The 45,437-nt window shown below is 48.4% G+C and carries 40 protein-coding genes; 18 read left to right on the forward strand and 22 right to left on the reverse strand.

Annotation, left to right across the window (positions count from 1 at the left end):
* The first annotated feature begins 192 nt into the window (after positions 1–192).
* The 6 genes from Y696_RS00485 to Y696_RS00510 all read left to right on the forward strand — a co-directional run bounded on the left by Y696_RS00485 (position 193) and on the right by Y696_RS00510 (position 5,815).
* Positions 193–594 carry a hypothetical protein gene (locus Y696_RS00485; RefSeq protein ID WP_180274872.1) on the forward strand — a complete coding sequence of 134 codons (402 nt, stop codon included), beginning with the start codon at positions 193–195 and terminating at the stop codon, positions 592–594.
* Between the two features lie 234 nt (positions 595–828).
* Positions 829–1,953, forward strand: coding sequence for an ROK family transcriptional regulator (locus Y696_RS00490; RefSeq protein WP_099772548.1), 1,125 nt, complete (start codon positions 829–831; stop codon positions 1,951–1,953).
* A gap of 27 nt (positions 1,954–1,980) precedes the next feature.
* Positions 1,981–3,237: an ABC transporter substrate-binding protein gene (locus tag Y696_RS00495; RefSeq protein WP_099772547.1), complete on the forward strand. Its 1,257-nt coding sequence runs from the start codon at positions 1,981–1,983 to the stop codon at positions 3,235–3,237.
* 76 nt (positions 3,238–3,313) lie between these two features.
* Positions 3,314–4,186: a carbohydrate ABC transporter permease gene (locus Y696_RS00500; RefSeq protein ID WP_180274871.1), complete on the forward strand. Its 873-nt coding sequence runs from the start codon at positions 3,314–3,316 to the stop codon at positions 4,184–4,186.
* Positions 4,179–5,030, forward strand: a complete 852-nt coding sequence (locus Y696_RS00505) for a carbohydrate ABC transporter permease (protein ID WP_099772545.1) — start codon at positions 4,179–4,181, stop codon at positions 5,028–5,030. Before Y696_RS00500 ends, Y696_RS00505 begins: the two co-directional genes overlap by 8 nt.
* A 38-nt stretch (positions 5,031–5,068) precedes the next feature.
* On the forward strand, positions 5,069–5,815 hold the full coding sequence (locus Y696_RS00510; RefSeq protein ID WP_180274870.1) for a glutamine amidotransferase: 747 nt from the start codon (positions 5,069–5,071) through the stop codon (positions 5,813–5,815).
* Positions 5,816–6,025: 210 nt separating this feature from the next.
* On the opposite strand, the gene Y696_RS00515 is transcribed toward Y696_RS00510, so the two are convergent.
* The 3 genes from Y696_RS00515 to Y696_RS00525 form a co-directional block, all read right to left on the reverse strand.
* A complete protein-coding gene (locus Y696_RS00515; RefSeq protein WP_099772543.1) occupies positions 6,026–7,462 on the reverse strand; it encodes a cell wall metabolism sensor histidine kinase WalK in 1,437 nt (478 codons plus the stop codon).
* Positions 7,459–8,133, reverse strand: coding sequence for a response regulator transcription factor (locus tag Y696_RS00520; protein WP_006490142.1), 675 nt, complete (start codon positions 8,131–8,133; stop codon positions 7,459–7,461). The genes Y696_RS00515 and Y696_RS00520 overlap by 4 nt, the downstream gene beginning before the upstream one ends.
* Positions 8,134–8,449: 316 nt before the next feature.
* The gene (locus Y696_RS00525) at positions 8,450–8,833 is read right to left on the reverse strand and encodes a hypothetical protein (RefSeq protein WP_099772542.1); all 384 of its coding nucleotides are present in this window, start codon (positions 8,831–8,833) and stop codon (positions 8,450–8,452) included.
* A gap of 186 nt (positions 8,834–9,019) precedes the next feature.
* On the opposite strand from Y696_RS00525, the gene Y696_RS00530 reads away from it, so the two are divergent.
* On the forward strand, positions 9,020–10,069 hold the full coding sequence (locus Y696_RS00530) for a BMP family ABC transporter substrate-binding protein (RefSeq protein ID WP_121509533.1): 1,050 nt from the start codon (positions 9,020–9,022) through the stop codon (positions 10,067–10,069).
* 802 nt (positions 10,070–10,871) lie between these two features.
* Here Y696_RS00530 and Y696_RS00535 read toward each other — a convergent pair.
* Positions 10,872–12,158, reverse strand: a complete 1,287-nt coding sequence (locus tag Y696_RS00535; protein WP_121509534.1) for a HAMP domain-containing sensor histidine kinase — start codon at positions 12,156–12,158, stop codon at positions 10,872–10,874.
* Positions 12,139–12,816, reverse strand: a complete 678-nt coding sequence (locus Y696_RS00540; RefSeq protein ID WP_006490156.1) for a response regulator transcription factor — start codon at positions 12,814–12,816, stop codon at positions 12,139–12,141. The genes Y696_RS00535 and Y696_RS00540 overlap by 20 nt, the downstream gene beginning before the upstream one ends.
* 1,030 nt (positions 12,817–13,846) lie before the next feature.
* Between Y696_RS00540 and Y696_RS00550 the strand changes: the two genes are divergently transcribed.
* Positions 13,847–14,035, forward strand: coding sequence for a hypothetical protein (locus tag Y696_RS00550; protein ID WP_121509536.1), 189 nt, complete (start codon positions 13,847–13,849; stop codon positions 14,033–14,035).
* Positions 14,036–14,049: 14 nt separating this feature from the next.
* Here the strand turns inward: Y696_RS00550 and Y696_RS00555 are convergent, their stop codons facing one another.
* Both Y696_RS00555 and Y696_RS00560 read right to left on the reverse strand, forming a co-directional pair.
* Positions 14,050–14,799, reverse strand: a complete 750-nt coding sequence (locus tag Y696_RS00555) for a nitrilase-related carbon-nitrogen hydrolase (RefSeq protein WP_121509537.1) — start codon at positions 14,797–14,799, stop codon at positions 14,050–14,052.
* Complete coding sequence (locus Y696_RS00560) at positions 14,796–15,398, reverse strand: pyroglutamyl-peptidase I (protein WP_121509538.1); 603 nt, start codon at positions 15,396–15,398, stop codon at positions 14,796–14,798. Before Y696_RS00560 ends, Y696_RS00555 begins: the two co-directional genes overlap by 4 nt.
* Before the next feature lie 98 nt (positions 15,399–15,496).
* Here Y696_RS00560 and Y696_RS00565 point away from each other — a divergent pair, with 98 nt between their 5' ends.
* Together Y696_RS00565 and Y696_RS00570 are read left to right on the forward strand one after the other, a co-directional pair.
* Complete coding sequence (locus Y696_RS00565; RefSeq protein WP_121509539.1) at positions 15,497–17,446, forward strand: S9 family peptidase; 1,950 nt, start codon at positions 15,497–15,499, stop codon at positions 17,444–17,446.
* 7 nt (positions 17,447–17,453) lie between these two features.
* Positions 17,454–18,485 (forward strand): GNAT family N-acetyltransferase, encoded by a 1,032-nt coding sequence (locus tag Y696_RS00570; RefSeq protein WP_121509561.1) that lies wholly within the window; start codon positions 17,454–17,456, stop codon positions 18,483–18,485.
* 82 nt (positions 18,486–18,567) lie between these two features.
* Here the strand turns inward: Y696_RS00570 and Y696_RS00575 are convergent, their stop codons facing one another.
* The gene (locus Y696_RS00575; RefSeq protein WP_099772535.1) at positions 18,568–18,891 is read right to left on the reverse strand and encodes a cupin domain-containing protein; all 324 of its coding nucleotides are present in this window, start codon (positions 18,889–18,891) and stop codon (positions 18,568–18,570) included.
* A gap of 70 nt (positions 18,892–18,961) precedes the next feature.
* A complete protein-coding gene (locus tag Y696_RS00580; protein WP_121509540.1) occupies positions 18,962–19,981 on the reverse strand; it encodes a TIGR00341 family protein in 1,020 nt (339 codons plus the stop codon).
* A 104-nt stretch (positions 19,982–20,085) separates the two neighbouring features.
* On the opposite strand from Y696_RS00580, the gene Y696_RS00585 reads away from it, so the two are divergent.
* The 3 genes from Y696_RS00585 (at position 20,086) to Y696_RS00595 (ending at position 22,869) form a co-directional block, all read left to right on the forward strand.
* Complete coding sequence (locus Y696_RS00585; protein WP_099772533.1) at positions 20,086–20,979, forward strand: DMT family transporter; 894 nt, start codon at positions 20,086–20,088, stop codon at positions 20,977–20,979.
* A 67-nt stretch (positions 20,980–21,046) separates the two neighbouring features.
* The gene (locus Y696_RS00590) at positions 21,047–21,922 is read left to right on the forward strand and encodes an acetamidase/formamidase family protein (RefSeq protein ID WP_121509541.1); all 876 of its coding nucleotides are present in this window, start codon (positions 21,047–21,049) and stop codon (positions 21,920–21,922) included.
* Entirely contained in the window at positions 21,922–22,869 is a 948-nt protein-coding gene (locus Y696_RS00595; protein ID WP_121509542.1) for a lysylphosphatidylglycerol synthase domain-containing protein, read from the forward strand. Before Y696_RS00590 ends, Y696_RS00595 begins: the two co-directional genes overlap by 1 nt.
* A 22-nt stretch (positions 22,870–22,891) precedes the next feature.
* Here the strand turns inward: Y696_RS00595 and Y696_RS00600 are convergent, their stop codons facing one another.
* A complete protein-coding gene (locus Y696_RS00600; protein WP_099772530.1) occupies positions 22,892–23,563 on the reverse strand; it encodes a DJ-1/PfpI family protein in 672 nt (223 codons plus the stop codon).
* A gap of 194 nt (positions 23,564–23,757) precedes the next feature.
* Between Y696_RS00600 and mggS the strand changes: the two genes are divergently transcribed.
* Entirely contained in the window at positions 23,758–25,062 is a 1,305-nt protein-coding gene (gene mggS, locus Y696_RS00605; RefSeq protein ID WP_099772529.1) for a mannosylglucosylglycerate synthase, read from the forward strand.
* 33 nt (positions 25,063–25,095) lie between these two features.
* Here the strand turns inward: mggS and Y696_RS00610 are convergent, their stop codons facing one another.
* The 9 genes from Y696_RS00610 to Y696_RS00655 all read right to left on the reverse strand — a co-directional run bounded on the left by Y696_RS00610 (position 25,096) and on the right by Y696_RS00655 (position 37,462).
* Positions 25,096–26,166 (reverse strand): DUF362 domain-containing protein, encoded by a 1,071-nt coding sequence (locus Y696_RS00610; protein WP_121509543.1) that lies wholly within the window; start codon positions 26,164–26,166, stop codon positions 25,096–25,098.
* A 318-nt stretch (positions 26,167–26,484) separates the two neighbouring features.
* Positions 26,485–29,292, reverse strand: coding sequence for a response regulator (locus Y696_RS00615; RefSeq protein WP_121509544.1), 2,808 nt, complete (start codon positions 29,290–29,292; stop codon positions 26,485–26,487).
* 47 nt (positions 29,293–29,339) lie between these two features.
* Positions 29,340–29,822: a hypothetical protein gene (locus Y696_RS00620; RefSeq protein WP_259459816.1), complete on the reverse strand. Its 483-nt coding sequence runs from the start codon at positions 29,820–29,822 to the stop codon at positions 29,340–29,342.
* 173 nt (positions 29,823–29,995) lie between these two features.
* Positions 29,996–30,637, reverse strand: coding sequence for a lipid-binding SYLF domain-containing protein (locus tag Y696_RS00625; RefSeq protein ID WP_257212046.1), 642 nt, complete (start codon positions 30,635–30,637; stop codon positions 29,996–29,998).
* A 51-nt stretch (positions 30,638–30,688) separates the two neighbouring features.
* Positions 30,689–31,213: a hypothetical protein gene (locus Y696_RS00630; protein WP_121509546.1), complete on the reverse strand. Its 525-nt coding sequence runs from the start codon at positions 31,211–31,213 to the stop codon at positions 30,689–30,691.
* Entirely contained in the window at positions 31,210–31,920 is a 711-nt protein-coding gene (locus tag Y696_RS00635; protein WP_121509547.1) for a glycerophosphodiester phosphodiesterase family protein, read from the reverse strand. Before Y696_RS00635 ends, Y696_RS00630 begins: the two co-directional genes overlap by 4 nt.
* 1,130 nt (positions 31,921–33,050) lie before the next feature.
* Positions 33,051–34,148 (reverse strand): ABC transporter ATP-binding protein, encoded by a 1,098-nt coding sequence (locus Y696_RS00645; protein WP_121509549.1) that lies wholly within the window; start codon positions 34,146–34,148, stop codon positions 33,051–33,053.
* Between the two features lie 23 nt (positions 34,149–34,171).
* Positions 34,172–36,385 (reverse strand): iron ABC transporter permease, encoded by a 2,214-nt coding sequence (locus tag Y696_RS00650; RefSeq protein ID WP_121509550.1) that lies wholly within the window; start codon positions 36,383–36,385, stop codon positions 34,172–34,174.
* A 75-nt stretch (positions 36,386–36,460) separates the two neighbouring features.
* Positions 36,461–37,462, reverse strand: coding sequence for an ABC transporter substrate-binding protein (locus tag Y696_RS00655; protein WP_121509551.1), 1,002 nt, complete (start codon positions 37,460–37,462; stop codon positions 36,461–36,463).
* 1,450 nt (positions 37,463–38,912) lie between these two features.
* On the opposite strand from Y696_RS00655, the gene Y696_RS00665 reads away from it, so the two are divergent.
* Both Y696_RS00665 and Y696_RS00670 read left to right on the forward strand, forming a co-directional pair.
* Positions 38,913–39,533 carry a GGDEF domain-containing protein gene (locus tag Y696_RS00665; protein WP_257212045.1) on the forward strand — a complete coding sequence of 207 codons (621 nt, stop codon included), beginning with the start codon at positions 38,913–38,915 and terminating at the stop codon, positions 39,531–39,533.
* Positions 39,534–39,597: 64 nt separating this feature from the next.
* Positions 39,598–40,815 (forward strand): MFS transporter, encoded by a 1,218-nt coding sequence (locus Y696_RS00670; RefSeq protein WP_121509553.1) that lies wholly within the window; start codon positions 39,598–39,600, stop codon positions 40,813–40,815.
* 89 nt (positions 40,816–40,904) lie between these two features.
* Here Y696_RS00670 and Y696_RS00675 read toward each other — a convergent pair whose 3' ends face one another.
* From Y696_RS00675 to Y696_RS00685, 3 genes are all read right to left on the reverse strand, one after another.
* Entirely contained in the window at positions 40,905–42,410 is a 1,506-nt protein-coding gene (locus tag Y696_RS00675; protein WP_121509554.1) for a bifunctional UDP-sugar hydrolase/5'-nucleotidase, read from the reverse strand.
* Positions 42,411–42,922: 512 nt separating this feature from the next.
* Positions 42,923–43,537 (reverse strand): carboxymuconolactone decarboxylase family protein, encoded by a 615-nt coding sequence (locus Y696_RS00680; RefSeq protein ID WP_121509555.1) that lies wholly within the window; start codon positions 43,535–43,537, stop codon positions 42,923–42,925.
* A 136-nt stretch (positions 43,538–43,673) separates the two neighbouring features.
* Positions 43,674–43,871 carry a DUF6485 family protein gene (locus Y696_RS00685; RefSeq protein ID WP_121509556.1) on the reverse strand — a complete coding sequence of 66 codons (198 nt, stop codon included), beginning with the start codon at positions 43,869–43,871 and terminating at the stop codon, positions 43,674–43,676.
* 158 nt (positions 43,872–44,029) lie between these two features.
* On the opposite strand from Y696_RS00685, the gene Y696_RS00690 reads away from it, so the two are divergent.
* Positions 44,030–44,356, forward strand: coding sequence for a hypothetical protein (locus tag Y696_RS00690; protein ID WP_121509557.1), 327 nt, complete (start codon positions 44,030–44,032; stop codon positions 44,354–44,356).
* 298 nt (positions 44,357–44,654) lie between these two features.
* Entirely contained in the window at positions 44,655–44,867 is a 213-nt protein-coding gene (locus Y696_RS00695) for a hypothetical protein (protein ID WP_099772512.1), read from the forward strand.
* Positions 44,868–45,437 lie beyond the last annotated feature (570 nt).

Below are 45,437 nucleotides of genomic sequence, written 5' to 3' on the forward strand. Positions count from 1 at the left end.
AATCTAGAGTATTTCCTAATACGAAAAGTCGATGGCCCTCCTGGGTTTGTCGCAAATAATTGCTCTTCATTCTTCTGAGAAAGTCTCGCCTGCTTAGAGGTGACTTGCTTTTTTCTGGACAGATCGAATGGCAATCTCTCCAAGAAAATCGCCGTTTCATTAGTTGAGAGGGCATTCAGGACGCTAAAGGGAGTGGATCTGAAGATACGACCAATACACCACTGGCTTGAGAAGAGAGTAAGGGCCCACATATTTCTCTGCATGCTAGCGTATTATGTTGAATGGCATTTGAGAGAGTCATGGAAGAGCATGATCTTCACTGACGAATATACCGATAGAGAACATGTACTACAGGCTACAAGATCCGAAAGCGCTCTTGAGAAGACGAGAAAGAAGAAGCTGAGTGACGGAACACCGGTACACAGCTTTCAGACTCTTCTATCTGAAATGAGTACGATTGTCTGTAACGATGCGAGGGTACCTGCTGTACCGGAGATACCTTCATTCACGATAATCACAACTCCCAACGAGGTACAGAGGAAAGCTCTTGAACTTGTCGGATTGAAACAACTCAGCAAACGTAGACAGAAATAACCGCTTCATTTCTCTGAAATCCTTTCAGATAGTGCTTTCTCCTTTATCTAGTTCGGGAACTTCAGTTTATAGTTTCTTATCCCTCAACAGACTTCCTGAGATGCGATCTCGCCCGATGAACTTCCCTTATTTCCCGATGTTTAATCCGTTCTATCCAAAAGAGTGTTTTCGAAAAGACCGTGGAATTTGCTAGAATAATTTAGGTTCAGAAACTAACTAATATGGAGGCATTCATTGTCATTTACTGAGAGAAGATCAGCGGGAGTTCCTTCCGAACTCAGAGAAAGAAATTTGAAGACAATTATAGACGTAGTGTTTAGATACCAGCCAGTATCGAGAACAAGCATTTCGCGATTGACCGGGATAAGCAAGCCGACCGTGAGCAAGCTTGTGGGATTACTCATGAGCGAAAACTACATTGTGAAGACGGGTAAGACCTCTTCGGGGCTGGGCAAGAGGCAGGAGCTTCTTTCATTCAATCCCGAGAAGGCCTTCGTCATTTCCGTAGATGTTGGACTGGCGACAACGATCGTAGCAAAGGTAGATCTTTCGATGAAGATGACTGACAAGTGTGAGATAACGACATCAAAGAGTCCCGAGAGATTCGCCTCTGAACTGGTGGACTGTCTTTCGGATTTCTGCGGAACGGGGAAAGAATCGCCTGTCTCGGTGGTAATCTCCGTTCCCGGACTCGTTAGAAGTGATCTCAGAACTGCTATAAACGTCCCGTTGCTCCACTGGACCGATCTCCCTCTCGCGGAACTCGTAGAGGAACGGCTCAGGCTGAACGGTATTGTTTGCGGAGTTTCGATAAACAACGATGCGAAGCTGGGGGTTCTTGCCGAAGTTGCGCTGAATCAGGACATTCCCGATAGTTTCTCCAACATCGTTTATGTTCTAGTAAAGGAGGGGGTTGGTGTTGGTCTCTACATAAATGGAAGTCTGTACGTGGGAAGCAATCATATTGCGGGCGAGTTCGGCCACATGTCAATAGATCCCAATGGTCCGGAATGTTCCTGCGGAAGAAAAGGCTGCTGGCTGACGATGGTCGGCTCGAGAGAACTGGACGGCTTCGTCCGCGAAAATCGCCTGGAGGATTACATTGAGCTTTTCTCGGTCGGCCTCATGAACATAGTCAACGGTCTCGATCCCAATCTAGTGGTAATCAGTGGTGCCCTCGAAGAATACTGGGATAGAGTGCTGCCGTCTTTGAGAGCGAAGCTGAAAAGCATTGCTCTCTTTGATCAATCCTCTATGGAGATTATGAAATCCGCTCTTGATGACAGAGAGGGGCCCATTTTCGGGGGAGCGTTGATGGCTTTGAGAAAGTATCTAGATATAGAAACGGGCGTCTTATAGCCCGAATTTGAAGAGAGGTGATGACAGTTGAAACGTGGAGTAGTGCTTTTGACGGTACTTTGCTTGCTCTTTGCCGGGGCAACGGCTTTCGGCAGCTCTGCAAACGAGCTGGTTGTTTACCACTGGTGGACTGCCGGTGGAGAGAAAGAGGCAATCGATGCACTCTTCGAAGCATTCATCGATGAGCACCCTGAGTATTCTATTGTTCAGAACCCGGTAGCGGGAGGCGGCGGTGGTATTCTCCGCGCGCAGATCAAGACGATGATCATGGCCGGAAATCCACCAGACACTTTCCAGATTACTTACGGACACGGTATGATAAGCTCCTTCGTCAGTGTTCTCCAACCGATCGATGATCTGATCAAGGGTTACAACATCCCCGAGGACGTTTACGAATGGGGAAGAGTCGATGGAGTCATGTACGGGGTGCCTCTGAATCTGATGCAGAACAACTGCCTCTGGTACAATGTCGACCTCGTCGAGGAGCTCGGGATCGAGATGCCTATCAAGAGTCTTGACGAATTCCTCGGAGTCTGTGCGAGAATAAAGGCCGAAGGCTACATTCCTCTTGCAGTTGGAGCTGGCATGGGACAGCAATTCTGGCTTGGAACCCTTTTCGAAGCAGTAAACAGCGCCCTTCCCGGCGGAGGTGCGGATTTCTTAGTCGATTACTATGCCGGCAAGACGATGCCTTCCGAATCCGAAGTCTTCATTGAAACTCTCAAAGTTCTCAGAACCCTTATCGTTAACGGATTCGTAAACAATGACTGGTCGGCTCTAACATGGGACCAGGCTTCCGATCTTATGGCTACTGGAAAGGCCGTCTTCTACGTCATGGGAGACTGGGCAAAGGGCCATTTCACTTCAATGAACATGGTTCCCAACGTAGATTTTGGTTATCAGCCCTTCCCGGGAACGGACGACGTTTTCATCGGGCACGCAGACTGTTTTGTTCTTCCGATTGGTGTCGACAGAAAGATCGCCAAGGACTGGATCCAGTTCCTAACGACAGTCAAAGCAGCAAATACGTTCTGCCCTATCAAAGGTGCGGCACCATTTGTTCTCGATGCTCCTCTCGATGTCTATGATGACATTACAAAGGAGATCCTTGGCTACTTCCGTGATGACGGAGTTGCAAAAGTGCTCTCCCAGTTTGGAGCACCGCCCGAATCGTATCTCGACATTTTTGGAACGGCCTTTAGTGAGTTTTTCAATGCACCCGAGATCAACGAGAACACACTCGGCAATTTTGATTACGCTTACGAAGAGGTTTTCCTGTTCTAAAACAGACCGGCAGGTGTGAGGGCACCTGCCGGCCGTTCGCGCTCAAATGTTTTTCGAAACTAAGGAGTTGGATTATTTGAGCAAGAGAGTACAAATACTACTTTTCATTTTACCAGGTTTGATCCTTGTCGGTCTGTTCGTCTATGGTTTTACGGCATGGACATTTCAGGTATCATTGACAAACTGGCGAGACGTAGGATCTGCGGGAGACTTTGTAGGGCTGGACAACTATATAAGGCTGTTTTCAAGGGACCGGGTTTTCAAAGCCTCGCTTGTGAACACTCTCAAGCTTACACTGGTTTTCATCGGCGTAACTATCCCGCTCGGTCTCTTCCTTGCGGTGCTTCTGGACCTCAATTTGAAGGGAAAACAGTTGTTTAGACTGATATTTCTGCTCCCGCTATCCTTTTCCTTTGTTGCCTCGGCATCAATGTGGACTTGGATGTTCTCTCCGGAGATAGGCTCGGTCAATGCCTTGCTTCGGGCAATCGGACTGGATTCTCTTACTCAGCCGTGGATCACATCTGACAGACAGGCATTGATCTGCATTGCAATAGCCTATGTATGGCAGTTTTCAGGCTTTTCAACGCTGGTATACTACGCGGGGATAAGCGGAGTTGCGCCCGAGATAAGCGAAGCTGCGAAGATCGATGGAGCTTCAACCTTTCAGAGGTACATGAAGGTCATAATTCCGATGCAGAGGCCTGCAACCTTGACCGTTCTTATGATTCTTCTCATGTATTCACTGAGAGTATTCGATCTAGTCTGGCTAATGACCGGCGGAGGACCGGGCAGTTCTACTGAGATACTTTCGACCTTCATGTTCAGAACTGCCTTCAACAGAAATAGATTCGGATATGGGGCGGCCGTCGGGATCGTGATGTTTGCCATATCGATCTTGATTGTCATTCCCTTCTTCACGAGACTGAGGAGAAGCGAGTATGAGTAGGGCGAGATCGAAATCGATTTCAGGAGTCAAAGATATAACAAAGAAGGGTATCATCTATCTGTTGCTCCTAGCTGCTGCCTTTTTCTATCTCTTCCCGATATACACTGCGGTTAACACTTCGCTGAAGAGCAATGAAGAGCTGGCCTACGGTCCCGTCAGTATAGTCAGAAATCCCGAATTTGCGAATTATCTCAAGGCCTTTTCCGAGATAGACAAACCGATGTGGAATAGCTTTGTGATAACTATGGTTGCAACGGCAATATCCTCCGCGCTTGGAGCCTGGGGAGGCTTCGGATACTCCAAACTTAAATTCAAGGGAAGTTCCGTTCTCTTTCTGATTCTCGTTCTAGGATTCTATATAGCTCCCCAATCGATCCTCATACCGTTGTTGCGATTCATTGGAAGTATCGGTTTGTACAACTCTTACTGGGGGTTGATACTTACACATACTGCTTATGGGGTTCCAATTACGACATTGCTTTTCAGGAACTATTTCGAATCTCTACCCACCGAGGTTGTTGACAGTGCGCGAATAGATGGATGCAGCTACATAGGCACCTTCTTCAGGATTGCGCTTCCGCTGTCACTGCCAGGTTTTGCGGTTGTTGCAATTTTTCAGTTCACAAATATCTGGAATGAATTCCTTTTCGGGCTGATCCTCACTAGAGGGGCCGACTCGCAGCCGCTTACGGTTGCGATAAGCAATCTGAAAGGGACGACTGTCGCATCGTGGAATATTCAGATGGCCGGGATGTTGATCTCTGTTCTACCCGTGATGATCGTGTACATATTCTTCTTGAAGTTAATTGTGAAAGGGCTACTTATGGGTTCGGTAAAAGGCTAGAAGACTGATTATAAACGATTGAAAATGGAGGTGTTAGCGTGAAGAAAAAGGTACTGCTTCTTGGAGAAACATGGACAGTAACAAAGATTCACACAAAAGGGTTTGATGTTGTGGAGCTCGGAGGTTTCGATGATTACTCTGTGTATTTCAAAGAGCCTATGAAGGCCTTTGAGGACATAGAAGTGACACACATCCCCAATCATCAGGTGCTCAGCATGTTTCCGTCGACCGCAGAAGAGCTGGCAAAGTTCAACGTAGTAATCATAAGCGACTGCGGAAGAAACACCCTTACAATGTACCCCGATATGTTCAAAGTACCTATGGGCCCGAACAAGGTCGAGATGTTGTCGGACTACGTTGTCAAAGGCGGATCGCTCATAATGACGGGCGGATACGTTGACTTCCAAGGCTTCCAGGGCAAGGGGAACTACCACGGCAGCTCGATCGAGAAAGTAATGCCTGTCAACATGATGGAGACTGACGACAGGGTAGAAGCAACTCAGGGAGCCTCGGTTAAAGTATTGAACCCGAATCATCAGATTCTGAAGGGCATAGATACCAAGTGGCCGAGATTCCTGGGCTATCAGAAGGTCTTTCCAAAGGAAGGTTCCGAAGTTCTCGCCGAAATCGACGGCGATCCGTTCATAATAGTTGGTGACTCTGGAAAGGGCAGATCGATGGCCTTCACGTCAGATCTTGCACCCCACTGGGGAACAGACTTCGTGAAGTGGGAGTACTACGGAAAATTCTGGCATCAGGCTATTAGTTGGCTCAGCAAGGAGTAGAAAAGAAAAGAGTGAGCTGAATGAAGTTGTCTGCCTAACTGGAGTTCGATCCCTTTCTCGGTTTTGCACGAGAGATTCCGGAAAATGGAAGGCTGGCCTTAACTGGCCGGAAATACAAGAGGGCACGATTTGCGCCCTCTTGTTTTGTCTCGATCATTTTGAATTCAGAAAGTGGTTAACTGTTGGTTTTTCCGGAAACAACAAAGAATTCTAAATAGGTAGCGTGACGATCGTTGCTACGAACTCACCTTCATTAACTATTGAAATAGCCCCACCGTGCAATTCGATAATCCTTCTCGTTATGCTCAGGCCAAGTCCGTTTTCTCCTCCGACCCCCTTGTTGAAGGGTTTGAAGAGCTCTTCCAGTTTGGTTTCGGCAACTTTCTCTCCATCGTTTGCGAATCGTATCAAAAGACTCTCTTCTCTCTCGTTTACTTCCATAGTTACCTCTATCCTGCTCTTCGCATACCGGATCTGGTTTGAAAGTATGTTTTCAATGGCTATCGCCAGTTGTTCTTCATTGACCTCGGTCTTGAAGTCTTTAAGATTCAGATTCCAGTCTATGTCGTCTCTCTGGAAAGAAAATCGCCCGACTGTGTCTTCAAGGAGCTCTGAGAGATTGACTTCCTCTTTTTCGAGGTCGTGACGCGACAGGTATTCGAGTCTGGTTATGAAGAGGAGATCCTTTACCCTCAGATCCATTCTCTGAATCTCTTTATCTATGACGTCTATAGCGCTATCCAGGTCACCCGCCGGATATATGCCGTCCTTGATTGCCTGTGCGTAACTTCGGATAACCATGACAGGTGTCTTTAGTTCATGGGAGATAAACTGGAGCATCGACTGCTGTTCTCTGTCCTGCTCGCTGAGGCTCTTTCTCATGTTCTCGATTGAATCGGCTAGCTCTCCGATCTCGTCGCTTCTATTCAAAGAAATCGGCCTGTCCCAGTTTCTCTTTGAGATCATTCTCACGTCCTCTGAAAGCTTTTTGAGAGGTTTAGTCAGGTATCTAGAAAAGACTATTATGAAAACTAGACTGACCACTGTCATTATAGCCATTACGAGCAGCAGTCTGGAGAACAAAGTCGATGAAAGAGTGTTCATGTACGTATCCCACATATAGGAAATCATCGTGACGTCTCTTCCCGAAATCTCTTCATTGCGAATCACATAGAAAAGACTCCGGCCGGAAAGCAGTGTTTCGTACCTCTCAGAAGATGACGTTTGCTTTTCTGCGTTTTCTCTAATGGATTGAATAGCAGGAAGTATTTCGGGGATAATCGTTCCGCTAATTAGGATGTCCCTGGAAGTGGAATCCGGAGACGGGGAAATCTTGTCTGAGCTATCCTGGGTTCCAAATCTGTTCAGGTAATAATCTATTAGGTCAAACTCCCTGTCAAAGACGATTATGTGTCCAACGTCTCTGACATTTCTAAGACTGTTGAGGTCGATATCCTCGAAGGGGATGAACCCTCCCTGCAATTCGATTACCCTTACTTCCTGAGCGTACTCTATCGTTCTGTAAGCTTCGGTTGTGAAGAAGTCTCTTATAGACCATCTGAAGACTATACCGAGAAGAAGGAAGAGGATTGAAAGAACGGCTGCGAATAGTAACCAGAGCTTGTCGGACAGGCTCCATGATCTCATATGTTCACGCTCTTATAGCCGAAACCGTAGACGGTCTCAATCTTGAAATGTGGCATCTTCTTTCTAAGTCTCCGTACAAGATCGTCAACTGCCCTGTCGCTTCCGTAGTGGTCGTAACCCCAGACTCTATCGAGTATCTGGTCTCTTGAAAAAGGTTTGCCTTTGCCACTGATAAATAGCAGGAGAAGATCGAACTCCATAGAAGTGAGCTCAATCAGTTTTGACTGATTCTCGTCGATTTCTTCGGTAACCGTTCTTCGCGCTTCGTCGATCTTGTATGGTGGAACGGATATGATTCCACCGGAATGGTGGACGCGTTCAAGAATCTTCTTGACCCGAATGACGAGTTCCCTTGGAAGAAAGGGTTTTGGCAAGTAGTCGTCGCTTCCCATCTCCAGTCCGATCACTCTATCGATGTCCTTGTCCCTTGCTGAAATAAAGATCACCGGTATCATCGAATCCCTCTTTCTTATTTCTCTGAGGAGCTCGAAGCCATCGATTCCCGGCAGCATTATGTCTAGAATCCAGATATCGGGAGAGTCATCGATTTCATCGAATGCATCGCTGCCGTTCTTGAACGACTTTACTTCCCATCCTTCCTTTTCAAGATAGGAAGTCAGCACGCTGTTCAGATTTTTCTCGTCTTCAACAAGATTTATCCTTGTTCCCATGAATCACACCTCTGTGACTTCCGCCTCATTCAATAATAATAGATTACTCTGTGAATTACTAACCAATAAACCGGACTGCAAGGATATGTCTCATTTTCAATATTGCAGTCCGGCCTTTCCAAAGAACTACCTTTTCTGAGTAACCAACAAAACACTATCACATGCTGCACAGTCTTCGCCACTATCTATTGCCGTTCTCAGATTATCACGCTCCTTTACACGTACCGAATGGGGCGGTTCCAGTAATCTATGTCAGACTGTCATCGTAGCTCTGCTATTGTTCACGCTGTTCTTTGTTTAAGAGCTTTATAGAAACTTAACCGGGATCAACGCTCTTAACTGCCACAACTATTGTCTCAACTCCATTGCTCACCCTTGTAACCTGAATCGAGAACTCGGGGGGTTCGTAGATAACTTCCGCGGCAGACGGGAATGTGTTGTGATGCTTGTGAACCGGTGTCATATCGAGCAGCATTACTTCCGCAATCGATTCCTCTTCCCAGGAACGCAGTGTTTCCTCCAGATCGTCAGGGTCGATCACGCGGTTATCGGTTACGAGATGCGTTTCAGTTCCTTCGATTTCGCTTACCACAACTCTCTTCAGAGAATGCAGGCCCAGGTCCTTGAGCTTCTGGATAAGGTCGTCCAAAGTCATTTCCGTCTTATCTGAATATCGCTTCTCATGGCTTGTGACTAACATTTCTTCAACTCCTTAGAAGTCTCTGAGATCTAGTTTCAGTAATATTATAGAAAGTAATATGCGAGAGAATTCGGCAAAAGTGTGGGATATAATGGGATTCATAGGACCGGAATTCCATCGGTCTTGCAATTGGAAGGCCATTAAGATGCTCTTATTCAGCTATCGAGCTACCTACGGAGGTGTCTCATGAAAGGGATAATTACCGTTTTATTCATGCTGTGCGCAGTTATTCTGGCTTCAGAGCCTCTAAGCATAGGCTTTATCTATGTCGGTTCGGCCGATGATGGCGGCTGGACAGAGAAACACGATGAGGGCAGGCGGTATCTCGAAAAGACGTTTGGAAGTCAAATCGAGACTTCATTCATAGAAAACGTGACTGAAGGAGAACAGGACCTGGAGGTTCTTAGAAGTTATGCCGACCGTAACGTCAAACTCCTTTTCAGTACAAGCTTTGGCTTTATGGACGATGTGATGGAGATAGCGAAGAACTATCCCGATACGATCTTCATGCATTGTTCGGGATATAAGACTGCCGAAAATGTCGGGACCTACTTCGGAAGGATATATGAGCCAGCCTACTTGACCGGTCTCATCGCTGGGGAGATGACAAAGAGCAACATAATCGGCTATGTAGCGACATTCAAGATTCCGGAAGTTATCAGGGGGATAAATGCTTTTGCGATTGGAATCGCAAAGGTCAATCCCGATGCGCGCGTGCACGTCATTTGGACCGAGACCTGGTTCGATCCCTCTTCCGAAGAGGAGGCGGCCGACGCCCTCCTGGATCTTGGAGCCGATGTAATCGCTCAGAGCCAGGATTCGCCAGCTGCAGTTCAGGCGGCCGGACAACGGGGCGCTTACGCTATTGGTTACAACACCGATATGAGTGCCTTCAGTCCAGACACTTTTCTGACTTCTCCCGTGTGGAACTGGGGAGTCTTTTACGAGAGAGTCGTAAAAGAAGTAATGGAGGGAAAGTGGACCAGCTATCAATACTGGGGCGGAATAGAGGACGGTGTAGTCGACATAGTGATGAGTAATCTAGTTCCCGCCAATCTTCAGCAACTTGTCAGTGAAGAAAGAAGCCGGATAATTGAGGACGATTATCATCCCTTTGAAGGGCCTTTGCAAGATCAAGACGGAAAACTAAGATATTCAGAGGGCGAGAAACCTACCGATGAAGAGCTGTTGACCATGGACTGGTTTGTGAGTAACGTCATCGGCAGCCCGAAGTGACTCTTATCTGTTTAGTCTAATGGAGCAGACCAGTCAAAAGGCGAGAATCATCGCCGCCAGTAAAGGCTTCGCCTTCGCCAGTACCACTTCGTGGTGCCAGTCTCGCCTTCGGCGAGGCCAGTTCCGCTGCGCGGGCAAAGAGCCATCCTTCGTTAATTGTCCCAAATCATGGACGGCTCTTAATGCTCTTGATCTTAAATCCCCGCTTGAGCGGGGGGGACCGCTTGCGGTGGGGAGTGTGGTCTTTGAACAGCTTTTGGAATAGATTGGCCTGTTCGAAATTGAACGACAAATTCACTCTTCAAGTTGTTTGGTCTGTGATCCATAGGTATTCTCATAGAAGCAACAAGGAATGAACATCGAACAACCCTCTCAGGGGACTATGTCAGGGCAGTAACTTTTCCAAACGTTGGAGATTCACACCCTCCGCCACTACGTGGCCCTCCTCCCTCAAGGGAGGATTAAAATCCTTATTCAGAAGCTCAAACAGTTTCTAGAGGATCATCCCTTGATCCGGGGCATGGACTGTTTTTCACTGCGAGAAGCATCTTCAAACAAACAGCAGTCGTTTCGCCTGACATAGTGGGAGCTGGCGTGCGAAAGCAGACTGGTTTCTGAATTCCTCCCGCGGAAGCGGCATCACTTCCCCGGATGCTCTTCCGGGCATCACTTCCCGACGAAGGCGGCCTCGCCTCCTGCCGGAGGCAGCATCACTTCTACTCTTGCTCTTCCTACCCGCAACCACCTACCCCGAATCTCGTTTTCATAATCATCCAATCAAAGTCCGGATATAAGAAAGAGCCTATTTGTGCCTTCTTGATGGTATTCGTATTTCAAATATGCTTCCTCCGCCGGGGCGATTCTCGACAGTTATTTCGCCCCCTAGCGAGCCGATCATTTCCTTTGCTATTGAGAGACCCATGCCGCTTCCCGAACTATTGTGAGATTCGTCTATCTTGTAGAATCTGTCAAATATCCTTTCCTTCTCCGGGTCAGCTATTCCGGGGCCCGAATCACCTATCTGAATGAAGAGTGAACCTTCTCTCTCAAAAGCCCTAACAATGACATCGCTCTTCTCATCGGTGAACTTGATCGCATTTTCGAGCACGGCCGCAACCGCCACTTTAAGTTTGTCTAGATAAGTCTTGACGATGAGATTTTCATCGGTCTCAACGATTATTCGGACACCTTTCGACTCGGCGAAGGCTCTGTGATACTCTTTCATCTCTTCGAGAAACTCTAGCAGTTTCACATCCTGCGAAGACATTACAGCTTTGCTATCGTTGTGTGCCTTTGCCTGTAGCAGGAGCTGATTGACAACATTCTGCATATTTCGGGTTGCACCGTCAATCGCATCGATCTTATCTCTCGCTTCCCCTTCCAGTGGCCTGCTCTTGAGTAGATCTACGCTCAGCCTCATAACTGTAAGGGGCGTCTTTAACTCGTGAGAGGCGTCGGCGGTGAAGCGTTGAAGCCTATCGTAGCTTTCTCTCAGAGGTGTGAGAACGTATCCGGCAAGAGCCATACCGACTATCCAGGAGATGGCGGCAACGAGCACTATAAGTAGAATAAGCGAAAAGAGAAGACTAGTAGATTTTTCGCTCAGTCCTTCGGTTGATCTTCCAACGCGAAGAAAGAAGACCGGCTGTCCAGCCATGTTTCTAATCGCTCTGGTAAGAATGTTGTATTCGAGTTCCGAGTCGTTGTAATCAACGACCTTTGCCTTCGAAGTCCCCTCAACTAACGGCATACTGCTCTTTATTCTTCCTCCGAGCTGAAGAACGCTCTCTCCGTCAGGAGTGACGAACTCGAGGATCTCATTCTCCGCGGTGAAGAGGTCTAAATTTCCGGAATAGTTTCTGAGCATTCTCTCCAGGGCTATTAAGGGCGCCCTTCCGATTCTGGATTCGATCCTGTCTGCTACTCTGTTGAGGGCGGTTATCTCGGCCCCTCTTTCAAGCCTGAGGGAGAGGACGAAAATGAAGAGGCTCAAAACCGAGACGAGAGAGACGACTATGAGGGTGAAGAATAGCGTCCATCTCCTCTTTGCCTTTCTGAATGACAGCCCTTCACCTGTCACTGATTTCATAGCCCATTCCCCTGACCGTTTTTATTAACTTCTTTCTTCGCCCTCCGTCTACTTTCTTGCGGATGTTCTTTATATGGCTTCTGATTACGTCCGACCACAGTTCGTCGTCTTCATTCCAGAGATGTTCCTCGAGCTCGCTCTTCGGAACGACCCTGCCACTGTTTAGCATTAGATATTCAAGGATCTGGTACTCCTTCTTTCTAAGTTCTATCTTCTCGTTTCCCCTGCTGGCGGTCTTGAGCGACATATCAAGCTCCAGATCTCCTACTCTAAGAACCCTTGAAGGAGCTCCGCCGAACTGGGCCCTTCTTAAAAGAGACTGAATCCTGACGACAAGCTCCCGGATATCGAATGGCTTCGGAAGATAGTCGTCGGCTCCTAAGTCGAAGCCCCGGACTTTGTCTTCGATGCTGTCGAGAGCTGTAAGCATCAGTACGGGTATTCTGCTTCCCGAATCTCTGATCTTTTCAAGAACCTGCCAGCCGGTGAGTTTGGGGAGCAGAATGTCCAGGACAATAACGTCAAATGGACCGTTGAGAGCCATATAAAGTCCCTCTTCCCCGTCAACTGCGAGTTCGGCTACAAAGCCCTCTCTTTCGAGAGACTCCTTGAGCAATCTGCCCAGACTACGCTCGTCTTCAACAATCAGAATCTTCATCTCTTCTCCTCCACTATGAAATCATACCAGTAGAAGTGTGAAATCTTCGAGAAAGCTGCGGAAGATCATCTTCCAAAAAAACTTCTGCAACAGAGGCCCCAAACAGGAGCCCTGAACAAGAGCATTTCAGGGCAGGCTCGGTGGGGAAGGCTCAGTGGAACGACAACGAATGCTTATTCCGAAAACGTCTGAATCGGTCATGCTTAACTTGTTTCAGCATCTCGATCCAAAGATCCGCTGTGCGCTTAAGAGCAAGAACCCGCTGAACGCTGCAAAGAGCCGTCCTTGGTCCTTCGTCAAAGAGCATGGACCCGTCCTTCGAGAAGAACGGTTCTTCGACGCTACGCGTCCAGGTTCTTGGTTCTTCGGGACCAGATCCCGAAACAAATTTGGGATGACAATTAACGGTTATTGCGAAAGGCCAGATTCCGTCATTCCGACAAAGCTCCTGGTCGGAATCTGGATGCTCTTGCTTTATCGCTCTAACCAAGAACGAAGAACTTGGACGCGGAGCGTCGGAACGAAGAACTAATTTCTTATTCGGCGAACGGAGAACCGCTCAACGGTCAACCAGTTTCTTTTGCTCTTACCAACCCGCAACCACCTACCCCGAACCTCGTCATTTATTCTTACGCTTGCCTCTTGGAACTTGCAACCGTTCTTCTTTGAGAACGGAGAACCATTCAACGGACAACCGGTCTTTCTTGCTCTTCCTACAACGAACCTTCAATCCCCGATCACTGTATTTCAAAGCCCGGATCCCGGATCAAGTTCGGGGTGATCCTGACAGGTGAAGTGGATCATGATTAAGTCTACTCAAGAGAGTTAATGCATCAGAATAGAATTTACTTAGAGTCGAGATGAAGGAGATTAAGAATATGTACCTTTGAGTTAGATTTAGACTTCATCTTCTGTAAGCTTATAATTTGTTGTGGAAGGAGTCATAAATGGAGGTTTGCCCGTGATTATCGAAGTTTGCACTGGAAGCGTGTGCCTTATGTAATGCTCTTCAGAGGTCAGTAAGAGGCTTATGGATTTGGTTAGTGAACATAGTTCAGGCAATCTTACTACTGTAAAGTATCCCCATTGTATGGGACCCTGCTGCGGCGGAGTTGTAGCCGACGTAGACGAGAAGAGATTCACCGGAATTTCGACGAAAAACGTCGACGAATTCTTCATGAGAGAGGTATTGAAACTGGAATCAGATCAGACGCTCTAGTAGGGTTTAGAGCTTCATATATCCTTTAGGGCGGGGAATCTCTCCCGCCAGTCTCTTAGAATACTCATTCTCTCATAGTCCAGTTCCCACAGAAGCAATCCCTTCTCTGCTTCAAAGGGTACTTCGTTACCATCTTGATCGAAGAGTACTGAAAAGGCCTCGTCGTATTCTATGCCGTTACCGTCGACCCCAGTCCTGTTTAGACCCAGAACAAATGACTGGTTCTCGATCGCCCTCGCTTTGAGAAGAGCCTGCCAGTGATTGGCTCGCTTTTCCGGCCAGTTGGCAATCACTATCATGACCTCTGCAGGCAAGTTGGCCCTGAAGAGCTCGGGAAAACGAAGATCGTAACAGATGTTCAGAGAGAAGTGTATGTTTTTCATCTCGAAAGAGAGATTAGTGTCACCGGGGCTGTAAACGATATTCTCCCCTCCGTACGAAAACAGCTTTCTCTTCCTATATATCAAAGGCTCCGAACCCGGGGCAAGAAAAGCCGCGCAGTTGTAGAACTTCGAGTCTCTTCTGTCTATAAAGCCGTAAACTGCCGGAATACCCCAGTGATCTACCTGCTTTCTGAAGAAACCACACGCATCTTTCACGTAAGCTCTTTCGGCGTTATTAGTGAACCCGCTCAAGGTAGTTTCGGGAAAAACAATTAGCTCGACACCTGCTTCCGAGGCCCCGGCGAAAACTCTTTCGATTATCTTCATATTTATCTCTGGAGACTCCCAAACTATGTTGAGAGGAACGCCGCCTATTCTCATCTATTCTCCTCCACTGCAAGATCTATTACCCTCGAAAGGACCCTAGCCGAAACTTCCGCCTCTATTGCAGGTCTGTTTTCTCCCGGACCAATCTGTTCGGGAATGCACGGTATGTGTACGAACCCGGCAGGGATGTTTATGGCTCTCTTCGTGAGAAAGTCCATACATCTGTAAAAGAGGTAGTTACAGACAAACGCGCCGGCTGAAAAAGATTTCTCGATGGGAAGACCCTCGTCCTTAAGCTTCGAGACAATCCCGTCGACCGGAAGCCTCGAAAAGTATCCGTCGGGCGAGGCAGGAATTATCTTCTCACCGGTCGCAATAAATCCGTTGTTGTCTGGAGTTGGGGATTCCTTCCAGTTGATCGCAATCTTCTCTGGAGTAACGAGAGATCTCCCGGCCGCCTGGCCGACCATGATCAACGCCTCCGGGACGTTGTCTAGGAGCCGCAGCCCCAGTCGAGAAAAGCAGTCGTCGAAGACCGTTGGGAGGCTCATGAGCTCAATGTCTTCCCTGATATCCGCTAGAAGCTCCACGACTATCTGCGAAGCGTTTATTTCACTTCCCCCGAAGGGGTCGAAATGGGTCACGAGTATCATCTTTTACACCTCTCATTCCCTATAATTTTAGCATCATAAGGAAGTCGAGAATGAAAAGCCGTCATTCTGGTAGAATGATTCTGAAAGGGGTGATCTAGTTGAAGAAGCTGAAGCTTGAGGATCTCTACAAATACTCCGCTGTGGGCGATCTTCACATCTTTCCCGATGGGGAAAACTTTGTCTTTGTAAGAAAGACGATGAACAAGAAGGAGAACCAGTACGAAAGCAACATCTGGTTGGGCAACATGAAGAATGAAGAAGTCCGTCAGCTGACCCGGGGTGGGAAGGACGGTTCTCCCGTCGTCAGTCCAGACGGCAAAAGCATTCTCTTTGTCTCGAAGAGAGACAGGGAGGCTAAAGGAACCGGGCTTTATCTTCTGCCTCTTGAGGGCGGTGAAAGCAGACTGGTGAAGACTCTTAAAGGAGGATTCTCCTCTGTCTCGTGGATCGATTCGGAGACGGTTCTATTCATGACGAAGCATGCCCCCGGGGAAGATCCTGAGAAGATCGAAGAAGACGAGCCGCCAGAGAAGAAGGTTTACGAAATAGACAGAATACCATTTGTCTCTAACGGCGCTGGATTCACCGAGAACAGAGTGGGCCATCTATATAAGATGAAACTCGAAAATGGAAAGATGGAACCGATTACGGCCGTCGGAGGTGATATCGAAAGCATCGTTTTATCTCCCGAGAAAAAGAGCGTTGCGGTAATAACAACCGAAGACAGGGAGAAGAGGCCGATATGGAGCAGTCTATACCTCCTCGATTTGCAGAGTGAAACTGCGAAGAGAATCGGTGACGACAGTCTCTCTTTCTATCATTGCGAGTGGTCAGACGTTAGCGAACTCTTCGCCGTTGCGACAGACTTCAAAAAGGGCTTCCCAACCAATCCCTTCATAGTCCACGTTGATCTGGAATCCTTCACTCTTACTACTCTTGCCAGGGAAATGGACCTGTACTTCGGCAACAGCCTGAACAGCGATGTGAGGGGTGTCTCGCCAAACACTTCCATGAAGGTTGTAGAAGGAAAGCTCTATTCGCTGGTAACTGCCGGGTCGCAGATAAAGCTGATTTCTATGGATAAAGAAGGAAAGGTAGAGGAAATCGCTGTCTCTTCGGGGAGCATAGACTGCTTCGATGTTGCAGGCGAGGAACTTCTACTTTCAGAGATGACCACGACAGAGCCACTGGAGATCTACTCTCTCGTCAAAGGCAAGAGGAAGAAGCTCACAGACTTCAACTCCTGGATTAAGGGTATAAAGCTGTCGAAGCCGGAGAGCTTCGAAGTGGAGGCCTCTGACGGTCAAAAGATCGAAGGCTGGATAATGAGGCCGCTCAACTTCGAGGAAGGGAAGAAATACCCGGCCGTAGTGGAGATCCACGGAGGGCCGAAGACGGCATATGGCGGCGGATATATACATGAATTCCAGACTCTGGCCTCCGAAGGGTATGCAGTTATCTACTGCAACCCGAGGGGAAGCGCCGGTTACGGGACCGACTTCGCCGACATAAGAGGTCATTATGGAGAAAGGGATTTCGAAGACATAATGGAAATCGTCGAGTACGTGATAAATGAGTGCGATTTCGTCGACGAAGAGAGGCTCGGTGTCACCGGAGGCTCATACGGCGGCTTCATGACAAACTGGATTGTAGGACATACTGACGCCTTCAAGGCGGCCGTCTCCCAGAGGTCTATCTCGAGCTGGATTTCCTTCTTCGGCACTACGGATATAGGATATTTCTTTGCAAGCGATCAAACCGGAGGCGATTTCTTCGACAACCTCGAGGGTTATCTAAGGCAGTCACCTCTGATGTCGGCGCCCAACGTCGTCACTCCGATTCTTTTCATTCACTCCCTTGAAGATTACAGATGCTGGGTCCCCGAAGCGATGCAATTCTTCACAGCGCTAAGGCATCTCGGCAAAGAGGCCAAAATGGTGCTCTTCCCGAAGGAGAACCACGAGCTTTCCAGAGGCGGCCTTCCCATACATAGAGAAAAGCGTTTGAGGGCAATACTGGAATGGTTCGATTCCTATCTGAAGATATGAGCCGTTGATGGAAAACAAGAAGGCAGGAAACATCCATGTAAGATTCGCCTCAATCGATGACAACGAAAAGCTCCTCAAGATCGAGCGAGAGTCGGCTCAGGAGGGGAGTATCTGGCTGGTCGCCTTCAGAGAGGACTTCTTTGGAAGACTGAAGTACTTCGAAGAGGGTTTCATTATGATTGCCGAAGACGCATATGACATCATTGGATGTATCGGTGTTGGAATCGACAACCTGATCGTAAACGGAGAGATCAAAAAGGCCATCTATCTCTTTGGGCTTCGGACGAACCCGAAATACAGGCTGAAAGTAGCCCGCTGGCTGAAATCGATCATTCAGGAACTGCAGAATCTGCTCGGCCCCACGGATTTCGATTTCGGATATGCGTCGGTTAAGGCCGACAACATTGCCTCGAAGAAGATTCTCAAGCACATGGGTTTCTCCACTACGGCGATTCTGGACTTCTACGCCTGCCCGGTTAGGAAGACCTCTCAGGAGAAGTCGGTTTTTGTGGAAAGGGAGGTAGACCTCGAAACGATATTGGACCTGTACAAACCTCTCGAGAAGGATCATGACCTCCTCCTTCAAGGTACGAAGGCCTTCGAGGTGATGGTTACAGAGAGGAGATTGAGGTTATTCAAGACGGAAGGAGCATTCGCCCTGGTCCTCGATACGAGCGGCGAGCAGGACTTCGGAATCACACGCCTTCCGAAGGGATTGAGGGCATTTCAACTGCTCGCTCAGGGGACTCTTTCACCTCTGGTGAGGATCCCGAGAATGAATGAGCGATTGAGGTCCTGGGATGTCCTTCATTTCGGCTGGGACGATATCCGAAGTGCCAGAAGGATTGTAAGTAAGATCCATAGATGCGCGTGGGAAGAGGGCATAACGCTGATCAACTTCTCGAGGGACAGAAGCCTCGGGAGTATGAAGGGTACGGTGGGCCCTCTCAGTTTCAGGATCCCCTTTGAGATAATGATCTATGAGAAGAACAGCATAAATAGAGGAATCAGACCTATAATAAGAACTCCGACGATATAACTTGAAAATTCTTTTTTCGGATGAACTGAAGACTTAGTAAATGAGAGGCCGGGTCGGAAAGGCTAAGACCCGGCCTTAATTTCTATGGATGAGGCGCCTTCACTACAAGAACCCGCATCGTCTCCTCTCCGGTGTTGACTATTCCGTGCGGAATCATTTTTGGACTGTCTATAATGTCATCTTTCATAACTTCATGCTTATCTCCGCCGACTGTGATTATCCCTCTACCGGCGAGCACGAGTATGAAAACATCTACCGGTGTCTTGTGCTCGGCCAGTTCCATTCCTTCGCCTATGTCAATGACGACCGCCTGCGCATTCTCTCTGTCGTAGATTATCCGTCCCTTTAGTCCGGGTCTGTCAAGTGCAACCTTGCCCTTTTCGATTGAGCTCTTCACCAACTTCATCACCTCGCCTTTAATGCTAGTACTATGTTAGCAAACCGAAGAGCCCCGATCGGTAACATATGTTACCGTGCTAGAGAAGTTCGCTCAGGAATAGCGAGAGCGCAAGAAGTCCGAGAACGACTACCCAGCCAATTATCGTAACCCTCACTGCCTTGCCCGCCTTATTCGCTTCCCACCAGGAGCGCGGTTCTATCCCCTGAAGTCTGAACGTTATGATTGAAGCGAGGTTTATACAGACAATATTGACAAAGAACAGGAGTATAGCTCCGGAAAATCCCTCTATATTTCCGCTTCCAAGCAGCATTCCCGCCGCAGCGAGAGGGGGCATAAGCGAAACCGCTACCATAACCCCTATGAGCGAAGTGGAAACACCCGAAGTGATCGACAGGGCTGCCGCCGTTCCCGATGCGAACGCCAGTACAATGTCGCCCAGGTTGGCCACCGTTCGACTGGTTATCTCGTGAGTAGTGTAATCTAGTCTGAACAGCAGTCCGAAGACAAGAGCGAAGGCAAAGCCCAGTCCGATACGGATAAGATTCGTTCTCACTGACTTTGCGAGAAGCCCGAAATCTCCGAGCGTCGTCGCAAAGGACTGCGCGACGTTTGGTCCGAGCATCGGAGCGATCACCATCGCCCCGATGATTATTGCGGGGCTGTTTCTCACCAGGCCTATCGTGGCTACGATGGCCGACAATACTATCATCGCTATGTCTACCGCGTCGTTCGAGATCATCTCCGAGATGTCGTGATACAGCTCTTCTCTGCTTATTCGCTTGAAGATTCCCTTCTTGGGCTTCTTCTCCTCTTCTGTGGCCTGATTTTGTTCTTCTTTCTCCTCTTCTTGAGCTCTTGGAAGCGAGGCTTCCACTTGAAAGAGTATTGCCCTGAAGGATTCATCCTGGGTGAAGCGCTGCTCGAGAGAGTCGAGGACCTTTTCGCTGTTCTCGGCAAGCGCCAGTATCTTCGTCTGCCAAAGCTCTTCCGTTGTCTTAACCGTCCAGTAGCCGATCATCTGTTTCTCTTCCAGCATTTCCTTCAGGTCTTTTTCGGGGTCGGAACCTGAGAATACTTCTATCAGTCTTTCGGCCATCTAATCACCATCCCGTAGAGAGACTGTGGCATAATTGTCTTGGTCGCCAAGAATATATTACACCTGCAAATAAGAAGAGAAGGCATCGGATCAGGGAGGTCGGAGTGTTCTATCTTTTGCTGGCGATACTTTCCAGTTCCTCTATAGCAATGATTTTCAAGGTAACGGAGGGAAGAAGCTACAACAGGCTCGCGGTTACGACGTTCAATTACCTGAGCGCGTTTTTAGTAGCGCTCGTCATGATAGGGATTGAAAGACCGGCCGTAGGTCCAGGGGGAGGATCTCTGGCCGAAGTCATAGTGAAGGGAGAGCGTCTTTTCAGCCTCACCAGCAGCGTAGTCTGGGGCTTGTCTTTGGGACTCGTTTCCGGTCTCTTCTTCTTTCTGTCCTTTATCTTTTATCAGAAGAGCGTCAGGGAAAGCGGGGCAAGCCTTTCCGGAGCTTTCGGAAAGCTCGGGATTCTCATACCCATGATTCTTTCTTTGCTGGTCTGGAAGGAGTATCCGGAAGCGCTGCAGTGGGTCGGGATCGGCCTTGCCATCTTCTCGATCGTACTCGTAAACAACCCTTTCGGATCGGGGAGGCAGAATTTCAAAGCCGCTTTAATCATGTTGTTCATCACCGGCGGACTGGCCGAATTCATGAACAAGTTGTTCCAGAACTACACCGTAAGCGGATACAAGAATGTCTTTCTCTTCAGCGTCTTTGCAAGCGCTTTCGCGATAAGCGCGTTCTTTCTGAAGAGGTCCGGTAAATCTTTCCATAAGAGGGAAGCAATCGTAGGGCTGATCGTGGGACTGCCAAACCTCTTCTCATCCTTCTTTCTCATAATGGCCCTCGAAGAAATGAAGGGTTCCGTGGTCTTTCCCGTTTACAGTGCCGGAAGCGTTGTGATGATAAGTCTTGGAAGCCTGCTGTTCTTCGGTGAAAAGCTCAAGAAGCTCGAGATGATTTCCTTGGGCATGGTGCTGATTTCCCTTATTATAATAAACATATGATGTCTCTTTGGATTAAAACAACATCGCGGTAGTATTGAAACAATATCAGTCATTGGAGGTGCGTCCCGTGTTGCACAGAATTGGAAGAGACAGATTAGTTTACGATATGTCGCCTGAACACAAGCCCGTTCTGGAAGTGAGCCCGGGGGATACTGTAATAGTGGAGACGGAGGACTGCTTCTGCCACAGAATCGTTTCAGAGTCTCAGACCGTCGGAGGAGACTTCGACTTAACTCATGTGAATCCGGCCACCGGACCCATTGCAGTAAAAGGAGCGATGCCGGGTGACACGATAGTAGTCAGTATAGAGAGGATAGAGCTGGACAGTCAGGGCGTTGTCGAGACCTGCCCGTTCTGGGGCCCGGTCAGCAACGTTTCCAAGGAGTGCGTCACCGAGATCGTCAAGATTGACGGCAATTTCATGTCGTTTCTGGGAGAGCGCATCGAAATAAAGCCTATGATAGGTGTAATCGGAAACGCTCCGGCCGAAGGTTCCGTTTCCTGCACGACTCCGGGAAGTCATGGCGGAAACCTCGACACGAAAAATATAACGACCGGTTCAAGAGTATATCTTCCGGTCTTTGTGAAGGGAGGGAATCTCTCCCTCGGCGACGTTCATGCGAGGATGGGGGATGGTGAAGTCGGCGGTACAGGCGTTGAGATAAGAGCCCTGGTGAGACTCAGTGTAGATATTGATAAGATGCCCGTTGAAAGTCCCACCGTCGAAACCGAAGAGGATTTCTACCTCTTGTTCAGTGCGAAGACTCTGGAAGAGGCGAGCCGCGGGGCGGTGAAGAGGGCCATCGAATTCATCGCCGACTGGAAGTCTATCCCCGCTGAAAGAGCCTATATGCTGACAAGCATCACATGCGACCTAATGATAAGCCAGGTGGTGAATCCACTGGTGACTGTGCGAGTTAGAGTGCCGAAAGAGATTCTCTAGTGATCGGTATCAGAAAAGTACTCCTCTCTTTGAGAAGGCTGCTGCCCTTTCTTGGTATAATCCTGTTCAGCGTCTCGATCTACGTTCTCGTTCGAGAGCTGAGTCGCTACACTGTAAATGATATCATTGCAAAGGTCGGGGAGGTTCCAGCTTCGAGGCTTGTAATCGCAGTCTTTTTGACCTTTCTGACTTACCTCAATCTCAGTCTCTATGATCTGATCGCTTCCAGAAGGGCGGGAGTCAAACTGAAATTTACGTCGACCGCTCTTGTTTCTTTCGTTGGATACACTTTCAGCAAGAATATCGGTTTCACGTTTCTTTCGGGAACAAGCGTCCGCTTCAGGTTATACGGAAAGTGGGGTGTTGCAGGAGGTAAGATTCTCGCAATAATAATCCTCAACTATCTGACTTTCTGGCTTGGTTTCTTCGCCCTTTCAGGCATCCTTTTCACTCTCTGGCCGCCCGTTCTTCAGAGTGCCGTAACGGTACCCTTTGGATCACTGAAGGCTATCGGAATCGCCTCTGCCGGGATCTATGTTCTCTACGTGATAGTGGTTAGCTTCAGAAAACGGCCGTTCAGAATAAAGGGAAGGAGCTTCACTCTTCCTGGGAAGTCTTTCACGCTGGTCCAGACTGGTATATCCATTCTCGACTGGCTGCTTTCCGCAGGAGTTCTCTTCATGCTCCTTCCCCCGGAGATCGGTTATCTTGAGGTTCTGGGCGTCTTCCTTCTGTCGCAGTTTGCGGGTCTGTCGAGTCAGGTCCCCGGAGGCCTTGGAGTCTTTGAGGCGCTTACAGTAGTAATTTTCTCGCCCTCCTTAAAGCCAGATATTCTTGTGGCGGCGTTGATACTCTACAGAATAATCTTCTACCTAGTTCCCTTCATTATCGCAATAATTTCTTTTACGGCCAGTGAACTCCTTTACAGACGTTCTGAAAAGGCCTAGTGGAGAACCGTTATGGTAGGATTCAACCTGGCAGCAGGTCGAACAGCCTCTTGACGAAGGTTTCGACGCTCTCATTCTTTTTCATGAGGCCATCTTCTCGAACAAGAAGCGGAGCAGTTACAACTTTGTTTGTCTTATCGACGCACATTTCACCGACTTCACAGGGGACATGATCTATGGCCAGCTTCTCGACGACGGTCATCCTATCTTCGGGATTGCCCGAAGCGGTGACGGTAAGATTTGAGGCTACGTTCTCGAGAGCCCTTGCAAGTATTAAAACACCTTCTCCGATCGCTCCCAGAGGCTTCTTACCGAAGAAGCAGTTCACGATAAGCCTTTCAAGGCTCTTATTAACTCTGTAGTGATCCTCTTCGTCTTCAAAAGTAGATAGGCTCTTCAAGACTCCCTTCCCGCCGGGAATGACGAGCAGGTCCAGATCCTCCCCAGTGAAGGTATCGATGCTGTTTACCGGTCTACTGAGCAGTCTGGCAGATTCTACGAGCTGGTTTCGCTTCTGTTCAAGTTCAGCCGGTTTTCCTGTCTGGTGGTTAATAACCTCGTATTGATCCTTGTCCAGCGCCAGAGAAACAACTTCAACCCCTGCCTTATCCAGGGCGAGGAAGGTCATTATGGCCTCGTCAACGGCCGTTCCATCCTCAGAGCCACAACCCGTAAGCACTACTCCACACTTCAATTCGGTCCCTCCTTATAGAAGCATCATGAGTCGTTTTTCCTTAGGAAAATAGAAATATTAATGGATTTTATCATCTTTGCCCCCCGTTCCAAACGGCTCGTTACTGTATGGCTTATCTGAACTATTGACATGCCGGCAAGATTATTGGATATTAGTAGTGAGTTCCTGTGACGATTCGGCAAGGGGGTGTTCTTGTGAGAGTGGGTTTGATTCATTACAGGGCCGGACTGATGGACGGTGTCTCCCTTGAAATGGAAAAGTGGCGCAAGGTTCTCTCGAGAATGGGTCACTCGGTGGAGATCATTGCGGGAAACAACGCTCCCGGTGTCGACATTGTGATTCCGGAGATAGAATACAACGACGAGAAAAATGAAATCCTGAATTCGAAGCTCTACGGCAGGACGCCTTCATCGGAGAGCGAACTGCTCGATGAACTCTCCATCAGAACCGCCGAGATTCTAGGCAGCTTCAGATCTGTTCTCTCCGACTTCGATCTTCTTATACCGAACAACATCTGGTCGCTTGGATGGTCTATACCTGCGGGACTGGCCCTGCATGACTTCGCGGAGGAGTCGGGTAAGCCGTTTATCTCTCACAACCATGACTTCTGGTGGGACCGCCCCTATTACAGCAGTCCCTATCGAAGCGTCATGGAGCTCCTGGAAAACTACTTTCCTCCCGATCTCCCAAACGTCAAGAATCTCACGATCAACTCGATCTCCGCTTCCGATCTCTTCGAGAGGAGGGGTATCAGGGCTACCGTGGTGCCGAATGTGATGGACTTCAGCGGGCCCGTCTCTATCTCCGATGAGCGCATTCGAACGCTCAGAAGCGAGGCCGGGATAGAGAAGGGGGATATCGTCTTTCTCCAGGCAACCAGGATAACGGAGAGAAAGGCGGTCGAGATCTCTATAAGGCTAATCGCGGCTTTCAATGATATCGCGGGATCTTTGAAGGGGAAAAAGCTTTACAACGGGGAGCCGTTTACCGGGAGGGCCGTCCTCGTGTATTCCGGATTGACCGAAAGGCAGTCGATGGACTACAGGAAAAAGCTAGATGAACTTGCGAACCGGCTCGGAGTAAAAGCGATCGACATCTCCTCTTCATCCTCCTTGAGCCAGGCGGCCTTCTTCGAATCGTACGGCGTCGCAGACATCGTTATATATCCAACCGTATTCGAGGGCTGGGGCAACCAGCTTCTGGAGGCGCTTGTGTACAGGAAGCCACTCGCCCTCTTCAGATACAGCGTATTCAAGAGCGATATACAGAACAGCGGGATCTCTTTCGTAGATCTGGGGGATAGGTATATCTACAGCGACGGACTGGCAGAAATGCCGGAGCAGACTATCCGTAGCGCCGTTAAAGAGATCACGGAACTCCTCTTCGACAGAGAGAAATACGAAGAAACCGCGGAGAAAAACTTCCAGATAGGAAGAGAAAAGTTCAGCCTCGAGACGCTGGGCGACATAGTAAAGGGATTGATAACCGATCTGGTTTAGACTAAGTAATCAGGCTAACACGAATCCAAGTTTCTATCTGCCGAAGCAGGCTACTTTCTCGAGTTTGTAGCTCCTTTTGCCCAGGCCGATCTTTTCGGCGTGTTCAAGCTGGTGGTGCCAGCTAATTCCGGGATGGGCCCTTTCGAAGGGGTCGTATCCGAGCCTTCCAATTACCAGATCTATGCAAGCCTTGTCCACCGCTACGGGATCTCTGCCCGCCACTATGCCGATGTCTTCCACGACTGGAGGCCTGTTTATGTGCCAGCAGTCGCAGTCAGGCGATACGTTGTTTATGAAGGAGATATATAAAGCATTCTTTCCCTTTGAGGCCGCCAGGGCGTACTCGGCGATCTTCTTGCTTAGAGATTCCGGCGTTCCTCCGACACCTGCACTCATCGCGCCATAATTGCACATGGCTATACACTGGCCGCATCCGATACAGACCTCATAATCTATTCTTGCGACCCTATCGACAGTAATAGCACCCGTAGGGCAGTTCTTTTCACACATCCCGCAGGCTACACAGTTCTTCTCTCTTACTACGGGTTTCGATTCCGAGTGTTGCTCCATCTTTCCTGCCCTCGACGCCGAACCCATTCCGATGTTCTTCAGAGCGCCTCCAAAGCCCGTTTGTTCGTGCCCTTTGAAGTGGCTGACTACTACAAGCGAGTCGGCGAGAGCTATGGCCGATGCGATCTTCGCCTTCTTTATGTAATCTCCCTCAATTTCCACATCTATTTCATCGGAACCTCTCAAGCCGTCGGCGATCACCACGGGAACGCCCACCGACTCCATTGTGAACCCGTTCAGGGAGGCGGTTGTGATATGATCGACTGCGTTTGATCTGCTCCCTTTGTAAAGAGTGTTCGCATCAGTGAGGAAGGGAACGGCGCCCAGTTTCTTGATCTGATCGGCGATCACCCTCAGATAGTTTGGCCGGATGTATGCGAGATTTCCGTACTCCCCGAAGTGAAGCTTGATGGCGACAAGTTTATCCTTCTGGACCACATCTTCAAGTCCGGCTCTCTTAAGTAAGGCCTCGACTTTTTTCAGAAGTCCCATTTCGGGAGTCGTCTCCATGTTTGTAAAGAAGACCTTGCTCATACTATTCCCCTCTCTTTCCAAAGGATTTTCGCCTGGAACTGTTCCAATGCCTACGTTCTAGAACTTTCCAGTCAGGACAGATTTTTCGGCGTTAGAGACAATAATCTCAATGTTATCATATCGAAAATTCCAGTACTTCTCTAAACGGAGAATTTCTGCTGGCTGCGGTTCAGGGTTCTTCATAGACCGGATTCTAGCGAAGTGAATTGCATTCTAAAGATTTGTATGGGATCATCTCGCTGAGAAAATTCAGGGAGTATTGACGATCCTTGAAAACCCAGGTAAAAGTGAGAGACCTTCTGTTGCAGTCGCCGCTCCTCACTCCCAGAGCTTACGATAAATCCTCTTTAGCTCTACTATCCCGTCTGATATCTGGTTTTCATCGCCGTTCTTCCCGGCCGTCTCGATTTTGAAGCCCACCTCGGAAATCTCTTCAACGCCATACATTCTGCCGGAACCCTTAAGACTGTGGCCTTCTCTTGCGATCGAACCCATGTCTTTCCTTTCAAGAGCGCTTTCGAGAGTAGCCACTGTCTTGTCGATGTGTTTCCCGTACTCCTCGAACATGGCCGAGGCCTCTTCCATAGAGAGCCCCATATCCTTCGCGAAGACTGTGATATTGTCCGGTGAATGCTTTCTCTCTCGCTGGACTGGACGGACTCCGGATCTCTTGTTACCGGTCTTCCCGAATATGCCCAGGTGGTATCGCACGATCTCGAGAAGATCCGACTGCTTGACAGGCTTTCCCAAAAAGCCGTCACAACCGGCCTCGATCGTCTTCTCCTCGTCTCCCTGCATCGTATGTGCGGTCAGGGCAACGATTGGTATCTTGTAACCCTCTTGTCTAAGGGCCTTTGTGGCTTCATATCCGTCCATGATCGGCATTTGCATATCCATAAGGATGAGATTGTACTTGTTGAAGTCTCTCACCATTTCGATCGCCTGCTTGCCATTTCCGGCAAGGTCGACAGAGTAACCGGCCTTTTCGAGAACTTCTTTTATAAGCAGCTGATTGGCTTCGTTGTCTTCCGTTAGCAATATCCTGTATTTGACGTTGTCCTGCCCGGGGCCGAGATCGAAGTAGTTGCCGATCTTGCTCATGAGCTCGTCTTCCTTCACAGGCTTCTGAATTATTTCGTTTACTTTCTTCCCGAAATGGATTTCGTTCTCGGTGGCATCTGTGATCACAATGACGGCAGCTTCGCTGATCCCATCTAGCGCGGCAAGGGCATCATCGGCATTCTTTGGCGCGTCTACCACTGCAAGGGACGCACCTAATTCCCTTACAGCTCTCGAGAGATTCGAAAGGTTTTTCACAGATTCGTAGTGCACTCCATTTCTCTTGAGCATCGCGCCGACGATTGTCAGGAAGTCCTCGTCGTCAGAGGCAACAACAACCTTTCCCGTTGGCGGCAATTCGGGTTTCTCCTTTTGCTTCGGTACTTCCTTAGAAACGTGAGAAGGAATCCTAACTGTGACTTTCGAACCCTCGCCAACTTTGCTCTCGAAGCGAATTGATCCGCCCATCAGTTCAACGATCTTCTTCGTTATGGTTAAACCGAGTCCCGTTCCGCCAAACTTCCTCGACATCGTACCGTCGGCCTGAATAAAGGGCTCGAAGATCTTGTCTATCTCTTCTCTGGAGACTCCCGAACCTGTATCCTGAACCGTGTATATCAGGTGGTGGCCATCGTAATCGAGAAGCACTGAAACGTAACCTTTGTCAGTAAACTTGAGTCCGTTGGATACCAGATTGGTCAAGACCTGTCTCATCCTAAATTCGTCTCCATCGACGTATTCTGGAACCCTTTCTGTAATGCTGTTTGCGAAATGCAATCCCTTCGAATACGCCATGGGCAGATATGTTTCGGTGATCTCTTTCACCAGCTTTGCAGGGCTGTACGGGGAAATTATCAGATCGAATCTCGCTGCTTCGATCTTTGAGAGGTCTAGAACATCGTTTATGAGACTGAGAAGATGTTCCCCGCTCCTGTATATAGTCTTGAGATACTTCATCTTTTCCAGATTTGTTTCATCGTTCATCAAAAGCTCGGCAAAACCGAGAATCGCATTCATAGGGGTGCGCATCTCGTGAGACATGTTTGCCAGAAACTCCGATTTCATCTTGCTGGCCTGCTGTGCCTCCTTCGAAACCTTCCTGAGCATTTCATTCGAATTCTTCAGTCTGTCAAGCGTCTTTTCAATGAAGACCATCGTGTTGTTCAATTCGGAGGCGATCTCGCCCAGCTCGTCATTAGAATTGAGTTTAACCCTGACAAAGGAGCCCTTCTTTATCGACTCGAAACCCTTCAGCAGCTCCGACAGGGCCTTGGATATATGGGCGTTGAGAGTGAAGGACAGCACGAAGGAAAAGCCGAATACCCCGAGTAACACAATGCTGAGTATTGGGAGTAGCCTATTCCTGAGCATCACCATTAGACCCTCAGACTGCAACACATAGATGTCGGCTCCGCCAATCGAAACCTTGTCGGCCAAGAACAGCGATCCCGAGGAGAAGAGGGAGAAGGCGGGCCTCGGTTCGCTCACGGTGAATGGGATTTCACTTGACCACCTCTCCTCATCCAGCACCGTTCTCACATAGAGGCCGGAATCCGAGAACTCTCTCGGGATTACGAAGTGATCATCGATCAGAAGGAAGGCGATTCCGTCCTGCCCAAGGAATGCCGACAGTTCTTCCACATCTTCATTGTCGAAGACAATTCCGGCAACGTATCGCGATTCGTTGCTCTCTACAGTCGAGAAGTAGACGAGCTGTCCCTCGAGCATTTTGAATCCGTTTTCTGCTTCTTGGATTTCGTTTAACTGCCCTTCTGAGATGGCTGGCCTGTTAAGAATTATCTTTCGCTCGTCTCCAAGTCGAACGAGAATATCGCAACCATCATCAATAACTCCCTCAAGCGAATAACCGTCGACAAAAACCTTCATATCCTTGCGCAAGTCGATGAACCACTGAAAGACGGATTGCTTCTTTGAGCTTAGATAATTCTTGTATTCGTCGGTCGCTGTGTGGACAAATGTAACGGAAAGCAGAGCCACAAGGACAGTCAAGACTGCCAGGACGAAGAGCAGAAACTGTAGCGATATCTTTCTACTTAGTTTTCTCATAAAATGGCTCTGCCTCCTCATTTGGACAAGACTGCCTCATCATAATATCATTTGCCGACGTTGAATTCCCATTGTACGTCCATGATTCTACCCTCGAGAGTTACGGAGTAGTAAATGGACGTATCGAGATAGACACAAAATGCGATTAGCAGGCCCTCTGAGCCGGTAGCAATATATGGATCATGTCTCACCGTCTGGAAGATATACTCCTCACCAATTATGTAGAGATCGGCCCAGACTCCTTCAACGGGTTCTCCGCGCTTACACTTCCCCGTAACGGCCACATTCAGGAACGATACGCGTGTCGCTCCTTCCGGCAGCTCGAAGAATAACAAACCGACAACATCCTTTATCGGAAGATCTAGGCCGGGTACTGCATCAAACGGAATCACGGTTACGGTGGTGAAACTGCCGTCTTCCATTTCGTACCGTCTAGAAGTCAGTTCGGAATAGCTGTCTATAAGTGGTTCGATCTGGTGGATATCGACAGACAAACCAACAGATGCGATAACCACAAAGACAATCAACACAAGTCTCAAAACCTAATCTCTCCTTCGCGTTAAGAAATGTGACCTTGTCTCAAAGAGATTATATTACGCAAAGGTCGGATATCATAAGAACAGGAGCTCACAGATTAGATTGCTTTCCGTGAGCTCCAGTTGCATCTCAATAGATAAATGGTGTTTCCGTAACAATTACACGATTAGTTCAACCGAACAATAAGAGATTCGAGAAAGTTTATCAGTTCATTTATATCGTCTCCGATTGCTTCCTTCTCGATAATCTCCTGAGGAGTCAAAGACAGCCCGTAATACTCCCTGTTCGTATCCGAATCCTGCCGGATTATAGATCCTCCAAGGGAAACACCGGCGAACATACCGTTGCTGACAGAGTAAGAGTAGATAGCCGCTTCGAGTTTGTAATCGGTGTCGGCGGAGAGAGTCTTTCCGGTAGGTCCGGCCGAGATAGAGGCGCTTCCGCCGAGGGTAACGTTGTTGCTCAGGAAACCTTCTATACCTTTCTCATTCATTATGACGAGTACAAGCCCGCTCTTCTGAACACCGGCCTGAAATCCATAACTGATACCGTATAACTTCAGAAAAAGAGGTCCGTACCAGCGTCCATCCTCTGCTCTCTTCAGCAGAAAGCCCTCTCCAAACTGCCCGCCAAAACCTAGCGCGGCCTTCACCATTTCGGGGTAAATAACTATCCCGTTTGACTTGCTCAACAACTCAACAAAAGAACCGCTGTCTTCCGTTTGCGTGAGCTCTTGAAGAACGCCCAGGGCGTTCTGGATCCGTTCCCTTGGTAAACTTGCCCCAAATGTCGTGAAAGAGGCCATCATGATCACCACCAGTATCAGTCTTTTAATTTCATTCCCTCCCCATTGTTCAGTCTATTTCACATTGAAGAAAATATCCTGCTTGTCCTGTCCAAATGTGACGCTTGTCAACCTGAATTCCCCTTTGGAAGAGATGCGCGAATAGTCGCCGTTCTCAACCTTTACCTCCTGATACTGGAAGTAAGGGAGATCCTGAACGAAAGAGAAAACGCTACCTTTCGAGTCGGTCACGGCATAGAGAAATCTCAGCGCGTCGATTATCTCTGATTTGATCACAGCAACCGTCACATATCCCCCCTTGACTTCGCTCTGAGGAAAGTCTTTCGAGAAGATCTGTCTACCCTCTCCGTCGTAGGCAGCCACGGTCAACAGGGGTTTTCCAGAAACGTCAAGCTTGATCTTGGTGAAACTTATCTCGCTTTCTTTCAGTCCGCAAAGGGCGAGAATCTCCTCTCTGGAAAGTGTGAGTTTTTCCTCGGCTGGATTGGGGTTCTCGCCACAGGAGGAAACGGCAAGAATTGTCAGCAAGGCTAAATTAACAAGAACCACTATCAGACTCTTTCGGCTGTCAAATTTCATACTACCTCCATCATCACATCAGAGCGGTCAGTAATCAAAAAATCGCACACATCTCTGACCTTGAGAAATAGGTCCGAATCGTTTAACGTCCACAAAGCCACTCTCGTTCCTTCTTCGCGGATCTTTCGAAGCAATGAAAGCCCCTTCTCCAGGCCCATGTTTTCGAAGAGATCCTTGTTGAGATTAACCGAATAAGGTCTATATCTCTCGATCACTTTGTACAGGAACTCTTCACCACCCGGTCGAAGAAGCTCCTTATCTATTATAGGGGCTACCATAGGGCAGCATAACTCCTCTTTGAACTCCTGAAGGCAATCATGATGGAAGGAAGAAAACATAGTCCTTTCGAGGGCGTCGAATCTCTTGACAATCTTAATCACTTCAGGTACAGCCTCTACGGCTTTGATCTCAACATTCACAAATATGTCTTTGGGCAGCTCCCGGTATATCTCTTCTAAAGTGCTCAGGGCATCGAATCCAACAAGCCCCATCTCTTCGAGTTCGGCGAACGTCTTTTCCGAGATCTTTACGTCCAGTCCCATGGTCCTTTTGAGATCGGGATCGTGATTCAAGATGACCACGCCATCCCTTGTAAGCCTAACATCGAGCTCTACTCCATGTGCGCCGTACGATAGCCCCTCTTTGAAAGATTTAAGTGTATTCTCGTATCTGCCCTTCCCCATTCCCCTGTGGGCTAAAACAAACATCCAGATCGCCTCCGTAAACCGGCAAAATACTTCGCTGAGATCATTCTACTGTGCTATGGAAACTCAGTCAAGGCAATGTGAGGGAAGAACAGCCAGTCTGCTTTCGCAGACCAGTCAAAAGGCGAGAATCATCGCCGCCAGTGAAGGCTCCACCTTCGCCAGTACCACTTCGTGGCGCCAGTCTCAGCTTCAAGCTGAGGCCAGTCACTGCAAGCAGTGGCAAGAACAACCAAGAAACGCAAGTGATGCAGAACATCAGGACCGTCGCACTTCAAGCGGCCAGTTCCGCTTTCTCGTGAGCGCAGTGAACGTCTCGACAACGCACTTTCTCGGCTGCTGTTTTCGGCGAACGGGTCCTAGCTCTTGAACGGTCAACGGAGGACGGCTTTTAATGCTCTTGATCTTAAATCCCCGCTTGAGCGGGGGAGACCGCTTGCGTTGGGGAGTGTACTCCTTGAACAACGTTTAGAATAGGTTGGCCTTTTCGCAATTGAACTACAAATTCACTCTTAACGTTGTTTGGTCTGTGATCCATAGGTATGCTCATAGAAGCAACAAGGAATGAACATCGAACCACCGTCTCAGGGGACTATGTCAGGATAGCAACTTTTCCAAACGTTGGAGACTCACACCCTCCGTCACTTCGTGGCCCTCCTCCCTCAAGGGAGGACTTAAGATCAGGATCATCGAGTGTTAAACACAGCATTCGCACGAGAAACAGCATATTAATGGAATTTAACTACCTAACTCATGGTTAATGATGAGCTCCCTCAAGGGAGGATTAAAATTCTTATTCAGAAGCTCAAACAGTTTCTAGAGGATCCTCCCTTGATCCGGGGCATGGACTGTTTTTCACTGCGTGAAGCACTTTCTTTCAAGCAAACAGCAGTCGTTTCGCCTGACATAGTGGGAGCTGGCCTGCGAAAGTAGACTGGCTTCTGAATTCCTCCCGCGGAAGCGGCATCACTTCCCCGGATGTTCTTCCGGGCATCACTTCCCGACGAAGGCGGCCTCGCCTCCTGCCGGAGGCAGCATCACTTCTACTCTTGCTCTTACCAATCCGCAACGACCAACCCCGAACCTCGCTTGCAATGCCTACCAATCAAGGGCTTCCACGATTCCAACAACTGTTATTCATCGTTGTCTGGCAGAACTTTGGCCAGGTTAGGGATGATTCCGATTGAGACTTTTTCTCCTTCGGCATAGACCTTTTTTTCGGCGGGGTTGTCTATCTGCACCAGTATCTCTCCGTGGCCGGTTGTAACGAAGGACTCGAGGCTTCCGCCCAGATAGATATTAGTTGTCACCTGTCCTTCTATCATGCCTTCTCCGGGATCGAGCAGCTTGAGGGATTCAGGCCTTGCCATTATTACGGCCGATTCTCCTGGAGACAACTCGGAAGAGTACTTTCCAACCTCCACGGTTTTGTCTTCGAACCTGACCTTGCATTTGCCGTTCATTTCCAGAACTTCGACTGGTAGGAAGGCGACTTTTCCAACGAATCCTGAAACGAACTTGGAGTTCGGGTCTTCGTAAATCTCGTTCGGCGAGCCGATCTGTCTAATAAACCCGTTCTTCATGACGATTATCCTGTCAGAGAGACTCATTGCCTCTACCCTATCGTGGGTCACGTATATCGTTGTGATTCCCAGTGCCTTCTGGATGCGCTTTATTTCGACTCGCATCTGTTCTCTCAGCAGGGCGTCCAGATTTGAAAGAGGCTCGTCTAGAAGCAATACGGAAGGTTCCACGATTAAGCTTCTCGCAAGTGCGACTCGTTGCTGCTGGCCGCCGGACAGCTTTGAGGGAGCTCTCTGGGCAAGATCCTTCAAGCCGACGAGATCTAGTGTGTTCATTACCTTTTCCGTTATTTGTTTCGAGGGGAGTTTTCTTAGCTTGAGGCCGTACGCCACATTGTCGAAAACGTTCATGTGAGGGAAAAGCCCGTAACTCTGAAAGACAGTTGCTGTATCTCTTTTATTAGGCGGTAGATAAGTTATATCCTCATTGCCTAGATAGATCTTTCCCTTTGTGGGGAGTTCGAATCCCCCGATCATTCTCAGGGTAGTGGTCTTTCCACATCCCGAAGGCCCGAGAAGGGTTACCAGCTCTCCCGGTTCTATTTCGAAACTGGCATCGTTGACGGCAATAACATCTGCCTTTCCTTTTACGTCTTTGAAGACTTTGGTTACGTTTTCTATTCGAACCGAGACGGAAGTCTTTGACATCAAACCACCTCACAAACCTAGTGTCAGTTAAGAGTTACGTTCTTTTCCATGTATTCGTTCTTTCTAACAAGAACCCTCATCAGCCCGAATGCCCCAAAGACAATGATTATTAGGACCGTGGAAAGAACGCTGGCAAGGCCGAACCTGATAGATTCGGAGAAGTTGTATATCAGGACTGTCATATGATACCATTGCGCAGATATCAAGAATATGATTGCGCTAACGGCAGTCATTGACCGGACAAAGGTGTATGACATTCCGGAAATGAAGGCCGGGCGTATTAGAGGCAAGACGATAGTCCTGAAGACCGTGGTTGAATCCGCGCCGAGATCCTGCGCGGCCTCTTCTATTGCTGGATCTATCTGCCGTAGAGTTGCTACGCCCCCCTCAACCCCAACTGGAAGCTCTCTGATTATGTAGTTGATCACGATTATCGCTCCAGTACCGACCAGGATTAAGGGCGGTTTGTTGAAGGCCAGGACATACGAAATACCTATAAGCGTCCCCGGTATAGCGAACGGGGCAAGAATAAGCCCTTCAAGCACCCTCTTTCCTGCAAACTTTTTTCTCACAATGACCAGAGCCGCCATCATAGCGATAATCCCTGCAATTGGTGTCGCTACCGCTGACAGTGTGAAAGTGTCTACTATTGCATCCCTTCCCCTCTGCAGCGCTTCGGTAATGTTCTTAAGGGTAAAGGAGTAGTCTATACCCCAGTTGGCGACGAAGCAGCCGGCCACTATCGTTCCATAAAGTCCGAGGATAAAGACGATGAAGATAACAATAAACGTTATGAGACCAAATTTCACAGGCTTTGAAACCAAATCGCTCAGTCTTGAAGAGGGTTTTCCGGTTACAGTTACGTAGGACTTTCTACTCACCCAGAATCTCTGAATTAAGAAGGCCGTCAGCGTGGGCATGAGCAGGAGTATTGAAAGAGCTGCTCCGTGGCCAAGTCTGTTTCTTCCTGTAACTTCAATATATGCCTCGACTGAAAGAACCTTGTATGAGCCTGCAAGAAGCAGGGGATTTGCGAAGTCGGCCAGCGAGTTTGTAAAAACGAGCAGCCAGGAACTCAGGACCCCAGGAATCGCGAGAGGGAACGTAACCTTTGAGAATGTTCTCCACCGGCTTCCGTTGAGGTCGAGAGAGGCCTCCTCCAGAGTCGAGTCTATGGCCTGCAAGACGCCCGAAAGAGTCATGAATGCTATGGGGAACATGCCGATAGTCTGTACGGCCGTTAGGCCTCCAAGGCCGTAAATGGTGAAGTCCTTCAGCCCGAGTATCTGTTTGGTAATTAGGCCGTTACTACCGAAGAGAAGAATAAGTGACAGAGACAGCGAAAATGGAGGAGAGATTACAGGCAGAAGGCCCATAGTGCTGAGAAACTTCTTTCCCCTCGTGGCAGTCCTGTTTATTACAAAGGCAAATATGAATCCGATGATCGTCGAGAATGAGGCAGTAAGGATACCGAGCTTCACGCTTCCCCATAGCGCACTGAGGTATTGCTTTGACGAAAGAATCGTCACCCAGGTCTGCATGGAGAATTTTCCGTCTGCCAGAAAGGTCAATCTGACGGCTTCAAAGAGTGGATAAGCAACGAATATAGCTACCATAAGGAAGAGACCGAGGATAATGTACCCCATTACCGGGTCTCTGAAGAACTTAGAAATAAAGAATACGATTACGAAGATAGCAAAAGCGCCAAACATAAAGATGTTCAGTAGATTCGCGTAGTTCTCACTGGCCTCCGCAGACATTAGAAAAACCAGGAACCCGGTCATATTGTAACGCGTTTCATCTATTAGTGGTGCAAGCACCAGCGAAACATTCCTTTCCTCGAATGTGTAGTCGAGGGAGGAGTAATAGTTTTCCAGGTAATAAACGCTTTCAAGCCCCTTTTCGAAGTCCTCTGAGCTGCTGATGGATTCGTAGAAGACTTTCAGCTGTTCGTTAGGCGCATAAACCTGCAGTTCACCCCAGCCGGGAACACCATTTATATATAATATCTCGGCTTCTGTGAACTCCTCGTTCACGGCCACTATCCAGTCCTTCACCGTTTCCACGTCTCTTGGTGCAGATTCCGCGATGACTGTGACAAGCTGCCTCTGGTTTTCTCTGACAACGTCAAAAAACGAGTTCTTCAGTGTATCAAAGATCCAGAATAGTGCAATGAAGACAGCGATACTTATGAACCCGAACGATAAAAGCTTTCTCCAGGAATACAATTTGATCACACCCCAAGAGTAACCTTGATTGTCGAAGGCAGAATGAAGAAGAGCAGGAGACTGGCTCCTGCTCTAATCAATTACTTATTCCGCAGCGCCGCCGATCTCTTTCGTCCAGCGGTCGAGCAGTCTTTCCTTGTTTTCAGCATCCCAGACATAATCCTGATGAACCGTCTTGATTTCGTCCATGCTGAATGAGAGCGGATGCTTTGGGGCGATCTTGGAAACCGGTATTACGTACCAGCTTGCGATGATTGCCTGTGCCTCTTCGGTGAGTATCCAGTCGTACAGCTTCTTGGCATTTACGGGATCCGGGCCGCCCTTTATCAAAGACATAGATGCAATCTCGAAGCCCGTACCTTCCTCGGGAACGGTAATCGTGATGTCGGCACCTTCGGCCTTAAGCTTTACCATGTCATGGGCATAACCGATTGCGAACGGGATCTCTCCAATCGCAACGCTCTTACCGCCCGCAGAGCCGGACCTTGTGTACATCTCGATGTTCTCGTCCAGCTTCTTCAGATAGAGGAAAGCGAGGTCTTCATCACGACCGAAGAGGGAAATCATGCAGGTTATGAGGTTGTAAGCCGTTCCAGACGTATTTGGATTTGCAACCCTTATCAAACCCTTGTACTTGGAATCGATTATATCGAACCAGCCTTTCGGGGGTTCTAGACCGAGTTCGGCTGCTCGGCCATTGTGAGTCGCAAATGCCAGAGGCCCAAGATAAAGTCCTATCCAGTAGCCTTCAGGGTCCTTGTACTGGTCCGGCGTGTTTGCAGCGGCTCTGGAGAAATAAGGTGTGGTGAGACCTTTGAGCTTGGCGCTTATGTGATTCAGTCCCACTCCTCCAACCCATATGGAAGCTTGTGGATTCAGCTTTTCCGCTTCCATTCTCGCCTCGGCCTCTCCACCGGAAAGTCTTACCCAGTCAACCCTTATGCCGGTTACTTCCTCGTACTTGTCAAACAGCTGCTTTGCCGCAAGCTCCTCGAGAGTAGTGTAAACGGTAAAAGAGTCAGCGGCAAGAAGGGTTACCGAAAAGGCAGCGCAGATGACAGTAAACAAAATAAGAAATCTTCTCATGCAAACGAACCTCCTTGAAAGATGTGTGGTTTTGGAAAACGTTTGCCAGTGTTGATTCAGATGAAAGTAGGATGAATTTTATGACTTGTAGAAATTATACCATTACGATGACTTGAAACTGCCATAACATTTCTTAACTTTCTTGGAAAAGAACGGTCTGCCAACTAAGGAAGAAGGGGCATAAGAGGCAATGCTGCCTTCGGCAGGAAGCCTTCTCAGGTCCACCGTCAAAGGTTCTCCGTCCGAGAAAAATACCGGTTCTTCGTTCCGACACTCCGCATTCAGGTTACAGGAAAAACCAAGATCAGAAGGTTGAGGCGGGAGATTTACGCGAGGGACAAGACGTTCGCTGCGCTCATGAGAAGACGAGAGCGAAAATAGGGACTGACGATTCTCCTCACGTCCCTTTTTCGCGAGGGATAGGGATCCTGACCAGGAGCATTGTCAGGATGACGCGATGGGAGAGCCTGGCCTGAAAAGATTCCGTTCAGGGGATCTGCCCGGGATCTAGTATCAAAAATCCGACGGACGCTTACAAGACCTGTCCAGCGTTTCTCGTCCCAAATCATGGACCGGTCTTTGGATAAGATCAACACCAAGATCCCGAAACAAGTCCGGGATGACAAGGTGAGGGACATCCAAGAAGTCATGACGGGTATGACAGCGTCTGCTAATTCTGAAAACACGATAATTTGTCATGCTGAACTTGTTTCAGCAACCCGTTCTAAGAACCGCTATTCGCTTAAGTACGAAGACCCGCTAATCGCTGTAAGCGAAAATAGGGACTGACCGGCTCCCATGGTCCCATTTTTCGCGAGGGGCAGGGATCCTGACCAGGAGCATTGTCAGGATGACGTTTAGCGGCGTCATCCCGTGATTCCCCCATGCTGCCACCCCGTAGTGCTTCTGTACGGGGTCTCATACCCATGAGCCGCAGCGCTGATAAAATCAAAACCGGATCCCGAAACAAGTTCGGGATGACAAGGTGAGGGACTTCCGCAAACCGCTGCCTGGACAACTTCCTCAGTTGCATTGAAACCCTGAATTGATTGCCAGTTCTCTTCACGAGACCCCAGACCCTGTAATCGATATCCTGCGCTCCGCGTCATGCTGAACTCCATTTAGAATCTCGATGCTCTCTTCTTGAGTGTCAGTAATGAGTTTACTTAATAGCCCTTAAGAAAAAGGTTTTCTTTCTTCTTCTCACAACTTGCATCTAGGAACTTGCAACCGTTCTTTTCTGAGAACGGTAACCACTCAACGGCAGACCGGTCTGATTTGATCTTCCTACATCTATCCTCAAACCTCTGACTCCGGCCTTTGATCTACCTACCCCGTTCCCCCAACCACTGACCTCGTTTTCATCATCTGCCCGCGTCTGGCTTGCAGGATTTAACCTTCCGAAAATGGAATATACATATATTGCATGATAATATAGGGACGTACATATATGACTATATATAGGAGGGTATTTATGACTTTTGACCAGTGGAAAGAAGAGCTCGAAAAACTCTCAAACGAAGGCCCCTTTGCTATTGCAGATATAGATATCGACAAGTTTTCACTTGTGAACAAGGAGTATGGAAGAGAATGCGGAGACAGGGTCTTCGAGATTCTCGACAAGACGCTGAAGGAGAATCTCCCGGAGAAGCTCTCGTTTGTCAGATTTGGAGACGAGTTTTTTGTCTACAGCAGCGAGTACACCCTTGAGACTCTGTTTATGGAGATGCAGGATTTGACCCAGACTATCTCGAAGCTCTCATTTGAATGCAAGGGAAAGACGGTTAGGTTTACCGTCAGCGGTGCGGTAGGAGAGTTTCCAAGGAACGCGTCGACGATCGAGAAACTGCTGAACCTGCTTTCGGAGGGAATGAGAAAGGCAAAGGTCACAGGGAGAGCACAGATAATCTTTGCACCGCTTGAAAAGGAATCGAAGATGGTTATGAAATCCAACTACTACTTGAGATCGCAGCTCGACGGACTGGCAAAACTAACTGCACTGTTGAACAGAACCGAGTCATCACTCTTACGGGAAGCGCTGGATGATCTACTGAGAAAATACAAACTGTAGAAATCTCAAAATACCGAAGAGAGGGTGGCCAGGGAGCCACCCTTTTTGTTTAGGAGATGATCTCATGAGGGAGAAGATGAATCGAAACATCTCAGTTTACTACCGTTTCAAGTTTTCACAGAACATGCTCATCATTGGTCCGGTTCTTGTCCCTTATATGCTTTTCAAGGGGCTGAGTTATTCGGAGATGATGCTCCTCCAGTCGATCTCCGCAGTGGCAGTTGTTCTCTTCGAAGTGCCGACCGGTTCGATAGCCGACAGGGTTTCGAGGAAGTTCTCCCTCGTAATTTCATCCGTAATAATGGCCTTGGGGCTGTCTCTGTATATTCTCTGCGGAAGCTTTCTGGCCTTTGCCCTTGCAGAGCTGCTCTTTGGGCTTGGAATGACTTTCAGCTCAGGTGCAGATTCGGCGATTCTTTACGAGAGTCTTTCAAGAATGGAAAGAGAGAGGGAATACAGCAAGATAGAAGCGAAGGCCATGTCAAATATCTTTGTAGGTCAGGCCGTTGGATCGATAGCAAGCGGGCTTCTATATTCAGTTTCGCCTTACATTCCCTTCTGGATATCTCTGGGGATGCTGTTTCTATCGAGCGGGTTTTCACTATTCTTCACAGAGCCCGACCATGGAGAAAGATCAAGAGAGTTGTATCTGGTTCACGTTGCTAGGTCTTTCGGCGATGCCGTAAAGAAGCCGAGAGTCAGATGGGCCCTGTACTTCTCAGCGTTGATGGGAGTGATGTTGAGAGCAAGCTTCTGGCTGTATGAGCCGTACTTTAAACTTGTCAGGCTGGATATTGCCCTCTACGGGGTTGTCTTTGCCGGGTTCAACGTAGTTTGTGCGCTTTCGTCAAGGTATCTAATGAAGCTCTTCGAGAATGTCAGACCGAGAAAATCGCTGACAGTCCTAGGATTACTTATGGGAGGCGCGTATCTGATCCCTCTGATTCTTCTGAACGTCGGTTCGCTTGCATTTCTGGCGCTTGGTCAGATAGTCAGAGCTTTGTACCAGCCCATCATGAGATTCTATATCAACAGGCAGATAGAAGATGCTTTCAGGGCGACGATAATCTCGATAGTTAGTCTTACCGCCAGCCTCTCCTTTGCAGTCTTTTCGCCGCTAATCGGGTTGGGGCTGGATCGGGCAGGCGCAATTCCCGTTTATCTAGTAATGGGGCTTATTTCGGTCGGCGGATCACTGTTCCTCTGGAGAGTCAGGAATCTCCAGAAAAGAAAGAAGGCCGCGGCCGATAGAGAATCAGCGCTGGAGGAGACAGTTAGTTAAACTGAAACGGGTCGGAAGTCCGGGAGACTATATTTCTTGCACAAGAGAAAACCCCCACCTGAGTGGGGGTTTGTAGTTGCGGTTATCTATTACCTAATTCTTCCGTCAAGTCTGGCGCTTACCGGACTGTTGTTCTGCATGTATTCCTTGACTATCTTCTGTACATCCAGTCCAGTATCGGTGTATGGAAGCCCCGCAAAGAGATCCTTGTAACCGGGAGCGAAGAGGCCCTGATAATTCGTTGTGGCCACCAGATAGGTTGCCTCGGGATTCAGCAAAGCAAAGCTGTCCGGGCATTCCAGATCTGCTTGGACCTCAATTGACGTAGCCTTTCCGTTGCTGATTATAAATCGCACACCGGAGACCTGAGAGAAGAACCCGGTGCCGCTTTGGCTAACTGAATGGTTCAGAATCTTCTCAAGCGTTTCTCCCTTTACCTCGTAGACATAGATTATGTTGACATAAGGAAGGGCGTTCTTCAGATCCTCGTAAACAGTCGATCCCGGTGCAATAGATGCCCTGAAGCTACTCGAAGTCGAGAGGGCGACGTTTGCACCTGATTTCTCTCTAATGATGTCCATCACGAAATTGCCTAGCACCGATTCTCCCGTGTTGACATTAGCTGCAGACAGTTCCGTTTCGACATCCCCGATCCATTCGAACAGGTGAGCGAACTCAGGATCGCTTTCCAATTCGTATTGAAGTTTTTCTACCTTATTCGCAATGACTGGATCCTCTGGCATGGAATCATCCATGGGTATTAGCGACCCCGAGATGGATTTCTCACCGTCGGCTCCAAAGTAAACCACTACTTCCGCCGCATATGTCCCATACTGGTAAGGCGAAATGAAGTATGTTTCAGTTCCCTCGATCTTTGTAAGAGGGATCTTGAGATGGCTGTGTGTACCGAAAATCAGATCTATGCCTTCGATCTCTCTTGCCAATTTTAGCGTTTCCTCGTACTCTGCATGTCCAATGAAGACGATAAGATCGACTCCCTCTGCCTCCATTTCGTCAACGATCTCACCCGCAGTCGTCATGAAATCTCCAAAAGTGGCTCCTTCGACGGGTCTCGCAGCTGGCTTGACAAGGCTATCGAAATCCGATCCTGCAAGGGCGAAGACACCGATTTTCTTGCCTTCAACTTCTAGGGTCAAATACCTCTTCCCGAAGTACTCGAATACAGGCACTCCACTCGCATCGAGAACGTTGGCGCCAAGAATCGGATAAGTGACATTTTTCCATACTTCCTGAAAATCTGCCGGTCCGTATTCCGAGTCGTGATTGCCATAAGCCATGGCATCGAAGATGTTGTTGAACCAGGGCATCTCTATGGCGTGGAACTTGTCGGACCACGCCGGGGTCCCGAGGTTTATCATGTCTCCACCGCCAAAGACGAGAGTGTCTTCATCGCCGGCTTTCTCTTTCAGAAAAGCGATTATCTTTGCGATTCCCCCGAACCCGTGTTGTCCCTCAGAATAGAAGGGAAGTGCGTGGGAGTGATAATCGGTTACGAGATACATCTTGATGGTAGTTGAGAACGAAAGGATTGAAAGAAGCAAAACAACCAGTATAAGGAATTTACCCTTTTTCACTGTCAACACCTCCTCGTGGTAGTCAAGCAAATTCTAACATCGTTAGGTTAAATCAAATTCCTCCAGGTAAATATATTGCCTTAAAGATTGATGAGGCGAAGTGCATCGCTGCAAGTAAGGCTCGCTAGCGCGCGGAAGTGATGTTACGATAATCAGACGCAAAGCGCCGAAAAAGATCGGCGGTCGCGCAATGCCGGCAAAGATCGTGCCGGGACGCAATGCACTGAAGACCATCAGTGGACGCAATGCTGCCTTCGGCAGGAAGCCTTCTCAGGTCCACCGTCAAAGGTTCTCCGTCCGAGAAAAATACCGGTTCTTCGTTCCGACACTCCGCGTCCACGTTGTTCATTTTTAGAACCAGATCCCGGATCAACTTCGGGACGACAACATAAGTGGTTGCGAGAAGTCCTTATTGGATGACATCCTCAGCAACACTGAGGAGCATGATGATTCAACTGCTTATGTTCACCAAACCCTAGACCCGAGACCCTAAACCCACGTAAAAAAGGCTTCTATCCAAGACTTTCCTGCGCCTGGAAAGTTATTATGGGCTTCTTGAAAAGACTTGCGAGCAGGGCATGTACGAGCGCCACGGGGATGAGGAAGATGAAAGAGACAAGCATACTGATTTCGTACCATAGGCTGCTCCCCTCAACTGGCTTTCCCTTAATACGGTTTACTAATGCGCCCCACACTATTCCGAGGGCATTTCCCATCATGATTGTCCGGACAGCGCCGAGTATTCCCTTAGCCTTTGATTCCCCATAGAAGGTCTTAAGAGAACTCCATGAATCCTCGGAAGGGTTTCCCGAAGAGTTTGCATATTCTCGCGAGAATAGGATGGCGGGAGCATCCTCCTGCGGGATCTCTTCAACGTCAGCCACAAAGAGCATCTGAATCTCTTCTTCCTTCATTCCCTCTTTCTCGGCGACCTTGTTGTGGAAGACCGAACAGACCTCGCACCCGTTTATTTCGGTTACGGTAAGCATGACCTTTTCTATCAACTCGGTGCTAAGTTCTTCTTTTCTCTTTGCACGGCTCATGTGTTTCATTGTTCTCATCGCATCGAAGAGAATCTGGTAAGACTCCTTTATCGTAAAGAAGCGCTTATAGAACTTCTGATTCAACTCTTCCTCCAGAAGAATCTCGATCCCGAATCGAGATTAGACAATTTATAATCATTCCATTTTAGCATCTAATGCTGAATCTCATTTGGAAGAGGATATACATTCCACTTGTTGGAGATTTCATTATATCTGAATGCTATCTTTTGCTGTTGACCTTCACAAAGTACTCAATGCTTCTGTCCCAGGTTTTCTCCTGTTCTTCAGTGAAGTAACAGGCCGGAAGTTCTCCGTTTCTACGGTGATAAGCGATGCACTCGCAGCACTTTCCCTTTCTTGGGCAGCCCGGGTAGGTGCAGTTGCATTTCTCAAGATTTCTGTCGACTTCACATTGCAAGATCAGTACCTCCCTTTGTTCATTTCATTCCTGATTTTATCGGAGAGTCCTCCTCAACCGATTCTGCATAGCCGGCTTCCCAGAAGGTTCTTCACCATTAATCTCTCTTTAATCAGGAATACTCTAATATGCTAATATATGAGAAGGGGGGAATCGTAATGAGAAAAACTCTACTGATTTTACTGTTCGTCTCCATGATATTTGGCTTGACCCTGGCAAATAACGGCAAGGGTCCCGGTGATGGCATTCCCGATGGGCAGGAGCCCGGGGCAGGTTTTGGTTCTCCAGGAACAGGAAATGGAGAAGGTCCCGGCGCTGGTAAAGTCGACTCTGGAGGCAGCACGACATTGCTGATGGAAAATCTGGAGGCAGAAACCGTGAGTTCTGAGCCTGTTCTTGTCCGCTCAATGAATAGATTGGTCGAAATGATCAGAAACATGTTGAGAAATCTCTTTAGAGTGCGTACCGCTCTCTCAGCAAAATAAAAACCTATTACCCCTGTTTGCTCCTAGTCTAAACCGCCGCTACCGTATTACCAGGACAGCGGCGGCCTTTTCTTTTATGTGTAGTCACTATAGAGCGCAGGCAAATTAGGATGCGTCAACCCCCCGGGACAGAGAATCTGCTTTAAGATAAGAGTGGAGTCGTTTCAAAATCTGCCTTGTCTTCCTGAAGCTTCCGTTATCGAGACGGTCAGACAGTTCAATTAGCGAAGTCTTTAATCACCCTTTAATGAGGTAAGCAATAGGATCTAATCATTTGAATACAACGGGGGTGATGAAAATGAAACGAATTACCGCAATTGTGCTTTTCTTGTTACTTGCCTTTGGAATCGCTCTTTCAATCAATGGCAGCGGTCCGGGCGACGGTGTGCCCGATGGCCCTGATGACGATGCGGGTTATGGAGCACCAGACGATTCCTGCGAGGGAAACGGTCCCGGTCAAGGGAAACCGGCACTCGATGAAGATGAGATGGTTATTGGAGAGATTTCATAAAAGGGTAAATTTCTCTGAATTTTGAAGCTTGAGGGGGACCGAAGAAAGTCGGTCCCTCTAAACTTTCTATATGAGCATTTTCGATCGACAGTTAATGCTTGCGGAAATTCCATTACTCTATCTTTGGAAAAGGAAGGAAACAGCCAAAAAGATGTCGCAAATCACAAGGCGTCCTAATTCTCGAGTCTAAAAGAATTATCTTAGGGCAATTCTCGCACTTGCAACTTGGAACTGACAACTGTTCTAAGAGCCGTGGTTGGTGGTACGCGGTTGGTGGTTGGTTGGAGCTAAAGGAAGAGAAGACAGCAATCACCCCGCGGAAGAATATCAACTTGTTTGAACCAACTCAATTTGCCATCCTAATGTGATCTTGATCAGGATCTAATCTTTGATCTTATAGGTGAACGGATTCACGGTCTGACCCTTGATTATTGGAGAATAATATAAGGACACTAGGGTTTAACTAACACTTCCTCGAAATTGCTTTGAATTTGAGAGAAATCAATCGGTGAATTGTAATTCAGAGATCCATGAGGCCTCAGTTTGTTATAGAAACCAAGATAGACGTTG

The organism is Mesotoga sp. H07pep.5.4 (assembly GCF_003664935.1).
GTDB lineage: Bacteria > Thermotogota > Thermotogae > Petrotogales > Kosmotogaceae > Mesotoga > Mesotoga prima.

Bases quoted from the DNA above. Each gene is read 5' to 3' on its own strand.
- Y696_RS00505 (WP_099772545.1), top strand. From the start codon at position 4,179: ATGAGTAGGGCGAGATCGAAATCGATTTCAGGAGTCAAAGATATAACA.
- Y696_RS00515 (WP_099772543.1), bottom strand. From the start codon at position 7,462: ATGAGATCATGGAGCCTGTCCGACAAGCTCTGGTTACTATTCGCAGCC.
- Y696_RS00520 (WP_006490142.1), bottom strand. From the start codon at position 8,133: ATGGGAACAAGGATAAATCTTGTTGAAGACGAGAAAAATCTGAACAGC.
- Y696_RS00525 (WP_099772542.1), bottom strand. From the start codon at position 8,833: ATGTTAGTCACAAGCCATGAGAAGCGATATTCAGATAAGACGGAAATG.
- Y696_RS00530 (WP_121509533.1), top strand. From the start codon at position 9,020: ATGAAAGGGATAATTACCGTTTTATTCATGCTGTGCGCAGTTATTCTG.
- Y696_RS00535 (WP_121509534.1), bottom strand. From the start codon at position 12,158: ATGAAATCAGTGACAGGTGAAGGGCTGTCATTCAGAAAGGCAAAGAGG.
- Y696_RS00540 (WP_006490156.1), bottom strand. From the start codon at position 12,816: ATGAAGATTCTGATTGTTGAAGACGAGCGTAGTCTGGGCAGATTGCTC.
- Y696_RS00550 (WP_121509536.1), top strand. From the start codon at position 13,847: ATGGATTTGGTTAGTGAACATAGTTCAGGCAATCTTACTACTGTAAAG.
- Y696_RS00555 (WP_121509537.1), bottom strand. From the start codon at position 14,799: ATGAGAATAGGCGGCGTTCCTCTCAACATAGTTTGGGAGTCTCCAGAG.
- Y696_RS00560 (WP_121509538.1), bottom strand. From the start codon at position 15,398: ATGATACTCGTGACCCATTTCGACCCCTTCGGGGGAAGTGAAATAAAC.
- Y696_RS00570 (WP_121509561.1), top strand. From the start codon at position 17,454: ATGGAAAACAAGAAGGCAGGAAACATCCATGTAAGATTCGCCTCAATC.
- Y696_RS00575 (WP_099772535.1), bottom strand. From the start codon at position 18,891: ATGAAGTTGGTGAAGAGCTCAATCGAAAAGGGCAAGGTTGCACTTGAC.
- Y696_RS00580 (WP_121509540.1), bottom strand. From the start codon at position 19,981: ATGGCCGAAAGACTGATAGAAGTATTCTCAGGTTCCGACCCCGAAAAA.
- Y696_RS00610 (WP_121509543.1), bottom strand. From the start codon at position 26,166: ATGAGCAAGGTCTTCTTTACAAACATGGAGACGACTCCCGAAATGGGA.
- Y696_RS00615 (WP_121509544.1), bottom strand. From the start codon at position 29,292: ATGAGAAAACTAAGTAGAAAGATATCGCTACAGTTTCTGCTCTTCGTC.
- Y696_RS00625 (WP_257212046.1), bottom strand. From the start codon at position 30,637: ATGATGGCCTCTTTCACGACATTTGGGGCAAGTTTACCAAGGGAACGG.
- Y696_RS00630 (WP_121509546.1), bottom strand. From the start codon at position 31,213: ATGAAATTTGACAGCCGAAAGAGTCTGATAGTGGTTCTTGTTAATTTA.
- Y696_RS00635 (WP_121509547.1), bottom strand. From the start codon at position 31,920: ATGTTTGTTTTAGCCCACAGGGGAATGGGGAAGGGCAGATACGAGAAT.
- Y696_RS00645 (WP_121509549.1), bottom strand. From the start codon at position 34,148: ATGTCAAAGACTTCCGTCTCGGTTCGAATAGAAAACGTAACCAAAGTC.
- Y696_RS00655 (WP_121509551.1), bottom strand. From the start codon at position 37,462: ATGAGAAGATTTCTTATTTTGTTTACTGTCATCTGCGCTGCCTTTTCG.
- Y696_RS00665 (WP_257212045.1), top strand. From the start codon at position 38,913: ATGACTATATATAGGAGGGTATTTATGACTTTTGACCAGTGGAAAGAA.
- Y696_RS00670 (WP_121509553.1), top strand. From the start codon at position 39,598: ATGAGGGAGAAGATGAATCGAAACATCTCAGTTTACTACCGTTTCAAG.
- Y696_RS00690 (WP_121509557.1), top strand. From the start codon at position 44,030: ATGAGAAAAACTCTACTGATTTTACTGTTCGTCTCCATGATATTTGGC.
- Y696_RS00695 (WP_099772512.1), top strand. From the start codon at position 44,655: ATGAAACGAATTACCGCAATTGTGCTTTTCTTGTTACTTGCCTTTGGA.